At 65.5% G+C, this 50,812-nt stretch carries 48 protein-coding genes, 2 other RNA genes and 1 riboswitch; of the genes, 15 read left to right on the forward strand and 35 right to left on the reverse strand.

Annotated elements, in window-relative coordinates:
* Positions 1-89: 89 nt before the first annotated feature.
* From LN450_RS02985 to LN450_RS03010, 6 genes are all read right to left on the reverse strand, one after another.
* Complete coding sequence (locus LN450_RS02985) at positions 90-1,670, reverse strand: CocE/NonD family hydrolase (RefSeq protein ID WP_011346405.1); 1,581 nt, start codon at positions 1,668-1,670, stop codon at positions 90-92.
* Positions 1,671-2,051: 381 nt separating this feature from the next.
* Positions 2,052-3,026 (reverse strand): thiamine-phosphate kinase, encoded by a 975-nt coding sequence (gene thiL / locus LN450_RS02990; protein ID WP_011346404.1) that lies wholly within the window; start codon positions 3,024-3,026, stop codon positions 2,052-2,054.
* Between the two features lie 110 nt (positions 3,027-3,136).
* Positions 3,137-3,625 carry a transcription antitermination factor NusB gene (gene nusB, locus LN450_RS02995; RefSeq protein WP_005910971.1) on the reverse strand — a complete coding sequence of 163 codons (489 nt, stop codon included), beginning with the start codon at positions 3,623-3,625 and terminating at the stop codon, positions 3,137-3,139.
* Entirely contained in the window at positions 3,622-4,086 is a 465-nt protein-coding gene (gene ribH / locus LN450_RS03000; RefSeq protein WP_003490334.1) for a 6,7-dimethyl-8-ribityllumazine synthase, read from the reverse strand. Before ribH ends, nusB begins: the two co-directional genes overlap by 4 nt.
* Before the next feature lie 289 nt (positions 4,087-4,375).
* The gene (gene ribB, locus LN450_RS03005; protein ID WP_011346403.1) at positions 4,376-5,515 is read right to left on the reverse strand and encodes a 3,4-dihydroxy-2-butanone-4-phosphate synthase; all 1,140 of its coding nucleotides are present in this window, start codon (positions 5,513-5,515) and stop codon (positions 4,376-4,378) included.
* Positions 5,512-6,114: a riboflavin synthase gene (locus tag LN450_RS03010; RefSeq protein ID WP_005920959.1), complete on the reverse strand. Its 603-nt coding sequence runs from the start codon at positions 6,112-6,114 to the stop codon at positions 5,512-5,514. Before LN450_RS03010 ends, ribB begins: the two co-directional genes overlap by 4 nt.
* Positions 6,115-6,282: 168 nt before the next feature.
* Positions 6,283-6,461, reverse strand: a riboswitch (FMN riboswitch).
* Between the two features lie 219 nt (positions 6,462-6,680).
* Here LN450_RS03010 and LN450_RS03015 point away from each other — a divergent pair.
* Positions 6,681-7,304 carry a hypothetical protein gene (locus LN450_RS03015; RefSeq protein WP_011346402.1) on the forward strand — a complete coding sequence of 208 codons (624 nt, stop codon included), beginning with the start codon at positions 6,681-6,683 and terminating at the stop codon, positions 7,302-7,304.
* A gap of 95 nt (positions 7,305-7,399) precedes the next feature.
* On the opposite strand, the gene ribD is transcribed toward LN450_RS03015, so the two are convergent.
* The 6 genes from ribD to LN450_RS03045 form a co-directional block, all read right to left on the reverse strand.
* Complete coding sequence (gene ribD / locus LN450_RS03020) at positions 7,400-8,509, reverse strand: bifunctional diaminohydroxyphosphoribosylaminopyrimidine deaminase/5-amino-6-(5-phosphoribosylamino)uracil reductase RibD (RefSeq protein WP_011346401.1); 1,110 nt, start codon at positions 8,507-8,509, stop codon at positions 7,400-7,402.
* Positions 8,502-8,990 carry a GNAT family N-acetyltransferase gene (locus tag LN450_RS03025; RefSeq protein ID WP_011346400.1) on the reverse strand — a complete coding sequence of 163 codons (489 nt, stop codon included), beginning with the start codon at positions 8,988-8,990 and terminating at the stop codon, positions 8,502-8,504. Before LN450_RS03025 ends, ribD begins: the two co-directional genes overlap by 8 nt.
* A complete protein-coding gene (nrdR, locus tag LN450_RS03030; protein WP_003490311.1) occupies positions 8,987-9,511 on the reverse strand; it encodes a transcriptional regulator NrdR in 525 nt (174 codons plus the stop codon). The genes LN450_RS03025 and nrdR overlap by 4 nt, the downstream gene beginning before the upstream one ends.
* On the reverse strand, positions 9,511-10,023 hold the full coding sequence (locus LN450_RS03035; protein WP_011346399.1) for a hypothetical protein: 513 nt from the start codon (positions 10,021-10,023) through the stop codon (positions 9,511-9,513). The genes nrdR and LN450_RS03035 overlap by 1 nt, the downstream gene beginning before the upstream one ends.
* A gap of 13 nt (positions 10,024-10,036) precedes the next feature.
* The gene (glyA, locus tag LN450_RS03040; RefSeq protein WP_011346398.1) at positions 10,037-11,290 is read right to left on the reverse strand and encodes a serine hydroxymethyltransferase; all 1,254 of its coding nucleotides are present in this window, start codon (positions 11,288-11,290) and stop codon (positions 10,037-10,039) included.
* Positions 11,291-11,487: 197 nt separating this feature from the next.
* Positions 11,488-11,985 carry an RcnB family protein gene (locus tag LN450_RS03045; protein ID WP_011346397.1) on the reverse strand — a complete coding sequence of 166 codons (498 nt, stop codon included), beginning with the start codon at positions 11,983-11,985 and terminating at the stop codon, positions 11,488-11,490.
* 224 nt (positions 11,986-12,209) lie between these two features.
* Between LN450_RS03045 and ettA the strand changes: the two genes are divergently transcribed.
* Positions 12,210-13,871, forward strand: coding sequence for an energy-dependent translational throttle protein EttA (gene ettA, locus LN450_RS03050; protein ID WP_011346396.1), 1,662 nt, complete (start codon positions 12,210-12,212; stop codon positions 13,869-13,871).
* 178 nt (positions 13,872-14,049) lie between these two features.
* A complete protein-coding gene (locus tag LN450_RS03055; RefSeq protein WP_011346395.1) occupies positions 14,050-14,388 on the forward strand; it encodes a hypothetical protein in 339 nt (112 codons plus the stop codon).
* A gap of 167 nt (positions 14,389-14,555) precedes the next feature.
* Here LN450_RS03055 and fghA read toward each other — a convergent pair whose 3' ends face one another.
* From fghA to LN450_RS03085, 6 genes are all read right to left on the reverse strand, one after another.
* A complete protein-coding gene (fghA, locus tag LN450_RS03060; protein ID WP_011346394.1) occupies positions 14,556-15,386 on the reverse strand; it encodes an S-formylglutathione hydrolase in 831 nt (276 codons plus the stop codon).
* A 58-nt stretch (positions 15,387-15,444) separates the two neighbouring features.
* Complete coding sequence (gene gfa / locus LN450_RS03065) at positions 15,445-16,020, reverse strand: S-(hydroxymethyl)glutathione synthase (protein WP_011346393.1); 576 nt, start codon at positions 16,018-16,020, stop codon at positions 15,445-15,447.
* A gap of 68 nt (positions 16,021-16,088) precedes the next feature.
* Positions 16,089-17,198, reverse strand: coding sequence for an S-(hydroxymethyl)glutathione dehydrogenase/class III alcohol dehydrogenase (locus LN450_RS03070; RefSeq protein ID WP_008576768.1), 1,110 nt, complete (start codon positions 17,196-17,198; stop codon positions 16,089-16,091).
* A gap of 66 nt (positions 17,199-17,264) precedes the next feature.
* Positions 17,265-17,540, reverse strand: a complete 276-nt coding sequence (locus LN450_RS03075) for a metal/formaldehyde-sensitive transcriptional repressor (protein ID WP_005911021.1) — start codon at positions 17,538-17,540, stop codon at positions 17,265-17,267.
* 327 nt (positions 17,541-17,867) lie between these two features.
* Complete coding sequence (locus tag LN450_RS03080; protein WP_039417284.1) at positions 17,868-18,206, reverse strand: hypothetical protein; 339 nt, start codon at positions 18,204-18,206, stop codon at positions 17,868-17,870.
* Positions 18,207-18,654: 448 nt separating this feature from the next.
* Positions 18,655-19,755 (reverse strand): glycosyltransferase, encoded by a 1,101-nt coding sequence (locus tag LN450_RS03085; protein WP_011346390.1) that lies wholly within the window; start codon positions 19,753-19,755, stop codon positions 18,655-18,657.
* A 137-nt stretch (positions 19,756-19,892) separates the two neighbouring features.
* Between LN450_RS03085 and LN450_RS03090 the strand changes: the two genes are divergently transcribed.
* On the forward strand, positions 19,893-20,612 hold the full coding sequence (locus LN450_RS03090) for a response regulator (RefSeq protein WP_011050505.1): 720 nt from the start codon (positions 19,893-19,895) through the stop codon (positions 20,610-20,612).
* A complete protein-coding gene (locus LN450_RS03095; protein ID WP_011346388.1) occupies positions 20,609-22,111 on the forward strand; it encodes an ATP-binding protein in 1,503 nt (500 codons plus the stop codon). The genes LN450_RS03090 and LN450_RS03095 overlap by 4 nt, the downstream gene beginning before the upstream one ends.
* A gap of 187 nt (positions 22,112-22,298) precedes the next feature.
* On the opposite strand, the gene LN450_RS03100 is transcribed toward LN450_RS03095, so the two are convergent.
* Positions 22,299-23,663 carry a glutamate--cysteine ligase gene (locus tag LN450_RS03100; protein WP_074038845.1) on the reverse strand — a complete coding sequence of 455 codons (1,365 nt, stop codon included), beginning with the start codon at positions 23,661-23,663 and terminating at the stop codon, positions 22,299-22,301.
* A gap of 391 nt (positions 23,664-24,054) precedes the next feature.
* Positions 24,055-24,678, reverse strand: coding sequence for a ribosome biogenesis GTP-binding protein YihA/YsxC (yihA, locus tag LN450_RS03105; RefSeq protein ID WP_008576759.1), 624 nt, complete (start codon positions 24,676-24,678; stop codon positions 24,055-24,057).
* 143 nt (positions 24,679-24,821) lie between these two features.
* Between yihA and LN450_RS03110 the strand changes: the two genes are divergently transcribed.
* From LN450_RS03110 to LN450_RS03155, 10 genes are all read left to right on the forward strand, one after another.
* A complete protein-coding gene (locus LN450_RS03110) occupies positions 24,822-25,619 on the forward strand; it encodes a c-type cytochrome (protein WP_007968623.1) in 798 nt (265 codons plus the stop codon).
* A 93-nt stretch (positions 25,620-25,712) separates the two neighbouring features.
* Complete coding sequence (locus LN450_RS03115; RefSeq protein WP_008576757.1) at positions 25,713-26,363, forward strand: thiol:disulfide interchange protein DsbA/DsbL; 651 nt, start codon at positions 25,713-25,715, stop codon at positions 26,361-26,363.
* A 91-nt stretch (positions 26,364-26,454) separates the two neighbouring features.
* Entirely contained in the window at positions 26,455-27,270 is an 816-nt protein-coding gene (locus tag LN450_RS03120) for a thiol:disulfide interchange protein DsbA/DsbL (protein ID WP_011346385.1), read from the forward strand.
* Between the two features lie 49 nt (positions 27,271-27,319).
* Positions 27,320-28,057: an endonuclease/exonuclease/phosphatase family protein gene (locus LN450_RS03125; protein ID WP_010377815.1), complete on the forward strand. Its 738-nt coding sequence runs from the start codon at positions 27,320-27,322 to the stop codon at positions 28,055-28,057.
* Positions 28,058-28,118: 61 nt separating this feature from the next.
* A non-coding RNA gene (locus tag LN450_RS03130) (sX9 sRNA) lies at positions 28,119-28,195 on the forward strand.
* 143 nt (positions 28,196-28,338) lie between these two features.
* Entirely contained in the window at positions 28,339-30,318 is a 1,980-nt protein-coding gene (gene betT / locus LN450_RS03135) for a choline BCCT transporter BetT (protein ID WP_011346384.1), read from the forward strand.
* A gap of 40 nt (positions 30,319-30,358) precedes the next feature.
* Entirely contained in the window at positions 30,359-31,831 is a 1,473-nt protein-coding gene (betB, locus tag LN450_RS03140; RefSeq protein ID WP_011346383.1) for a betaine-aldehyde dehydrogenase, read from the forward strand.
* Positions 31,832-31,957: 126 nt separating this feature from the next.
* On the forward strand, positions 31,958-33,628 hold the full coding sequence (betA, locus tag LN450_RS03145) for a choline dehydrogenase (RefSeq protein WP_011346382.1): 1,671 nt from the start codon (positions 31,958-31,960) through the stop codon (positions 33,626-33,628).
* A gap of 157 nt (positions 33,629-33,785) precedes the next feature.
* Positions 33,786-35,018, forward strand: a complete 1,233-nt coding sequence (locus LN450_RS03150; protein WP_011346381.1) for a multifunctional CCA addition/repair protein — start codon at positions 33,786-33,788, stop codon at positions 35,016-35,018.
* Between the two features lie 195 nt (positions 35,019-35,213).
* Positions 35,214-35,289: non-coding RNA, sX9 sRNA (locus LN450_RS03155), on the forward strand.
* Positions 35,290-35,336: 47 nt separating this feature from the next.
* Here the strand turns inward: LN450_RS03155 and LN450_RS03160 are convergent.
* The 15 genes from LN450_RS03160 to LN450_RS03230 all read right to left on the reverse strand — a co-directional run.
* A complete protein-coding gene (locus LN450_RS03160; RefSeq protein ID WP_011346380.1) occupies positions 35,337-38,006 on the reverse strand; it encodes a TonB-dependent receptor in 2,670 nt (889 codons plus the stop codon).
* A gap of 803 nt (positions 38,007-38,809) precedes the next feature.
* Positions 38,810-39,964, reverse strand: a complete 1,155-nt coding sequence (gene nagA, locus LN450_RS03165; protein ID WP_011346379.1) for an N-acetylglucosamine-6-phosphate deacetylase — start codon at positions 39,962-39,964, stop codon at positions 38,810-38,812.
* A gap of 2 nt (positions 39,965-39,966) precedes the next feature.
* Positions 39,967-40,995 (reverse strand): SIS domain-containing protein, encoded by a 1,029-nt coding sequence (locus tag LN450_RS03170; RefSeq protein WP_011346378.1) that lies wholly within the window; start codon positions 40,993-40,995, stop codon positions 39,967-39,969.
* A 6-nt stretch (positions 40,996-41,001) separates the two neighbouring features.
* Complete coding sequence (locus LN450_RS03175) at positions 41,002-42,069, reverse strand: LacI family DNA-binding transcriptional regulator (RefSeq protein WP_003482633.1); 1,068 nt, start codon at positions 42,067-42,069, stop codon at positions 41,002-41,004.
* 40 nt (positions 42,070-42,109) lie between these two features.
* A complete protein-coding gene (locus LN450_RS03180) occupies positions 42,110-43,387 on the reverse strand; it encodes a sugar MFS transporter (protein WP_008576740.1) in 1,278 nt (425 codons plus the stop codon).
* A 43-nt stretch (positions 43,388-43,430) separates the two neighbouring features.
* Positions 43,431-44,153, reverse strand: a complete 723-nt coding sequence (locus LN450_RS03185; RefSeq protein WP_008576739.1) for a GntR family transcriptional regulator — start codon at positions 44,151-44,153, stop codon at positions 43,431-43,433.
* Positions 44,154-44,550: 397 nt separating this feature from the next.
* Positions 44,551-45,261 (reverse strand): type II secretion system protein N, encoded by a 711-nt coding sequence (gspN, locus tag LN450_RS03190; RefSeq protein WP_011346376.1) that lies wholly within the window; start codon positions 45,259-45,261, stop codon positions 44,551-44,553.
* Between the two features lie 5 nt (positions 45,262-45,266).
* Positions 45,267-45,743, reverse strand: coding sequence for a type II secretion system protein GspM (gene gspM / locus LN450_RS03195; protein WP_011346375.1), 477 nt, complete (start codon positions 45,741-45,743; stop codon positions 45,267-45,269).
* The gene (gene gspL / locus LN450_RS03200) at positions 45,740-46,828 is read right to left on the reverse strand and encodes a type II secretion system protein GspL (RefSeq protein ID WP_011346374.1); all 1,089 of its coding nucleotides are present in this window, start codon (positions 46,826-46,828) and stop codon (positions 45,740-45,742) included. Before gspL ends, gspM begins: the two co-directional genes overlap by 4 nt.
* Positions 46,825-47,814, reverse strand: coding sequence for a type II secretion system minor pseudopilin GspK (gene gspK, locus LN450_RS03205; RefSeq protein ID WP_011346373.1), 990 nt, complete (start codon positions 47,812-47,814; stop codon positions 46,825-46,827). The genes gspL and gspK overlap by 4 nt, the downstream gene beginning before the upstream one ends.
* Positions 47,814-48,416, reverse strand: a complete 603-nt coding sequence (gene gspJ, locus LN450_RS03210; RefSeq protein WP_011346372.1) for a type II secretion system minor pseudopilin GspJ — start codon at positions 48,414-48,416, stop codon at positions 47,814-47,816. The genes gspK and gspJ overlap by 1 nt, the downstream gene beginning before the upstream one ends.
* A complete protein-coding gene (gspI, locus tag LN450_RS03215) occupies positions 48,413-48,793 on the reverse strand; it encodes a type II secretion system minor pseudopilin GspI (RefSeq protein ID WP_011346371.1) in 381 nt (126 codons plus the stop codon). Before gspI ends, gspJ begins: the two co-directional genes overlap by 4 nt.
* Complete coding sequence (locus LN450_RS03220; RefSeq protein WP_039418263.1) at positions 48,777-49,241, reverse strand: GspH/FimT family pseudopilin; 465 nt, start codon at positions 49,239-49,241, stop codon at positions 48,777-48,779. Before LN450_RS03220 ends, gspI begins: the two co-directional genes overlap by 17 nt.
* A gap of 57 nt (positions 49,242-49,298) precedes the next feature.
* The gene (gspG, locus tag LN450_RS03225) at positions 49,299-49,763 is read right to left on the reverse strand and encodes a type II secretion system major pseudopilin GspG (protein WP_011346369.1); all 465 of its coding nucleotides are present in this window, start codon (positions 49,761-49,763) and stop codon (positions 49,299-49,301) included.
* Positions 49,764-49,791: 28 nt separating this feature from the next.
* Positions 49,792-50,812, reverse strand: a 1,021-nt coding sequence (locus LN450_RS03230) for a type II secretion system F family protein (protein ID WP_228884948.1), incomplete at its 5' end; no start/stop codon positions are given.

Here is a 50,812-nt window from a genome sequence, read left to right on the forward strand (position 1 = left end):
ATGCGGGTTCGGCGGATGGCACGCCACCCGCCGCTGTTCGCCAGTCTCGCGGCGGACGATCTGGGACGATGCAGATACGGCGTGCTGCCCTACCGAAGCGGCACGTTCAACACGGAGGGCGCTGCAACTGGCGAGGTGAATGTCACCGTGCCACCGCCCTCGCTGGCATCGGTGTAGCGCGCGTCGCGGGTGTCGATCACCAACACCAGTCGCTGCCCTGCGGGAATCTCGGTTGCCGCCGCCTGCAGTGGCCAGTCCAGCGTGACTGCGCGCCCCGGCGTGGCGTTGCGCAACGAATACGGCGCATGCGTGATCAGTTGCGCAACGCCCAAGCCATCCATGCGGTACAGATACGCGAACAGACTCACCTTCGATTGACTGGGCACCACTGTCACGCGTAGCGACGGGCTACCGGCCAGGCGCCGGGTGCTGGTCGATGGCGAGCCGACCCACACGGCGGCACCGGCGCGGTTGACCAGCGGAATCGAGGTGCTCACCGGCAGGCCGATGCCTTGCAGCAAACCGCTGACCAGCACCACCCCGGAATCGGCCACGGTCGGCACGTCGGTGGCGATGCGCGATTGCCACCCGCTGAACGTCCCGCCGGTCAATCCACCGGTGGGGCTCAGCAAGCCGGCTGGTGCGGACAGACCCAGCTGCGTGGTTGCCTGTTGCACCGATGCCCAGTCCGGATAGTCCAGCCATTGCCCGGCACGTGGCGACAGCCGCACCGGTGCTTCTGCGTCCACGCCGTTGCGGAGTTGCTTGAGATGGCGATCGAACCAGCGCGTGGTCGCGGTATAGATCTCATTCGGCAATCCCAACGCACCAGGCAGCTCTGCGGTGGCGTGATCGCCCTGGCTGAGCAGCAGTTGTTTGGGGCCACGCAACTGGTTGAAGAACGCGATGGTCTGGTTCGGCGGAAACAGGCCGTCGTTGAAGGCATTACCCAACAAGACCGCGGTCCCACGCGCGTTGAGCGCTGCCACATCGGTCGCAGGGCTGCGCGAGGCGGCCTGCGGCAGGAAGCCCTGCACCGCGCCATCGTAATCGCCTTGCGCCACGCGTGCGCCGATCTGCGCCAGATCCGGGCCGGCCCGGCCGGTGAGTGCGCCCGCACCCACCAGCAGGCCGACGCCCTGCTGGCTGACGGTGCGATTGGAATATAGCGCCGCTTCCAGATCGGCCCAACCGCTGAGCGCGGCCACCGCCTTGATCCGCGGGTCGCGCTCGGCTGCCAGCAGGCTGATGCCTGCCCCGTACGAAATGCCCGACGCACCGATCGCATTCGGATTGGCCGGCGTATGCGCCAACGCCCAGTCGATCACCGCGCTGACGTCTTCCACCGTGTCCGGCCCGGCGATATCGATCTGCCCGGCCGAATCCCAGAATCCACGCGAGGTATAGCTGACCACCACGTAGCCGTCGCTGGCCAGTTGGGTGGCGCGCCCCAGATATTCCAGATTGGGCAACGACCAACTGGCCGGCATCACGATCAGCGGAAACGGCCCGGCGCCCTGCCCTTGCGGCACCAACACCAATGCGCCCATCTGGGCACCGTCCCAGCCGGGAATGCGTTCATAGGTCTTGCTGAAGGCGCCTGCCACGGCCGACGCCGATGCCAACAGCAACGCCAGTGCGGCGATGCTCCCGATCCAACGCTTGCTCATGCTGCTGTCTCCCACGCGAGGCCAGGCCGGGATGGCCCAGCGGCAACTGCGATGCATCCGTGGTTCGGGGGGAGAACGGGGCGAACGTACCAGACGGTACGGTATGGCTCAAGGGCCGGGATTCGGGATTCGGGATTCGTTGCTTGCGCAAGCGGGAGCGGCCGGGCAAACCGGTTCGCTGCCTTCTCCCGCTCGCGGGAGAAAGTGCCCGAAGGGCGGATGAGGGCTGGCAGCACCCGTTGTTTCCAATGCGCTCCACCCAACTTCGCAGCAGGCGCCACCGCCGCCTCCGCTACGGCACCCAACGATCAGCGCAGCAGCATCGTCTCAGCGCAGCGCATCGGCACTGCCCGCATCCACCGCACGCTCCAACCCCACGCCTCAGCCGACGAAATGCTGGTAGCCGCGCTGCGGTGGGTGCCAGGGGTTGCCCTCGGCGTCGTGTACCACCACGCCGGGCGTGGCGACAATCTGGCCGATGCGCGTTGCAGCCACCGTTGCAAATTCCATTGCCTGCGCCACGGCATCGCGATGCTGCGGCGCGGCGGTGAAACACAACTCGTAATCGTCGCCACCGCCAAGTTGCCAGCCCAGGCACTGCACCACGTCGATTCCTGCACTGCGCGGCATCGCCGGCAAGGCCGCAAGCATCAGGCGCGCGCCCACGCCGCTGCGTTCGCATAGATGCCCCAGATCGGCCAGCAGCCCGTCGGAGATGTCCACGCAGGCATGCGCAAGCCCGCGCAGGCGCAGCCCCGCCTGCACGCGGGGCTGCGGACGCAGCAGGCTGCCGCGCCAGCGCTCGTGCAACGGGTCGGCCGCCGCGCAGGTCACATCCAACTGGCCGGCCTGCCACAACGCCAACGCGGCGGCGGCTTCACCCGGCGCGCCGGTCACCCACACATCATCGCCAACGCGCGCACCATCGCGCCGCAGCGCGGCGCCCGGCGGCAGGCTGCCGATCGCAGTCACCGCGCACGACAACGGCCCGCGCGTGGTGTCGCCACCGACCAGCACAATGTCGTGTGCATCAGCCAGCGCGAAGAAGCCATCGGCAAAGCCATCCACCCATGCCGCATCGTCGTGCGGCAACGACAACGACAAGGTGCACCAACGCGGTTGCGCGCCCATCGCCGCCAGATCGGAGAGATTGACCGCCAGGGTCTTCCAGCCCAGATCGTCAGCGCGCGTCTCGTGCGGAAAATGCACGCCTGCATTGAGCGTATCGGCAGTGATCGCCAACTGTTCACCGGCCGGCGGCTGCAGCAACGCCGCATCGTCGCCAATGCCCAGCGGCACATCGGCACGCGCTGTAATGCGCGCACGCAGACGGGCAATTAGATCGAATTCGGGCATGTAGGCGAGAATCGGGAGAAGGGAATCGGGAATCGCAAAAGCGCGTCAGGAGATATCGGAGATGGTGCTCTTACGATTCCCCATTCCCGACTCTCCATTCCCGCGGCGCCTCAGGCGCCGCTAGCGCCGCTGGCGCCCGACTCCACCTTGCGCCACTCCACCGCGGCGCGGTCCAGCACCCCGTTGACGTAGGTGTGGCCGTGCTCGGAGCCGAAGCGCTTGGCAGTTTCGATCGCTTCGTTGATCACCACGCGGTACGGCACATCCTGGCGGTACAGCAATTCGTAGGCGGCCAGGCGCAGCACGGCGCGCTCGATCGCATCGACCTCTTCCACGCTGCGATCCAGGTACGGCGTCAGCGCGGTATCCAGCTCGGCACGGTTGCTCAGCACGCCTTCAACCAGGTTCTCGAAGTACGCCAGATCGGCCACTTCGTGCGCCTGCTCGTGCGCGAACTGGGCGATCACCTGCTTGGCGAAGCCGCCGGAGATCTGCCAGGCATAGACCGCCTGCAAGGCGCGCCGACGTGCGCGCGAGCGCAGCACCGGGTCGATGCCGTCGCGACGGCCGTGGCGCGAATGCCCACCGGGCTTGCTCATGGCAACAACTCCATCAAATTCACCAGTTCCAGCGCTGCAAGCGCGCATTCCTCGCCCTTATTGCCGTGGCTGCCGCCGGCACGGGCTTCGGCATCTTCCACGCGTTCGACCGCCAGCACGCCATTGAGCACCGGCACGCCGGTCTGCAGCTGCACGCTCATCAGGCCTTCGGCACACAGGTCGGCCACGTGCTCGTAGTGGCGGGTATCGCCACGGATCACGCAGCCCAGCGCGATGATCGCGCCGTGCTGGCCGGACTGCGCCACGCGATTGGCGGCGATCGGGATCTCCCAGGCGCCCGGCACGCGGATCACGTCGATGGCGTCTTCGCCGATACCGTTGCCGGCCAGGCTCTGGCGCGCGCCGGCAACCAGCACGTCGGTGATGCGGGCATTCCAGCGGCTGGCGATGATCGCAAAGCGCGCGGTGGTGGGGCGAAGATCGCCTTCGTAGTGGGTCATGCGGGTCGGCAACTCGAGGGGGCGGGAAGTTTAACAGCTGCCGGGCCCAGGCCTGGCCGACGCGTGTGGGCCGGGTCGGCCAAAGCAGACCCGGCCATGCGTTTCAGCAACACAGGGCGTGGCAAATGGCCCACTGCGCAAACGGCCGGGGGCAGGCCACGGCTGGAACCGGTAGCCGGCCCCGGGCCACTTCAGCGCCGCCACACGCAGCGCGCAGCTGACAGCCGCGCGCCGTCAGCTAACTGACAGTCCAGACCAACGGGACCGGCCAAGTGAGCTCGCAGCCATCTCAGGGAACGGCAGACGGCGGCACCGAGCGCACGCCTTCACCGGGGTGGCATTCCAGATACTCAACCACCTCCAGCCCGAACCCGGCCAACCCCACCTGGCGCCGAGGGGTGCCCAGCACGCGCAACTTGCCCAGGCCGAGGTCGGCCAGGATCTGGGCGCCGGCGCCGTTGCGCCGCCACTGACTCACGTCCTTGGCATTGGCGGCCGCTTCGGGCTGCTGGCGCAGCCGTGCCAGCAGCGATTCGCTGTCGCGTGGCGCCGACAGCACCACCATCACGCCCTGCCCTTCGGCGGCGATCGCGCGCAAGGCGTCGGTGGCTGCCACGCCGAAGTCATCGCGCTGCCAGTGCAGCAGGTCGGCCAGCGGGTTTTCCACCTGCACGCGTACCAGCGTCGGCGTCTGCGGATCGGCGCGACCGCGCACCAGCGCAAAGTGCAGGTCGTGCGCGATGCGGTCGCGGTAGGTCACCAGCTTGAACGGACCGAATTCGGTGGTGATCTGCCGCTCGTCCACGCGCTCGACGGTGTGCTCATTGGCAAGCCGATAGGCGATCAGGTCGGCGATCGAGCCCATCTTCAGGCCATGCTCGCGCGCGAACACTTCCAATTGCGGGCGGCGCGCCATGCTGCCGTCCGGGTTGAGCACTTCCACCAGCACACCGGCCGGTTCCAGCCCGGCCAGCATCGGCAGGTCGCTGGCCGCTTCGGTGTGGCCGGCCCGTGTCAGCACGCCACCGGGCTGGGAGATCAACGGGAAGATATGCCCGGGCTGGCTCAGATCCTGGGGCCGGGCATCCGGGCGTACGGCGGTACGCACGGTGTGCGCGCGGTCGTAGGCCGAAATGCCGGTGGTCACCCCTTCGGCCGCTTCGATGCTGACAGTGAAGTTGGTCTGGAACTGCGCGGTGTTGTTGCGCACCATCGGCGCCAGACCCAGCTGCGCGCAGCGCTCGCGGGTCAGCGACAGGCACACCAGCCCGCGCGCGTGGGTGACCATGAAGTTGATGTCAGACGGCTTGACCAACTCGGCGGCCATGATCAGATCGCCTTCGTTTTCGCGGTCTTCGTCATCGACGATGACCACCATGCGCCCGGCGCGCAGTTCTTCGATCAGTTCCGGAACGGGTGCGAAATTCATGCTGCCCCCCGCGTGCCGAGCAGGCGTTCCACATAGCGCGCCACCAGATCGATTTCCAGGTTCACCGCCGCACCGACCGCAGTCTGCGCAAACGCGGTGTGGGCCACGGTATGCGGAATCAAGGCGACCTCGAAGCCGTCTTCGTCTACGTCATTGACGGTGAGGCTCACGCCGTCCACGCAGATCGAGCCCTTCTTGGCCACATAGCGCAACACCGACGCCGGCGCAGCAAACCGCCAACGCTGCGCACGTGCATCGTCATGGACCGACTGCACCTGGCCCAGGCCATCCACATGTCCGCTGACCAGGTGCCCGCCAAGCCGGTCGGTAGGCCGCATCGCGCGTTCCAGATTGAGCAGTGCGCCCTCTGGCAACGCGCCCAGGGTGGTCAGCGACAGCGTTTCGGTCGAGGCATCGGCCTGAAAACTGGCCGCGTCGAATGCGATCACGGTCAGGCACACGCCATTGACCGCGATGCTTTCGCCCAACTGGACCGCTTCGAACGGCAGCGTGCCGGTGGCGAAGGTGAAGCGCACATCGCCGCCCTGCGGCTGACGCGCGGCCAGTTGGCCGACGCCTTCAATGATGCCGGTGAACATCAGCGTGCCCCCGCTTGCAGCAGCACGGCTGCCGTGATGGAGCGCTGGAAGGCCGCGGCACAGCGCGGCTGGTGGTGCATGGACATTAGTCGTTTCTCGCAGGAGTTGAGCGAAAAACGCCGCAAGGCAAAGCAAACAGGCGCGCGCGCAGCCGCAAGGCCGCGCGTTGGCCGTCTTCTTTCATCCGGACTATACCGTCGGCTCCGGCATCGGACCGGATCTGCTGACCTTGCCCGGCAGGCGTTTGGCGTTGATCCGCTCAACCCTGGAGTGCAAGCGCTCGCGGGCTCGCACGCTTGCGCATGCCTACCGCCGGTGGGGAATCGCACCCCGCCCTGAAGACGTTCGTGAGTACCGGCGAACCGGTGCGCAAAGTTTAACAGGGCACATCGACGCAATGGCCGAGCGGGGACCAAGGCTGGCAGGACACTGCGTCATGTCGGGAAATCCCCCATAGCCAGGATTGTGAAGGATCTGTTAATTTACGCGCCGCGACGGGAGACGTCGTTCTTTTCCACCTCGCAACGGGGTGGAGACACGGACATCAATTCGGAGAGAGACATCCAATGCGTAACACCCTGATTCTGGCTGCCCTGCTGGCTGCCGCACCGTTTGCCGCGTCTGCGGAAGGCTTGAGCTACAACTACGTCGAAGGCGGCTGGAACCGTACCGAAATCAGCGTCAATGGCGATTCGGACGATATCGACGGCGGCTACATTCGCGGTTCCTGGCAGATTGCCCAGCCGGTCTACCTGTTGGCCAGCTATGAGCGCGCCAACAAGGATTACAACCTCGGTGCAGGCTTTGTGCTCGAGGGCACGCTGCAGCAGGCCACGTTGGGTATCGGCTACCGCCAAGAAATGACCGAGCGCGTGGAGTTCACCGCCGACATCAGCGTATTGCGCGCCAAGGTCGAATCCGACCTGCGCCTGCGCGGCCGTTCGGTCGACGATGCGTCGGACTCGAGCAACCTGGGCTTGGCCAACCTGGGCCTGCGTGGCAAGCCTTCGCCGCGCACCGAAGCCTGGATCAAGGCCGGTTACATCGACGGTAGCGACGTGGACAAGGGTGAGTTCGTCGGCACCCTGGGTGGCCAGGTCAACTTCACCCGCACCTGGGGCCTGGTCGCCGAAGCGCAGTTCGTCGACAACGCCAACCAGTACAAGGTCGGCGTGCGCGCGAGCTTCTGATCGGCGCCTCGCAGATACACCAAGGCCCCGCATGCGGGGCCTTTTTTATGCGCGCAATAGCACGGCCGCGCAGCATCGCAGGCGCCATGCAGCTCTCACCCGGCAACAGCCGGCGCATAGCGCAGACGCAGATCCTGCCCCAGCTGGCGCACATCCAGCAGCTGCAGTGCATGTCGCTGCGCCATCGTTTCGATGCCAAGGCCAGCGACCAGCGGCCTTGCGGTGTCGCCCAGCAACACCGGCGCCATGTAGACCAGCAGTTCGTCCACCAGTCCGGCCTGCAGCAGCGCACCGCTCAGCATGGCGCCGGCTTCCACGTGGACTTCGTTGATGCCGCGCTCGGCCAGCAGCGCCAGCACCGCCGCCAGATCGAAGCGTCCAGCTTGCAACGGCATCGCAAGGAACTGCGCATCGTCCAGCGAAGGTGCGGCCACATTTTCGCCATGCAGATACAGCGTTGGCGCATTGCCCTGACGAATGTTCCTGCACGCCAACGTCCGCAGCCCGGCATCGAGCACCACGCGCAGCGGCGGCACGACCGGCATGTCCTCGCCCAGCCGCACCGTCATGGATGGGTCGTCGGCCATCACCGTACCTGCACCGGTCAGGATCGCGCCAGCACGTGCGCGCCAGCGCTGCCCATCGGCACGCGCGTGACTTCCGGTGATCCATTTGGATTCACCGCTTGCCAGCGCCGTCCGTCCGTCCAGGCTGGTGCCGAGTTTGACCCGCAGCCACGGCCGCCCACGCTCCACCCGCGACAGAAATCCCTGGTTGAGCGTGCGCGCCTGCGCGTGCATCACGCCGCTCAGCACTTCGATCCCGGCCTCGCGCAGCAGCGCAAACCCGCCGCCATTGACCTGCGGAAACGGGTCGGCCATTGCTGCAACCACACGCGCAACGCCGGCATCGATCAAGGCCAGCGCACATGGCGGGGTACGCCCATAGTGCGCGCATGGCTCCAGCGTCACGTACGCGGTGGCACCGCGCGCCAACTCACCCGCTGCACGCAGCGCGAAGACTTCGGCATGCGGGCCGCCGGCACGTTGATGAAAGCCCTCGCCCACGCAGACGCCATCGCGCACGATGACGCAGCCCACCATCGGATTGGGCCGGGTGGTGTAGGCGCCGCGCTCGGCCAGACGCAACGCCTGCGCCATCCAGCGATGGTCGTCGGCGCTGGCGGTCGTTGTGGCCTCACGCATTGCGTTGCACTCCCGGCGTAATGCGCATCACCACGATCTGCATCGGGCCCAGCAGGAACCCGGTATGTATCTGCCATCCCAGGCGCTGGTAGAACGGCGCCAAGCCCGGCTGGCAATACAGGTATAGCAGCGGCACGCCCAGCTGCGCGGCGGCCTGCACACAGTGTGCGACCAACGCCTCGCCGATGCCCTGCCCGCGCGCCTGCGGCTGCACGTACAACGACGCCAACCACGGCGACCATTGCCGGATGCGTGCGTCGTCGTTTTCGAGCAGGCTCACCGAGCCCAGCCACTGCGTTTGATCCAGCGCCACCCAGGTCGTGGGAATGACGCCATCGCGCGCATGGCTGCGCAGTTCGCTCAGCGCCTCATCGATGCTCCACTCCGGCAGCAGCGCGCCGAAGGCCTGTAGATGCGCTTGCGCAATCGCAGGCAGGTACTGCGGCGTTTGCGCAACGCAGGCGATGCGCATCGCGCTCATCGCTTGCCAGGTTTGCCGGCGCGTTCCAATGCCGCTTCCAGCAGCGGCAGTTGTTCGCTGCCGACCGGCAGTTCGCGTTCGAGCTTTTCGATTTCCTCGCGGAAGTCGGCCACGTCCTGAAAGCTGCGATACACCGAGGCAAAACGCACATAGCCGACATGATCGAGCTTGCGCAGCTCCACCATCACGTATTCGCCTACCCGCAGCGAACCCACTTCGCGCTCGCCGGACATGCGCAGCTGATGCACCACCGCGCGCACCGCCGCCTCGATCTGCTCTTCGGCCACCGGCCGCTTCTGCAGCGCGCGGTCGAAGCTGGTGCGCAGCTTGCGTGCATCGAACGCCTCGCGTCCACCATCGCTCTTGACCACGGTGGGCAGCTTAAGCTCGATCGTTTCCAACGTACTGAACCGCTCGCCGCACGCCTCGCACTCGCGGCGCCGACGGATCGTCGTGCCGTCTTCGGACACCCGCGAATCGATCACCCGGGTATCGTTGTGCTGGCAGAAGGGGCAATGCATTAGGGGTGTCCTTCCATTCCAGGCTGCCAGGGAAACGCGAGCCGCCACTCCGTTCCTGCTGCCATCGCATTCCAGGCTGCGCCCAACCGCGTCAGCGGTACGAACAGATCCTCTTTTGGCGCAACGCCTTCAAGCTCCGGCGGCGTGACGCCACGCATGCTGCATGCCTGCGCCAGCCCGTAGTGGAACATGGCATCGTCGAACTGCCCGGACCACAGCTGCGATTGCAGCGCTTCGACCACAGACTCGGCCTGCCCGGCCTGCATCTGCCGTTGCGGATCGACATGCCGGTGCAGCTCCTTGCCGGCATAGTCGATGTCCGCCCCCTTGGCGACCAGGCCGATGAAGCCGTCACTCAGGCCAAGCCGGCTTTCCACCCACAGATGGATCAGGTCATGCGGCAGGATGCCTTGTCGCGGCAGATCCACTTCGCAGTGCGAACCGTCGGCACGCACACAGGCAAGGCGGTCGTACTTCGACGCTGCGCCCAGCCTGCGTGCGATCACCTGCATGACGTTGCGACGCTTAGCCGTAAACCGGATAGCGCTTGCACTGCGCGGTCACGGCATCGCGCACCTTCGCCAGCACGGCTTCGTCGGTTGGCGCGTCGAGCACGTCGGCGATCCAGTTGGCCAGGTCGATGCTGTCCTGTTCCTGGTAACCGCGCGTGGTGATCGCCGGGGTGCCCAGGCGCAGACCGGAAGTGACGAACGGCGAGCGCGGGTCGTTGGGGACCGAATTCTTGTTGACGGTGATGTGCGCCTTGCCAAGCGCAGCTTCGGCGTCCTTGCCGGAGACATCGCGACCGATCATGTCCACCAGCATCAGGTGGTTCTCGGTGCCGCCGGAGACGATCTTGTAGCCGCGCGCAATGAGGGTATTGGCCATCGCCTGGGCGTTCTTGACCACTTGTTGCTGATAGGTCTTGAACGCCGGCTCCAACGCCTCCTTGAACGCCACCGCCTTGGCCGCGATGACGTGCATCAGCGGGCCGCCCTGGATGCCGGGGAACACGATCGACTGCAGCTTTTTCTGCAGCTCTTCGCTGGCACCCTTGGCGACGATGATGCCGCCACGCGGGCCACGCAGTGTCTTGTGCGTGGTCGAAGTGACCACGTGCGCATGTTCCATCGGGCTGGGGTACACCCCGGCGGCGACCAGCCCGGCAATGTGCGCCATGTCCACGAACAGATAGGCGCCGACGCTGTCGGCGATGGCGCGGAAGCGGGCCCAGTCGATCTTCTGCGAATACGCGGAGAAACCGGCCACCACCATCTTCGGCTTGTGCTCGGTCGCCAGGCGCTGGACCTCGTCGTAATCGATCAGGCCCTGCTCGTTGACGCCGTACTGCACCGCGTAGAACAGCTTGCCGGAGACGTTGACCTTTGCGCCGTGGGTCAGGTGGCCGCCATGTGCCAGGCTCATGCCCAGGATGGTGTCGCCCGGCTGCAGCAGCGCCAGATACACCGCCTGGTTGGCCTGGGAACCGCTGTGCGGCTGGACGTTCGCGTAATCGGCGCCAAACACCTGTTTGATGCGGTCGATCGCCAGTTGTTCGGCAATGTCGACGAACTCGCAGCCACCATAGTAGCGCTTGCCCGGATAGCCTTCGGCGTACTTGTTGGTCAGCTGGCTGCCCTGCGCTTCCATCACCAGCGGGCTGCAATAGTTTTCGCTGGCGATCAGCTCGACATGATCCTCCTGGCGGCCGGCTTCAGCAGCGATGGCCTTGGCCAGTTCGGGGTCGTAGGTTTCCAGTCGGACATCGCGCGAGAACATTCCAAGCTCCGGGGCAGCTATTGCCAGTAGGGTTGCCGATTGTAAGCCCCTGCCGCACGGGTGACCAATCGCGCAGCCCGTGCCGCCCGTGTGCCCGCACTGCGCACATGACAAAGGCGCACCCGACGATGCGCCTTTGCGTGATGGCCGGCTCGATTGCCGGTCGCGGCCGGGGACGAACGGGCAGCCGCGCCGTGTTAGTTGTTGAGCACCAGGTCGGCAATGATGCCGGTGGCGATGGCCACCAACAGCAGATTGCCGCGGTCGTCGCGCTGCCAGCGGTAGCCGTACGGCGGGCGGCGCAGGTCGTAGCGGTCGTAATCGTTCACCACATAGACCGGGCCGTGGTAGCGCTGGCCACGGGCCCAATACGGACGGGGCGGCGGGCCGGCGCGGTAGTACGCGGGGCGATCGTAGACGTAGACGCGATTGCGGTCGTCGCGGCGGTCCTGGTAGCGGGCATCGCGGTAACCCTCACGATAGCCGTTGCTGTAGTAGCGGCGGTCCTGGCGCCACTCGCGACGGTCGTCACGGCGGGCGTCGCGCCAGTCTCTTCGATTATCGTGGCCATGGTGACGGTCATGGCCGCGGCGATCGTGGTCGCGGTCCCAATCCCCGGCGAACGCCGCAGGTGCGAAGGCACCGAGCGCCAGGATGGAGGAAAGCACAACGGTAACGATGCGTTTGCGGTTCATGACAGTTCCTGTTCGCGGTGTCGTAATTTCATTAAGGGGCGGACCGCCTTAACGCATTCTTGCTGGAATCGATTACGAAAAAGCCTATTCAGGTCGAAAGTAAGGTGCGGTTTAGCTGCAAGGGTGCTGCCGCGGCTCAAGCCACTTGCCCGTATAATTGGCGCAACCCCTTTTCCGCTGCCTCCGGCCTCGGCCGGCGGGCTGCCTGCGTCCACGGAGCCCCCATGTCGCAATACATCTACACCATGAACCGCGTCAGCAAGGTGGTCCCGCCCAAGCGGCAGATCATCAAGGACATCTCGCTGAGCTTCTTCCCGGGCGCCAAGATCGGCCTGCTGGGCCTGAACGGCGCGGGCAAGTCCACCGTACTGAAGATCATGGCCGGCGTGGACACCGATTTCGAAGGCGAGGCACGCCCACAACCGGGCATCAAGGTCGGCTACCTGGCGCAGGAACCGCAGCTCAATCCCGAGCACACCGTGCGCGAGGCGGTGGAAGAAGGCGTGGGCGACGTGCTGCAGGCCCAGGCCGCGCTGGATGCGGTGTATCTGGCCTATGCCGAAGAAGGCGCCGATTTCGACGCGCTGGCCAAGGAGCAGGAGCGCCTGGAGGCGATCCTGGCCGCCGCCGATGCGCATACGCTGGAAAACCAGCTGGACGTGGCGGCCGATGCGCTGCGCCTGCCGCCGTGGGACGCCATCGTCGGCAAGCTCTCCGGCGGCGAAAAGCGTCGCGTGGCGCTGTGCCGCCTGCTGCTGCAGAAGCCGGACATGCTGCTGCTCGACGAACCCACCAACCACCTGGACGCCGAGTCGGTGGAATGGCTGGAGCAGTTCCTGGCGCGCTATACCGGCACCGTGGTGGCGGTAACCCATGATCGCTACTTCCTCGACAACGCCGCCGAGTGGATCCTGGAACTGGACCGTGGCCGCGGCATTCCGTGGAAGGGCAACTACACCGACTGGCTGACCCAGAAGGACGAGCGCCTCAAGCAGGAAGACAACCAGGAAAAGTCCCGCCAGAAGGCGATCCAGAAGGAACTGGAATGGTCGCGCCAGAACGCCAAGGGCGGCCGCACCAAGGGCAAGGCACGTCTGGCCCGCCTGGAAGAGCTGCAATCGGTCGATTACCAGAAGCGCAACGAAACCAACGAGATCTTCATCCCGCCGGGCGAGCGCCTGGGCAACGCGGTGATGGAGTTCAAGAACGTGTCCAAGAAGTTCGGCGACCGCCTGTTGATCGACAACCTGTCGATGATCGTGCCACCGGGCGCCATCGTCGGCATCATCGGCCCCAACGGTGCCGGTAAGTCGACCCTGTTCAAGATGATCACCGGCCAGGAAAAGCCGGACTCCGGCGAGATCGTGGTCGGACCGACCGTGCAGCTGTCGTACGTGGACCAGAGCCGCGACGCACTGGAGGGCAACCACAACGTATTCCAGGAAATCGCCGGCGGCCTGGACATCCTCAACATCAACGGCATCGAAATCCAGTCGCGCGCCTACATCGGCCGCTTCAACTTCAAGGGCCAGGACCAGCAGAAGATGGTCGGTTCGCTGTCCGGTGGTGAGCGCGGTCGTCTGCACATGGCCAAGACCCTACTGCAGGGCGGTAACGTGCTGCTGCTGGACGAACCGTCCAACGACCTGGACATCGAAACCCTGCGTGCGCTGGAAGATGCGTTGCTGGAATTCCCCGGCAACACCTTCGTGATTTCGCATGACCGCTGGTTCCTGGACCGTATCGCCACGCACATCCTGGCCTTCGAAGGCGATTCGCACGTGGAGTTCTTCCAGGGCAACTACCGCGAGTACGAAGAAGACAAGCGCCGCCGCATGGGCGACGACGCCGGCCCGAAGCGTTTGCGTTTCAAGGCCTTGAAGTAAGTCGTCGGAGTTCCAAAGAAAAGGCGCCGAAAGGCGCCTTTTTTATCAGCGAACGGAGACTTGGCTGTTGGCTGCTGGCGCCGTCCACCTGCGCGTGTGGAGCTCCCTGCCCGCCCGTCGACGGGATGCTCACTTGCGCTGCACTACCGTCCCGGCGTCATCCATCTGAGCCTTGCATATGCCTGTCAGCTATTCGATCAGCCTGCCCGATCCCAAGCTCGCCCGTGGCAGCGCGCCCTCGGTGAGCTTCACCGCCAATGGCGCCGAGGCCTTTGCCGAGCAATTGCAGGCGGCTTTGCGCGATCCGGCGTGGTTCGACCGTTGGCGCCAGCTACAGACCGACCCCGACGAAGTGGATCCCAGCCTGGGCATCACCGACCCGGCAGCGACGGTCACCGGCAAGCAGCACAACCTGCGCATCGATCTGGTTGCAACGACAAGCATTCCCGGCGACCTGTTCAAACAGCGCATGCAGGCCCTGGCTGGCTCGCACTGGGAACTGCGCGACGTTCGCTGAACTGCACTCCGTCATGTGTCGGCGGCGCTGGCAGTGCCCAGTGCCGCCGATGGCAGAGCGGGCGAGTGACGCCACTCAGCCAAACGTGACGCCACGCACTGCGTCGGCGTGGCCCCCGCCCTCATCCACCGGACTGCATCTCCAACCGCATACGCCAACAGCGGCACTCAACCACGCAAGGCCGCAGCATGATGCGCAATGTGCTCGCCAATAAAGCTTGCGATGAAGTAGTAGCTGTGATCGTAGCCGGGCTGCAGCCGCACCGTCACCGGGTAGCCGGCGGACCTGGCTGCATCTTCGAACACTACGGTTTTCAGCTGGGTTTGCAGAAATTCATCGGCATCGCCCTGATCGATGAGCAGCGGCAACCGCTCCTGCGCGTCAGCAATCAATGCAGTGGCATCGTAGGCTTGCCAGGTCGTACGGTCGTTCCCCAGATACTGGCCAAATGCTTTCTCGCCCCACGGCACCTGGCTGGGCGCCACGATTGGCGAAAACGCCGACACGCTGCGATAGCGGCCCGGATTCTTCAATGCGATGGTCAACGCGCCATGCCCACCCATCGAATGGCCACTGATCGCACGCGCACCGGTGGTGGCGAAGGTCGCTTCAATCAACGCCGGTAATTCGTTCACCACGTAATCGTACATGCGGTAATGCGCCGCCCATGGCGCTTGCGTGGCATCGACGTAAAAGCCCGCGCCCTTGCCGATGTCGTAACCGTCCGCATCGGCCACATCCTCGCCCCGTGGGCTGGTGTCGGGCGCAACCAGGATCACGCCATGCTCGGCCGCATAGCGCTGCGCGCCGGCCTTGCTGATGAAGTTCTGTTCGGTACAGGTCAAACCGCTCAGCCAGTACAGCACCGGCAACGGGCCGTCGGCGGCTTGCGGCGGCAGGTAGACGCCCACCTGCATGCTGCAGTTCAAGGTGTGCGACTGATGCCGATAGACATCCTGCCAGCCGCCGAAGCAGGCGCGGTGTTCGATACGTTCCATGAGATTCCTTACGAAGAGAAAACCCTGCAGCCGGATCGCCGGCTGCAAGGTTGGACCATCAATGCAACAGACCCTTTTTGCGTGCCACATGCGCCGACAGGGCATCCATCAATGCCGGGGAAAGGCAGTCGTAGGGCGGCAAGCCCAGTTCGGTCAGGCGCGTGCGTATGCCATCCATCTGCTCCGGCGGCGTACCGGTTTCGATGATCGACGAGACGAACGCGGCAAAGCCCGGTGCCGACCAGCCCTGTTGTTTCGACAACTCGGTGTGCACAAAATCCAGACCGTAGAATGCGTGGTCCTTGTTTTCGATCCGCCCATACAGATGCACGCCGCAACCGGTGCACGCATGGCGCTGGATCGTCGCGCCTTCGTCGACGATCTTCAGCTTTTCCGGGTGCGCGGTGACCTTGACGTTGTCGCGCGGAACCACCGCCACCACCGAGAACTTCGCGCCATCGGGTTTCCAGCATTTACTGCAACCGCAAGCATGGTTATGCGCGGTCTGCGCAGACACCTCGACGGTCACCTTGTCGCTGGCGCAGTGACATTCAAGCGTGCCGCCTTGAAAATCTTCTGCACCACCTCGCGCAACACCATCATCTACCGAAGGATGAATCGACACGTTAGTCATTACGCTCCTCCCGGAGTGTCGGGTACCACGTGCGCGGAAGCGGCCGCGCGCCGCTCCTGGCCGCCTGGTCAGAAATGGATCACGGTGCGGATCGACTTGCCCTCGTGCATCAGGTGGAAGGCCTCGTTGATCTCTTCCAACGGCATGGTGTGGGTGATGAATGGGTCCAGGTCGATCTCGCCCTTCATCGACTGCTCCACCATGCCCGGCAATTGCGTACGTCCCTTGACGCCACCGAAGGCGCTGCCGCGCCACACGCGACCAGTCACCAGCTGGAAGGGACGCGTGCTGATTTCCTGGCCGGCGCCAGCCACGCCGATGATGACGCTCTCGCCCCAGCCCTTGTGGCAGCACTCCAGCGCCGAACGCATCACATTGACGTTGCCGATGCACTCGAAGCTGAAGTCCACGCCGCCATCGGTCAACTCGACGATGACCTCCTGGATCGGCTTGTCGTAGTCCTTGGGGTTAATGCAATCGGTGGCACCCATGCTGCGCGCCAGGTCGAATTTGCCCGGATTGGTGTCGATGGCCAGGATGCGCCCGGCCTTGGCCTGCACCGCGCCCTGGATCACCGCAAGACCGATGCCGCCCAGGCCGAAAACGGCAACACTCTCGCCTGGCTTGACCTTGGCGGTGTTGTGCACCGCGCCGATACCGGTAGTGACGCCGCAGCCGAGCAGGCAGACCTTCTCCAGCGGCGCCTCCGGATTGACCACGGCCAACGAAATTTCCGGCACGACGGTGTATTCGCTGAAGGTGCTGCAGCCCATGTAGTGATAGATCGGCTCACCGTTGTAGGAGAAGCGCGTGGTGCCATCCGGCATCAGGCCCTTGCCCTGGGTGGCGCGCACGGCCTGGCACAGGTTGGTTTTGCCGGACAGGCAGAACTTGCACTTGCGGCATTCGGCCGTGTACAGCGGAATGACGTGGTCGCCGACCTTGACGCTGGTCACGCCCTCGCCGACTGCCTCGACGATGCCGCCGCCTTCATGCCCGAGCACCGACGGGAAGATGCCTTCCGGGTCGTCGCCGGACAGCGTGAAGGCATCGGTGTGGCACACGCCGGTGTGGGTGATGCGGACCAGCACTTCCCCGGCTTTCGGCGGCGCGACGTCGATTTCGACGATTTCCAGCGGCTTGCCGGGTCCGAATGCGACTGCTGCACGGGATTTCATGGGATGACGCTCCTGACGATGAGGTTCGAGGACGGGGGCGCGACAAGCGCCGACCCGGTGGGAGATTTATTTGAGGTAGGACCGGACCAGACCGAGCAGATCCTGCACCCGCTCGGCGCGTTGCGCATCGGATGCGGCGGCGTGCCCGAAATCTTCACGGATATGCGCTTCAAGCACCTGCGACATCAGCCCGTTCACGGCGCCCCGGATCGCGGCGATCTGCTGCAAGACCGGAGCGCAGTCCGCGCCCGCCTGCAGCGCCCGCTCCAGCGCGTCGCATTGCCCGCGCAGCCGGCGCACGCGTGCTAGCGCTCGCTTTTTCTCGTGCGGCGAATGCGGCATGGCAGCTCCAGCAAAATACTGGGGGGCAGTATATGGATTGTTTCGAAAAAAAGCTATGGCCAGCGGCCTGCCGACCGTGGTCTTGTCGAGCGCGATGACCGCCACGCCTTGGCACATGGCGCGATGCCCCAATGCCGCCGGTGGCACGGGGATTAAGAGCCCACCTGTTAGCCGCAGTGCAGCACGCACATTGCGCAGACGTGGCGACGCCTCGCACGTCGCAGGCGCCCCAGGCACCCAGCGCAAGGATGGTTGCGCGCCATTGCCGCAGCACCGGCCCCTTCGATCATCCCGACCGTTGCCGACCGCTGGGGTGGAGTCCCTGCCTCAGCGCCGGGGCTGGAACGGCGGCGGCGGCGGAGCGAATCCTGCGGCATCCAGACATTGCGCCAGCAACTCGGGCGGCAGGTCCGGCGAAGGCGCCTGCGGGAACGGCGCTGCGCTGCCTTCGGCGGTCGCGCACGCCTGCAGCGCTGCGTCGAATTCGGAATCGTCTGGCGGCAGGCCAGGCGGTTCATCTGCGGCATCCGGTGCGTCGAATGGGTCGCTATCGAAGGGTGGCGGCGGTGGCGGTGCCACGCCCCTATGTACCAGGCAGCCGTCGCCGATTCCCCGATCCTGCCGCTGCGGCGCAGCGCGGTGCGCGACGTCGGCAGGCGGCGGCATTGGGATCACATCGTGTTCCGGCGCACAGGGCGGTAACGCATCGATGATTCCTGCACCCGGCGGTGGCGGTGGCGGTGGCTCGCGATGCGCGTAGGGCATAGGCGCATGGTGCCTAGCACCGCAGAAATTGGCACAACCTGCCAGGTTGAGCGCCGCGAGTATTGCAGTGGTAACGACAACGCGTGGTGGTGCATGGACCATCGTGATCTCCCTGGCTGGATGGCACATCTGCGCACGGCCTGCAGACGGCGGACGCGGGCTGGGCCGCGCTGGTCCGGGAAGAGTTGCAGCTGACTGTGCTGCGCATTTGCCATCGCGCGCCGCGCGCCGGCGTGGATTGGCGCTTGCCGCCATCCGCAGCGCAGATGCAAGGCGCGTGCAGCACCTGCTTCGGCTTACGCGCGGGAAGATGCGTGGTTCGACAGTGGCGACGCAGGCGTTGTCGCCGTCAGTTTTCGACGGCAGCCGGCGCCGCGGCGACCGCAGCGTCCACTGCATGCTCCGGTAGCGAGGCCAGCACCGCAGCACGAAAGCGCGCGGCAAATGCCGCATCGTTGGCCTGGTAGAACGCGCGCGCGTTGGCCGACAACTGGTCCAGTTGGGCCTGTGGCAATGCCAGCGCGGTTTCCACTGCCTGCGCGATGCCTGCCGCGTTCACGTAGTAATACGATGCCAGACGACGCTGACGCACCTCGGCCACCGGCATCAGCACCCCGTGTTCGGGCCTGATCAATTCGTTCATCGGCTCGCCGTCGGTCGCCAACGTCACCGCGCCCACGCTTAGCGCTTCCATCAGGTAGTGCCCGAACCCTTCGGCCTCGGAGGGGCAGATATGGAACAGATGCGCGTTCTGCATGCGGCGCAGTTCGGCATCGTCCAGATACCCCACGCGGTGGTCGATGTTCGGGGCCACGACCGGCTTGCCGGCGGTGCGTGGGTTCTGCACCACCGTCAGCAGCGGCCACTCCGGATGCTGCTGCCAGGTGTCCAGCAAGACGCGCGTGCCCTTGGCGGTACTGCGCCCGGCCAGGTGGAAGAAAGCGCGCTGACGAAACACGCGTGGGTCATGGCGATCCGGGCTGGTGAAGCCGATGAAGCGCGTGGCGCACCCGAGGCTGCGGAAGATTCGCTCGGCATGGTGGGTCTTGCACAGCACCGCATCGAAGCGCGGCAGCAATGGCAGCCACTTGGGCAGCAGCCACTCCGGGTTGGGCACCAGCAGGTTGATCTGCCCCAGCGGCAGGCAGCGCTTGTACACGCGCTCGGAAAAGATCTGCAGCGGCACCCGCCCGAACAGCGTGCGGCTGGCCCACAGGCGTGCCTCGCGCCCAGTATCGTGCAGGCGCTGACTGGTGAATCCCACTTCCTGCACCGGCGCGCCGCCGGCGCGCAGCGTATCGGCCATCAGCACCATGTCGCGGGTCAGCCCCACGCCGTTGTCGCGACTGATCACCCGCATCATTGGAAATGCCTTGTCATGCACGCACGCGCCAGTACAACGGCATAGTGTCGATGCCGTGGCTTCCTGCGCGATGTCCTGGTCTGTCATGGTGCGTTACACGTGTGCCAATGGTTGACAAATTCGATCATTATGATGCGTGCTCCAGCCCTGCAATTGCGAGCACCATGTATCCGGCAGCCACCACCTTGCGCGGGCCAAGCTCCGCGCCACAGACGATGATCCCTATGGACCTGCAACAACCCTGCGTTCTCGTGGTCGACGACGATCCGGACCTGCGCAAGCTGATCGGCGAATTTCTGAGCGCTCACGGCTACCAGGTGGATATGGCCGAAAACGTGGCGGAGATGCGCTCTGTCATGGCGCAGCGCCGCCCGGACCTCATCGTACTCGACGTGATGATGCCGGGAGAAGATGGGCTGAGTGCAGCGCGCGCCCTGGCCAGCGAGCGCGGCTCACCTGCGGTCATCATGCTCAGCGCGCTGGGTAACGACACCGACCGCATCATCGGCCTGGAAGTGGGTGCCGACGATTACCTGGCCAAACCCTGCAATCCGCGCGAATTGCTGGCCCGTGTGCGCGCCCTGCTGCGGCGCAGCCAGGCCAGCAACGAACAGGCCGACCAGCGCGGAAACGTCTACGAATTCGCCGGCTGGCGGCTGGACGTGGTGCGCCGCGACCTGCGCGACCCCACCGGCATCTTCATCAATCTGTCCGACGGCGAGTTCGCGCTGCTGCGCACCTTCGTCGAACACCCGCAGCGCGTGCTCAGCCGCGACCAGCTGCTGGACTACGCCCGCGGCCGCGACACCGACGTCTACGACCGCGCCATCGACAGCCAGATCAGCCGCCTGCGCCGCAAAATCAATGAGCGCGTCCATACCGAGTTGATTCGCACCGTACGCAACGAGGGCTACATGCTGCTGCCGAGCGTCTCGCGCCTGTGAGCAAACCGGCACGGCGCGGGCTGTCGATCTTTGCGCGGACCTTTGTGTTGTTGGCGGTGGCCCTGGTCACCGCCCAGGCGGTGGGCATCGCCCTGTTGATGATGCGTACCCCCGTCTACGAGCCTCCGGTCCATCCGCCGGAAGTGGTGGCGCTGCTCTCCACCCGCATGCCGGCCGGTACCCAAACCCTGAAAGTGCACGAATCGGCGCAAGCCCCGGTGCCGCCGACAGGCCAGGTGCGCGACCCCTTCGCCGAAATGCTGCTTGCGCACTGGCTGGACGTGCCCGAACGCCAGGTGCGGTTCTACCGCAACGCCAATGATCGTGAAGGCCCCCAGCCAGGCATGCTGCCGCCGCAGCGGTGGTCCAACCAGAACCACGCGGGCGAAGGCGGTGACGGGGCGCACGAACGCCCTGGCACGCAACCTCTGCCGCCGTTTCCGGACGACTGGCCGCGTGACGGCCACCATGCTGCGCTGCCCGGCGACGGGCTGCGCCCGGACGAGTTGCCCGGCGCCTGGGAAAGCGAGCGCCTGACCCCCGGCGTACCGCTGCTGGACGGCTTCACCGCCGCCCTGCAACAACCCGATGGCCGTTGGCGTACGGTGGAATCGCCGCGTCGACGCCTCTCGGGCGAGTTCAAGACCCACGTCGTGCTGCTGTTCCTGGCCGGCCTGCTGGCCAACGTGCCGCTGGCATGGTGGTTTTCGCGCGCGCTGTCGGCACCGATCAAGCGCTTTGCCGAAGCTGCCGACCGCCTGGGCCGGAATCCCGATGCCGCCGCCCTGCAACGCAGCGGCCCGCCGGAAATCGTGCGCGCAGCCGATTCGTTCAACGCGATGCAGGCGCGCCTGAACCGCCTGATCAACGAACGCACGCACATGGTCGCAGCGATCGCGCACGACCTGCGCACGCCGCTGGCGCGGCTGTCGTTTCGTCTGGATGGCCTGCAGCCACCGCTGCGCGACAAGGCGCTGGCCGATATCAACGAAATGAAGGCGATGATTTCCGCAGCGCTGGACTTCATCCAGAACGATCGTCATCGCGGCGAGCGCGCGCCGCTGGATCTGCGCTTGCTGGTGGAGAGCGTGGTGGACAACGCCACCGATATCGGCGCCGACGCCGAGCTGCTGCCCGGCCCGGAAATCACCCTGGACGGCGACCCGCTGGCGTTGCGCCGCGCGGTCATGAATCTGCTCGAAAACGCGTTGAAGTACGGCAAGCGCGCCCGTCTGCAACTGCAGCGCGATGGCGAGGACGGCGTGTTGTGGATCGACGACGACGGCCCCGGCATCGACCCGACCCAGCGCGAACAATTGTTGCTGCCGTTCGTGCGTGGCGAGTCTTCGCGCAATCGCGACACCGGCGGCATCGGGCTGGGTTTGTCGGTGGCGCACAGCATCGTGCTGGCGCACGGCGGCGACCTACGCCTGGACAATCGCCCGCGTGGCGGCTTGCGCGTGACCGTACGACTGCCCTGCATGCCCGAGCGGCGCTGACGTGTGATGGAGTGCGGCCTGCCGGGCCGGGCAAGCGGCAGCTGTCATGATCCGAGCCCACCACCGCTGTTCCGGCCATGGCCTTGCGCGTCTGGCGACATCGGCTGACGCGACGACTCCGGCACGCAATCGCCCACGGCCAACGGCTGCCAGCGCCAGCACGCGCTGGCGACCGGCCAACCCACGCTCAGTAGGCGAACTCGCGGAACACGCGGTCGATATCGCCCTTCCATGCGCCGTGATACAGCGCCAGCTTGCGTTCGGCGGCGGTGACGCCGCTTTCGGCGATCTCGGCGATCACATCCAGAAAGCCGGTTTCGTCCTGCCCGTCGCGATTCAGGCGTGCGCGGCGACGCAGGCCCTCGCGCGCGATGTTGACTGCCTCCACTGCCAGATCGCGCGCGGTGCCATTGCGGAACGGCAGGCCCAACGCGTACTTGGGCACGCCGTCGCGCAGCGCATGGCGCTCGGTCGGACTGAAATCCTTGACCAGGTCCCAGGCCGCATCCAGCGCGGTCTGGTCGTACAGCAGGCCGACCCAGAACGCCGACAGCGCGCACAACCGATCCCACGGGCCGGCATCGGCACCGCGCATTTCCAGATACTTCTTCAAACGCACTTCCGGAAACGCGGTGGTCATGTGGTCGGACCAATCGCGCAGCGTCGGCAACGCACCCGGCAACGCCGGCAGCTTGCCCTGCATGAAAGCGCGGAAGCTCTGCCCGCTGGCGTCGTGATACACACCGTCGCGGTAGGAAAAATACATCGGCACATCGAGCAGGTAATCGACGTAGCGGTCGTAGCCGAAGCCGTCTTCGAACACGAAATCCAGCATGCCGGTGCGATCGGCGTCGGTGTCGGTCCAGATGTGCGAGCGGTAGCTCAGGTAGCCGTTCGGCTTGCCTTCGGTGAACGGCGAATCGGCGAACAACGCGGTGGCGATCGGCTGCAACGCCAGCGACACGCGGAACTTCTTCACCATGTCCGCTTCGGTGGCGTAATCCAGGTTGACCTGCACCGTGCAGGTGCGCGTCATCATGTCCAGGCCGAGCGAGCCGACCTTGGGCATGTAGTTCTTCATGATCTGGTAGCGGCCCTTGGGCATCCACGGCATCTGGTCGCGACGCCACTTGGGCTGGAAGCCCATGCCCAGAAAGCCCAGCTGCAATTCGCCGGCGACCTGCGCCACTTCGTCCAGATGGGTGCCGGTTTCCACGCACGTATGGTGCAGGGTTTCCACTGCCGCGCCGGAGAGCTCCAGTTGCCCGGCCGGCTCCAGCGTGACCGATGCACCATCGCGCAGCAGCGCGATGGTGCGGCCGTTTTCCTGCACCGGCTCCCAGCCGAAACGGGTCAGCCCGGTCAGCAAGGCCTCGATGCCGCGTGCCCCTTCGAAGGTGGGCGCACGCAGGTCATCCAACTGAAAGCCGAACTTCTCGTGCTCGGTGCCGATCCGCCAGTCCGCACTCGGCTTCTCGCCGGAGGCCAGCACCTGGACCAGCTCCGCGCGTTCGGTGATCGGCGTTTCGGCAACGTGGCTGGGACTCGACAAGGGCAGGCTCGCAAACGAAAGGGGTGGGACGATGTGGGGATCCTCCCCTGCCACCGCAAGGCCCGCACTATACCCGCCCGACGCGAAAGGATTGGCGACATCGGCGGGGCATGACATTTCCACCGATGCATGCCCGCCATCGATCGCGGCGATGGCGTGATCTGGATCAAATGACCGGGCTTCGCGTTCTGCAGCGCCGGCATCGTCCGACACAGCCCGGTCATCACCGCAAGCGTTGCCATGCGCGCCCTACGCACTGCTCAGGCCGCGCATCGCTCCGCAAGGCGACCCACCGATCACTGCCGCTGGAAACGCAAACGGCAGACCGAAGTCTGCCGCCGTGACGAGGCGCTGGGCATCCAGCCACGCCCGACACTCGTGTTGCACGGCATCATTCGGCCGCAGTGGTTTCCACATCCAGTCCCAGCCAAGCACCGACAATTGCGCGCAATTCGTCCACACCCTGGCGGGACTCGCCCGAGTAGGTCTGCACCGTCACGCTGTCGCCAAAGCGCGAGGTCACTTCCTTCTTGACCTTCTGCAGGGTCTGCATCTGCTGGCCACGGCCGAGCTTGTCGGCCTTGGTCAGCAATCCATGCGCGGGCAGGCCGCGTTCGGCGGCATAGCCGAGCATCTGCAGATCGTAGTCCTTCAGCGGGTGGCGGATATCCATCACCACCACCAGCCCGCGCAGCGCCTCGCGGGTGCGGAAATAGCGGTCGATGAAGGCCTGCCAGTGTGCCTGCAGGTCCTGCGGCACCTTGGCGTAGCCGTAACCGGGCAGGTCCACCAAGTAGCGCTCGGGCTGGATCTGGAAGAACACCAGCTGCTGGGTGCGACCGGGGGTCTTGGACACGCGCGCCAGCGCGTTCTGGCGGGTCAGCGCGTTGAGCGCGCTGGATTTTCCGGCGTTGGAGCGGCCGGCGAAGGCCACCTCGTAGCCGCCATCGTCGGGCAATTGCCGGGCGTTGTGGGCGGACAGGTGGTAGCGGGCTTGTTCGATAAGAAGCGACATCCGCCTAGGATCGCACGTTCGTGCCCGGCAGTTTTGCTGCACTGTTCGTTGACCCTGGCGCAAAGGCGTGTCGATAATCGAAGCACGCCTGCCACTGCCAGTACCCAACGCGCGCGGGCCGGGTCCATACGGAGCTTTAGCTGATGCGCCATGCTCGTGTGCTAGTCCTCGCCGCACTCGCCGTACCGGTCATTGCGGCCGTGGCGTTTGCGCAATCGGCAGTCACGCCGATCCCCGATCCGCCGCCGGTACGCGTTGCGCCGCTGGAGGTGGACCTGGCCAAGACCACCTGGGGAGATGCCAAGGCCGGCCAGACCAAGGCTGCTGCCTGCGCAGCCTGCCATGGACCGGACGGCAATCCGGCAGTGGCGATGTACCCGCGCATTGCCGGGCAAACCGAGCGCTACGTGGCGCATCAGGTGGCGTTGATTGCCAGCGGCGAACGTAATACCGGGATGTCGGCGGTGATGGTGCCCTTCGTCAAGGATCTCACCGCGCAGGACATGCGCGACCTGGGCGCCTACTTCGCCACCCAGAAGGCCTCCGCCGGTGTCGCCGACGACGCGGCGATCGCCGAGGGCCCCTACCAGGGCATGAAGTTCTACGAGGTCGGCGAGAAGCTCTACCGCGGCGGCGACATCGCCCGCGGCGTGCCGGCCTGCATGGCCTGCCACGGGCCATCGGGCGGCGGCAATCCGGGCCCGGCCTATCCGCGCCTGGGCGGACAGCATGCCGAGTACGTGGCGCGGCGCCTGAAGGAATACCAGGCCGGCACCACCCAGGAGCGCAATCCGGCGCTGTTCAATATCATGGCGCAAGTGGCGCATCCGCTGACCGAGCAGGAGATCCAGGCGCTGGCCAGCTATCTGCAAGGCCTGCATGATCGTGCCGACGACGCGGCAGCGGCGCAGCCACCTGCAGGAGCGCCTGCACGTTCGTGATCTGATTCCTGCCGTCGCCACGCCGCTTCACGACGCCGGTCCCGCGACCGGCGTCGTCGTTTACCGCTCTCCCCTCGCCCCCACGGAGCCCGCATGAAATTGCTTTCCCGTCTGCCCCTGCTGTTGATGTTCCTGTTGCCGCTGGTGGCCTGCGCCGCCGACAAGAAAGCCGCGCCGGTCGAAGGCGAGGACTACACCCTGATCGACGGCGGCCAGCCGTACGCCCCGCTGGCCGGCAAGGTCGAAGTGACCGAAGTCTTCGGCTACACCTGCCCGCATTGCGCACATTTCGAACCAGTGCTGGAAGCCTGGGTGGCCAAGCAGCCGGCATACGTACGCTTCACCCCGGTACCGGCCGCCTTCGGTGGCTTCTGGGACGCGTTTGCGCGCGCCTACTTCGCCGCCGACATCCTGGGCGTGGCCAAGCGCAGCCATCGCGCCATGTTCGACGCCATCCATGAAAAGCAGACCGTGCCCACCCAGAACGTGGCGCCCGAAGAACTGGCCGCGTTCTATGCCGGTTACGGAATCCCGCAGCAGCGCTTCATCGAGACCTACAAGAGCGAGGCGGTGGAGGCAAAGCTCAAGGCCGCGCGCGAGTTCGCGCTGCGCAGCAAGATTCCCGGCACGCCGGCCATCATCGTCAACGGCCGCTACCTGATCGGCGCACGCAATTACCCGGACATGTTGCGCATTGCCGACTACCTGATCGCCCGCGAGCACGCCGCGCCGGCCAAGCGCTGAACCGCATAACCGCCAGCGACGGCCGCGCGTGGCATCATGCGCCCCGCGGCCGTCCGGCCCTTTTCTCGCCCCACGCTGGAGATCCAATCCGATGAAGACACGCTTCGCCCTGACGCTGATGGCGCTGTTGCCGATCCTGGTCGCCTGCAAGGCGCAGGACGGTTCGTCCGACACCGCACCTGCCGCCACCACCCCAGCTGCCGAAACGGCGCCCGCGCCTGCTGCCGCTACCCCGGCCGCAGACCCGGCCGCTCCGCCTGCAGTCGGCGAAAGCGCCACCACTCCGCCGCCCGCCGCGCCCAGCGCTGCCCCGCGTGCACCCAATGGCCCCGAGCCGGTCGCCGGCACCGATTATCTGGACATCGACGCTGGCCAGCCCTACCAGCAGGCCGCCGGCAAGATCGAAGTGGCCGAAGTCTTCGGCTACGTCTGCCCTGCCTGCAACGCGTTCCAGCCGCTGATCGGGCCGTGGAAGGCCGGTTTGCCGTCGGACGTGCATTTTGTCTATGTGCCGGCCATGTTCGGTGGCACCTGGGATGACTACGGCCGCGCCTTCTATGCCGCCGAAACCCTGGGCGTGCAGGAAAAGACCCACGAAGCCTTGTACAAGGCCATCCACGTCGACCAGACCCTCAAGGGCGAGCGCGGCAAGGATTCGGTGCAGGACATCGCCGCGTTCTATGCCAAGTACGGCGTGGACCAGAAGACCTTCATCGACACCATGAGCAGCTTCGGCGTCTCGGCCAAGACCAACCGCGCCAAGCAGTTCGCCACCCGCAGCAAGATCACCGGCACTCCGTCGCTGATCATCAACGGCAAGTACCTGATCAAGGGCCAGAGCTTCCCGGACATGCTGCGCATTGCCGATCACCTGATCGCGCGCGAACGCGCCACGCTGGCCAAGTGAGTCGCGCGAACGCAACGTCGTGAACGCTTCGGACTCGCGCACCCTGCGGGTGCTGACCGCCAATATCCAGGCCGGTTCCAGCACCCGCCGTTACAGCGACTATGTGACGCGTAGCTGGTCGCACGCGTTGCCGCTGGGCAGCAAGCGCACCAGCCTGGACAGCATCGCCAAGCTGGTCGGCGAACGCGACATCGTCGGCCTGCAGGAGGCAGACCCCGGCAGCCTGCGCTCGGGTTTCACCAACCAGACCCACTATCTGGCCGAGCGCGCCGGTTTCGATTACTGGAGCCACCAACCCAACCGCCGCATGGGCGGGGTGGCCTCCAGCGCCAACGGTTTGTTGAGCAAGCTGGAACCGGTGGAAGTGCAGGACCACGCCCTGCCCGGCCGCATCGGCGGGCGCGGCATCCTGCTGGCGAAATTCGGTGAGGGCCGCGATGGCCTGGCCGTGGCGGTGGCGCATCTGTCGCTGGGCGCCAATTCGCGTATGGCGCAGTTGGCCTTCATCGCCGAACTGTTGTCCGACCATCCCAACGCGATGTTGATGGGCGATTTCAATTGCATGGCCGATCGCCCGGAGATGCAGTCGCTCTATCGCCATACCCGTCTGCAACCGCCCAGTTGCGAGGTGCACACCTTTCCCAGCTGGCGTCCGGACCGGGCGATCGACCACATCCTGGTCAGCGACAGCCTGGTGATCGAACATACCGAAGCCATTCCGGCCGCGTTTTCAGATCACCTGGCGGTGGGCATGGATATCCGCGTGCCAAGGCAACTGCTGCGTTAAGAGCAGCCAACACAACGACTGCGCAGCCGCCAGGCGGGCGCGGCCGGTGCTCGGAATCGGCGCGTGCCGCTCGTACACTCCGGTTCTGAGCACACCGCCCACGCCCACCTAACGACTGCTCGCCACGCTGTGTTGGCCGCTCCAAACAACCGGAAAAGTGACGACGGGTTCGCATTGGCGAACTCGACCGCTGACACCCCCTCGACACCGCCTGTGCGATAACGCAGGCGGTTTTTCGTTGGGAGCACAACACGTGATACGCAGCGTATGAGTGCGTTGCCATGAGTGCGACAGCGCCGCACACCTTGCCGGTACGCACCCTGCGCCCGGTGTTCGTGCTGGCTGCCACGGTCGTGTGCACGTTTGCCTTGCTGGTGTCGTTGTTTCCGCTGGAATCGGGGCGTGTGCTGCTGGATGCGCAGACCTGGGCGTCGCGCAATGTCGGCTGGTATTACCTGCTGGCGATGACGCTGTATCTGGTGTTCGTGCTGGCCACGGCCCTGTCCAGCTACGGCAACATCAAGCTCGGCGCCGATCACGACGAGCCGGAATTCAGTTATCTCTCCTGGGCCGGCATGCTGTTCGCCGCCGGCATCAGCATCACGCTGTTCTTCTTCTGCGTCTCCGAGCCGCTCACGCATTATCTGCAACCGCCCCAGGGCGGTACCGGCAGTGGCGAGGCGTCCGCGAGACAGGCGATGCAGGTGCTGTTCCTGCATTGGGGCCTGCATGGATGGGGAGTGTTCGCACTGGCCGCCATGGCGCTGGCGTATTTCGCCTTCCGCCATAACCTGCCGCTGGCGTTACGCTCGGCGTTGTACCCGCTGATCGGCAAACGCATCAACGGGCCGATCGGCTATACCGTGGATGCGTTGGGCATCGTGGCCACCGTGTTCGGCCTGGGCGCGGACATGGGCTTTGGCGTGCTGCATCTCAACGCCGGCCTGAGTACCTTGATGGACGTGCCGCATACGCACTGGGTGCAGGTGGCGCTGATCGTGGCGATGATGGGCGCGGCCATCGTGGTGGCGGTGTCCGGCGTCGAAAAAGGCGTGCGCTGGATGTCGGACATCAACATGCTGCTGGCCATTGCGCTGCTGTTGTTCATGCTGTTCGCCGGCCCGACGCAGTACCTGCTCAATGCGCTGATGCAAAACCTGGGCGACTACCTGGGCAGCGTGGTCAACAAGAGTTTCGACGTGTATGCCTACGGTGGCCGCGCCGATTGGCTGGGCAACTGGACGGTGTTTTATTGGGCCTGGTGGATCGGCTGGGCGCCGTTCGTCGGGCTGTTCATCGCGCGCATCTCGCGCGGCCGCACCATTCGCGAATTCGTGTTGGGGGTATTGCTGATCCCGCTCGGGTTTACCCTGGCGTGGCTGTCGATCTTCGGCAACAGCGCGCTGGATCAGCTGCTGCATCACGGCCAGGCAGCATGGGCGCAGCAGGCCATCGATGCACCGCAGACGGTGTTGTATTCCCTGCTGCAGAGTTACCCCTGGAGCCGCACGGTGATCACGGTCACGGTGGCGATCAGTTTCGTGTTCTTCGTGACCTCCGCCGATTCCGGCACGGTGGTGTTGTCCACGCTCTCCTCCCACGGCGGCGAACCGCACGACGATGGCCCGCGCTGGCTGCGCGTGTTCTGGGGCGTGCTCACTGCCGTGGTCACGGCAGGCTTGTTGCTGGCCGGCAGCATGGAAGCCCTGAAATCGGCGGTGGTGCTGGCGTCGCTGCCATTCTCTGCAGTGCTGCTGCTGATGGCCTGGGGCCTGTCACGCGCCCTCAGCGAAGAATCGCAGCGCAAACGCGCGCAGCTTTACAGCCCCAGCCCGTTGATCGGGCAATCGCGTCATCACGGCGGCTGGCGCCAGCGGTTGGGCCAGGCGATGCACTTCCCGGCGCGCGATGAGGTGTATCGCTTCATGCACGACCAGGTGCGCCCGGCCATCGAAGCGGTCACCGCACAGCTGCAGGAGGAAGGCTGGAAGGTCAGCAGCCGCATCGACGACGGCGACATGGAAATCAGCGTCGATCATGGCGAACAGCAGGGTTTCCGCTATCAAATCGTGATGCGCGGCTATCTGACCCCGTCGTTTGCCGCGCAGCGCTTCCGCAACCAGCGCTACTACCGCGCCGAGGTCTACCTGTACGAAGGCAGCCAGGACTACGACCTGGTGGGCTACAGCCGCGAACAGATCATCAACGACATCATCGATCAATACGAACGTCACCTGCAGTTTCTGCACCTCACCCGCTGAAGGTGCGTCGCTGCGGCGACCGTCCCACAGGAGGTTTGTCATGCCACGTTTTTCCGACCAGTTGCTGTATATCGGCGGCCGTTATGTTCCCGCTCGCGGCGGCCACACGTTCGAAGTGGTCAACCCCGCCACCGGTGAAGTGCTGGCCAACGTGCACAATGCCGGTGCCGACGATCTGGATGCCGCGGTCGATAGCGCGCAGGCAGGCCAGCGACAATGGGCGGCCCTGACGACGGTGGAGCGCTCGCGCATTTTGCTGCGTGCGGTGGCGTTGCTGCGCGAGCGCAACGATGCGCTGGCGGAATTGGAAACGCTCAACACCGGCAAGCCGCTGAGCGAGACCCGCAGCGTCGATGTGGTCACCGGAGCCGACGTGCTGGAGTATTACGCTGGCGTTGCGCAGGCGCTGCAGGGTGCGCAGGTGCCCTTGCGCGAAGGCAGCTTTTTCTACACGCGCCACGAACCGCTGGGCGTTGTGGGTGCAATCGGCGCGTGGAATTACCCCATCCAGATCGCGCTGTGGAAAGCCGCGCCCGCCCTGGCCGCCGGTAACGCGATGATCTTCAAACCCAGCGAAGTCACCCCGCTCACCGCGCTGAAACTGGCCGAAATCTTTACCGAGGCCGGCCTGCCCGATGGCGTGTTCAATGTGTTGCCCGGCGATGGCGCCAGCGTGGGCACGGCGCTCACCGAGCATCCGCAGATCGAAAAGATCAGCTTCACCGGCGGCACCGCCACCGGCCGCAAGGTGATGGCCAGCGCATCGAGTTCGTCGCTGAAGGAGGTGACCATGGAACTGGGCGGCAAGTCGCCGCTGATCGTCTGCGCCGATGCCGACCTGGACCTGGCGGCCGACATCGCCATGATGGCCAACTTCTACAGCTCCGGGCAGGTGTGCACCAACGGTACCCGCGTGTTCGTGCCGCGCGCCTTGCGTCATGCATTCGAAGCGCGTCTGCTGGCCCGCGTGCAACGGATCCATATCGGCGACCCGCTCGATGAGCGCACCACCTTCGGTCCGCTGGTCAGCGCCGCGCATATGCAGCGCGTGCTGGAGCATATCGAACAGGGCAAGGCCGAAGGCGCACGTCTGCTGTGCGGCGGCGAGCGCCTGCAAGACGGCGCACTGGCGCAGGGCTATTACGTGGCGCCGACCATCTTCAGCGATTGCACCGATGTAATGACCATCGTGCGCGAGGAAATCTTCGGGCCGGTCCTGAGCCTGCTCACCTACGACGACGAAGACGAAGCGGTGACGCGCGCCAACGCCACCACGTATGGGCTGGCTGCAGGCGTGGTCACGCCGGATCTGGCGCGTGCACATCGGCTGATCCATCGCCTGGAAGCGGGCATCTGCTGGGTCAACACCTGGGGCGAATCGCCGGCACCGATGCCGGTGGGCGGCTACAAGCAGTCGGGCGTGGGGCGCGAAAACGGCCTGGCGACCTTGCAGGCCTACACGCGCACCAAATCGGTCCAGATCGAACTGGAACGTTACGCGTCGGTGTTCTGAGGGCAGAGAGCCAGCGCACGCAAGCGTGGTGGCAATAACGCGCCGCTATCGCTCCCCGGGAGCACGCTTGCGTCTGTGCCGTATGCCTTGACCGCCACCGCACCGTTATCGCATCAGGAGAACACCATGCAACGCGAATACGACTACATCATCATCGGCGCCGGCTCGGCAGGCAACGTGCTGGCGGCACGCCTGACCGAAGATCCCGGCGTGACCGTGCTGCTGCTCGAAGCGGGCGGGCCGGATTACCGCCTGGATTTCCGCACGCAGATGCCGGCAGCACTGGCCTTTCCGTTGCAGGGACGTCGCTACAACTGGGCCTATGAAACCGAGCCGGAACCCTACATGGACAACCGGCGCATGGAATGCGGTCGCGGCAAGGGCCTGGGCGGTTCGTCGCTGATCAACGGCATGTGCTACATCCGCGGCAATGCACTGGACTTCGATCATTGGGCCAAGCGCCCCGGCCTGGAGGACTGGAGCTACCGCGATGTCCTGCCGTACTTCCGCAAGGCAGAGACGCGCGACATCGGCGCCAACGATTACCACGGCGGCGACGGCCCGGTGAGCGTGGCAACGCCGAAGAACGACAACAACGTGTTGTTCCATGCCATGGTCGAGGCAGGCGTACAGGCAGGCTACCCGCGTACCGACGATCTCAATGGCTACCAGCAGGAAGGCTTCGGACCGATGGACCGCACGGTGACGCCACGCGGGCGCCGCGCCAGCACCGCGCGCGGTTACCTGGACATGGCCAAGCCGCGCGACGGCCTGCATATCGTCACCCACGCCACCACCGACCGCATTTTGTTTGCAGGCAAGCGTGCCATCGGCGTGCATTACCTGGTGGGCAACAGCAGCGAAGGAATCGATGCGCATGCACGCCGCGAAGTACTGGTGTGCGCGGGTGCGATCGCCTCGCCGCAGCTGCTGCAACGCTCCGGCGTAGGCGCACCCGATCTGCTGCGCGCACTGGATGTGCAACTGGTGCACGACCTGCCCGGCGTCGGCCAGAACCTGCAGGACCACCTGGAGGTGTATATCCAGTACGCATGCACCAAGCCGGTGTCCTTGTATCCGGCATTGCAGTGGTGGAACCAGCCTGCGATCGGCGCGGAATGGTTATTCGCCGGTACCGGCACCGGCGCCAGCAATCAGTTCGAAGCCGGCGGCTTCATCCGCACGCGCGAGGAATTCGACTGGCCCAACATCCAGTACCACTTCCTTCCGGTGGCCATCAATTACAACGGCAGCAATGCCGTCAAGGAGCACGGCTTCCAAGCGCACGTCGGCTCGATGCGCACACCCAGCCGCGGGCGTGTGCACGCCAAATCGCGCGACCCGCGCCAGCATCCTTCGATCCTGTTCAACTACCAATCCACCGACCAGGACTGGCAGGAATTCCGCGACGCGATCCGCATCACCCGCGAGATCATCGCGCAACCGGCGCTAGACCCCTACCGCGGCCGCGAGATCAGCCCCAGTGCGGACTGCAAGACCGATGCGGAGCTGGACGCATTCGTCCGCTCTCGCGCTGAAACCGCCTATCACCCCTCCTGCTCCTGCGCGATGGGCACCGACGACATGGCGGTGGTGGACGGCCAGGGCCGCGTGCACGGCATGGAGGGCCTGCGCGTGATCGATGCCTCGATCATGCCGCGCATCATCACCGGCAACCTCAACGCCACCACCATCATGATTGCCGAGAAAATCGCCGACCGCATGCGCGGTCGCCCCCCATTGCCGCGCAGCACCGCCGATTACTACATCGCTGGCGATGCACCTGTGCGCGGGTGACCTTTTCTCCGGGTCGAGCGTGCGGTGCCCTAACCCTTCTTGCATGTACCGTGAACCCTTCCATGAGCGCGTTGGCGGCGTCCTCGCCGCCGGTGGTCCCGCAAGCAGCCGGGAAAACGCACAGACAGGCGCATGATTGCTCGGGCATCATGCGCTGATGAAGATCTATCTCGTTGGCGGCGCAGTCCGCGATGCATTGCTTGAGCAGCCGGCTGGCGACCGCGACTGGGTGGTGGTTGGCGCCGATCAGGCGCAGATGGAAGCGCAGGGGTTCAAGCCGGTCGGCAAGGATTTCCCGGTGTTCCTGCACCCGCGCAGTGGCGAGGAATACGCACTGGCGCGTACCGAGCGCAAATCCGGCCGCGGATATCGCGGCTTCGTGGTGGACGCCGACCCATCGGTGACCCTGGAAGAAGACCTGCTACGCCGCGACTTCACCATCAACGCGATCGCGCGCGATGAGGAGACGGGTGAATTGTTCGACCCGTACAACGGTGCGCGTGATCTGCAGGCGCGCGTCTTACGGCATGTCGGTCCGGCGTTTGTCGAAGATCCTGTGCGCGTGTTGCGTGCCGCACGCTTCATGGCGCGGCTGGCACCGCTGGGCTTCACGCTCGCTGCCGACACTGCGGCTTTGATGCGGGAGATGGCCGCCAGCGGCGAACTCGATAGCCTGGTGCCGGAGCGCGTGTGGCAGGAGCTGCGGCGCGCATTGAGCTGCGCGCAGCCCTCGGCGTTCCTGCGCACGCTGCACGATGCCGATGCGCTGCGGGTCATCCTGCCGGAAGTCGATGCGCTGTACGGCGTGCCGCAGCGCGCCGAATTCCATCCGGAGGTCGACACGGGCATTCACCAGGAAATGGTCAGCGATATGGCGGCACGTCTCGCGCCCGGCGATGCGCTGGTGGGCTTTGCCGCACTGACCCACGATCTGGGCAAGGCACTCACACCACCTGAGGAATGGCCGCGCCACGTCATGCACGAACAACGCGGCGTGGCGCCATTGCAGGCGCTGTGCGAGCGGCTCAAGGTGCCGCAGGACTTTCGGCAACTTGCCATCATCGCCTGCCGCGAACACTTGAACGTGCATCGCCTGGCCGAGCTGCGCGACCGCACCCTGCACGAGCTGCTAGTGCGCTGCGATGCGTTTCGCCGCCCGGAGCGTATCGCGCAGCTGGCACTGGTCTGCGAAGCCGACAAGCGTGGCCGTCTGGGCAGTGAAGAAGCCGCGTACCCGCAGGGCGAAGCACTCAAACGGCTACATGCCGCCGCACTGGCGATCAATGCGCGGGATCTGGCGGCCGAAGGTCTGCAAGGGCCGCAGATCGGCGAGGCACTGACAAAGGCGCGCATTGCCGCGATTGCGGCAGCGCGACGGATCGGTGCATAGCTGCATGTCGCGCACCTGGGTCCAGGTGCGACGCGATGTGGGGACGCCAGGAAGGACACAATTGCAGCACCCCATGGACCGAAACCTGCCCATTCGATGTCAGTGATGTATTGGAGATCTGATTTACGCCGTTAAGAGCAGCTAACAAAACTACCGCGCAGCCGCCAGGCGGGCGCGGCCGGTGCTCGAATCCTCATGTACCACTCGTACACTGCGGTTCCTGTGCGCCGTCCGCACCCACCTGACGACTGCTCGCGACATTTTGTTAGCCGCTCTAAACCAAGGCGGCTGCATACGAGCAGCCGCCCCCGCCGGGCATCACAGCTTGAAATTCAGGCTCAACATGAAAGAGCGACCGTTCTTGTAGATGTAGTACGGCTGGTTCTTGTTGCCGATGTAGCTGAAATAGGTTTCATCCAGCAGGTTGGTGGCTTCCAGCGCCACGCGCAGCCGCTCGGTGGCCTGGTAGCCGAATGATGCATCTACCTGCGTAAACGCGTCGGTCATCTGCTGCCCGTTGAGCCGGCCAATCTGGGTGAAGTATTCCGAGCGCCAGCCCAGATTCACCCGCGCACTCCACTTGCCTTGCTCGTAGTACGGGCTGATGTTGTAGGCATTGCGCGAGTTGTACGGCAGGCTGTAGTCGCCGTCGGTGTTGGAATCGGAATAGGTGTAGTTGGCCACCACGCCGAAGCCATTGCCGAAATTGTGCTGCAGATTGAGCGCCACACCCCGCACCGTGGCATCGCCGGCGTTGGTGGGCACGGATGTCTGGTAGGTGCTTGAGCCGCCGGTAGCGTTGTTGAAGAACACACGGTCCTGCACGGTGGTGAGGATGTAGTTGGAGATGTCGCGCGAGAAGAATTCGCCACTGAGCAAGCTGCTGTCGGAAAAATACCACTCCAGCGATGCACCGAGGTTGGTCGACTCGTATGGACTCAGTCCTGGGTTCCCCGTCGAGGCCGTCAACGTGGTGTCATCGGTAGCCACGTACGGCGTCATGTTGGTGTAGCGCGGCCGCGCGATCACTTTGGAGGCGGCAAACCGCAGCATCAGGTCGTCGCGCAGGTCGTAGGCAATGTTGAACGAAGGCAGCCATTTGCCGTAGCTGCTGAGAAAGTTGACCGGTGTGTAGCCGCCACCCGGCGCATAGCTGTAGCCATCGGTGGAATCGCGTGAGTGCACATAGCGCACGCCGATGTTGCCGCGATACCGCTCGCCGGAGAAATTGCCTTGCAGGAACCACGCACGGTTCTGCTCCTGGATGCTGTAGTTGCCCGCATAGCTGATGGGCAACCCATCATTGCCTTCCAATCCGCCGATATACCGACCGATCGCACCGCTGTTGATGGTCGACCAGCGTTGCATGTCGGTGCTGGTCGACAGCCCGTCCAGATAGCCCGACGGTGTGGTACCCGGCGAGAATGCCGCCAGCGTGCTGCCATCGTTCGGGGTCCAGGTACGGCTATAGGACGATTGCCCGGTGGCGTGATTGGTGAGCTTGATGCCGGTGAGGATTTGGGTGAATGGCCCCCACTCCACCGCATGATCAAAATCCAGCTGCAGATAGCGCTCCTTGTCGTATTGCGGGCTATGGCTGGCCGAGGCGTTGTTGAGCTGCATCGCCGCCGCATTGGTGGGGTCGATGCTGTAGTCCATCGCGGTCCGGCGCCCGTCGATGGCGTAGCTGTAGCCAGCCAGATTGCGGAACTGGATGCCGTAGATGCGCTCGGCGCCGCCTTGCGAACTGGTATAGCCCACCTGGCTGGAGGCGTTCCAACCATCGCCATGCCAATCGGTGCGCAGGTGGATGCTACCGGTACTGACCTGGCTATTGCGCAGATAGCCGTCGAGATAGGTGTTGGACTGATCCCCGAACGTACCCGAAGTGGCGATACCGTTTTCGAAGCCCAAGGCCTGCGCATCGCCCGGCGTCGAGCCCCAGTAGCCGTAGCGGCTCTGGTTGTAGTTGTCGAAGCTTTCCTTGACGTACAAACCGGTCAGATTGAGCTCGAAATCGCTGTCCGGCTTCCATTGCAGCGCCGCGCTGACACCGTCGCGCTTGCGCGTCTGCTGGAACAACGCCGTGTTGATCGACGTCGGAAACACGCCGGTGTTGTTGCCGACCACACCGGGCGGAAACCCGGCGCCCTGCACATTGTCGTAGCCGAAAATTTCCACGCCGTCGCGGCGCAGAACGCGCTGCGAATGCATCACCGAGGCAAGCACGCCCAACGTTTGGTCCTGATTCTTCCAGCTATACAGCGCCGATGCGTTCGGCTTGCCTTCGTCGGAACGATCGTTGTAGCCATAACTCACGGTGCCGGTGAGCGTATTGCGATCCAGATCGAGCGGTTTGCGCGTATGCACGATCACGGTGCCGCCGATGGAGCCCTCGTCGATGCGCGCTTCGGGCGTCTTATAGACCTCCATCAGGCCGACCACTTCCGGCGCCAGCGTGCTGTAGTTGAACGAGCGGCTGTCCGGGTCGTTGGGGTCGCCGCCCCAGCTGGTCGACGCAATGGTCTGGCCATTGAGCAGCACGCGATTGAGCGCCGGGTCGGTTCCCAGGATGCTGACCTTTTCGCCCTCGCCGAACTGCCTGTCCACGGTGATGCCGGACAACCGCGACAGCGATTCGGCAACATTGGTATCGGGAAACTTGCCGATATCCTCGGCGCTGATCGCATCGACGATCGCATCGGCGTTGCGTTTGACGTTGAGCGCCTTGCCCAGGCTGGCCTGGTAACCCACCACCTTGATTTCGTCCAGGGTGGAGACCGAGGGACTGGTTTGTGGTGGTGTCTGTTGCTGCGCGGGTGCGGGCTGCTCCTGCGCAAATGCGGGAAGGCTTGCGACGCAGGCCAGGCTGGCGCCACCCATGAGCAGGCGCCTGACAGCAGCGCTCAACGATGAGCGGCGCAGTGGGTTGACGAACGCAGATACCGGAACGCAAGGGGATGACGCGAACAGACGGGAAAGCAGCATTGCGTGGACCTCATCACTGATGTCGGATGGCAACCGCCTGGTTGCACAACGGCGCGCGACGCGCGTGCCATGCCCGTGATCCGTCCCCTGTGCCGGATACGAACAACTGCCCGCATTGCATGACCACATGCGGGTAAACGCCGGACCGCTGGAACAACGGCCGGTTGTCGTCTTCTCAAACGTGGAGCAGACGTTTCTTCGCTGAGAACGTTACCAGCGAAGGTGCCTTCGGTGGGTTGCAGTGTCAACCCGCTGCTGCATACGTCTATTTTTATGCGCTAAACACCGGCTTCCCTGCAGATATCGGGATGATGGCGTGATCGCTGTCTCACTACCCTTGGCGTCGATGCAGACCAGTGCGCCTTACGGCCTGTTCGCACAAGGCCGCACCACCCAAATGTTGCGACGCAAAGCGTCTGCGCACGCGAACGGAGACGATGAGAAAACTTGCGCAGCATGGAACGCTGCGCTGTCGTCGGAAAGCCGATCGCCAGCTGCACGCGTGTCGGGTCAGACGACAGCCTGCCCACCGTAGGACTGGTTTCATCGCTGCCGCGGGCGTGCACGGTGCCAGCGTCCGGCGCAGTTCCCTTAGCCGGGCAACAGCACTTGCACCTCATGTGCTGGCGGCAACGAGCGCGTTTGTCAGGCGAGCAAGGCGAAGCATGCGGCATGCGCCGATTCAATGCGCATTGGCCGCTGCACGCCCCTGCATTTCAAGGATCAAACACAACACGCGCGCCGCATCACGCAATGCGGCGCGCACGATGCGTAGATTGACCAAGTCGTGTTGTCAGCGGCACCTAATCGCGCTGCCCAGCCACCCACGTGCTCAACACCTGCACATCGTCATCCACCAGTACCAGGTCGGCTTGGTAGCCAGGTGCGATGCGTCCCAGGCGTTCGCCCAGGCCAATGCATTGCGCGGGATAGGTGGAAGCCATGCGCGCAGCTTCGGCCAGGTCCACACCCAGCCAGCGCACGCTGTTGCGCACCGCTGTGGCCATGTCCAATGCAGAGCCGGCGAGCGCGCCGTCGGCGTTGCGTACCACGCCGTCCACGGCGGTGATGGTTTCGCCGTAGAGATCGAAGCTGGCGCTGTCGCTGCCGACCATCGGCATGGCGTCGGTGACCAGCAGCAATTTACCGCGTGGCTTGGCCGCCAGCGCCACGCGCAGGCTGGCCGGATGCACGTGCACGCCGTCGACGATGACGCCGCACCACACGTTGGGGTCTTCCAGCGCTGCGCCGACTGCATTGGGTTCGCGGCCAGCGAGCTGGGACATCGCGTTGTACACGTGCGTGAAGCCGCTGACGCCGGCGGCAATGCCCTCGCACGCCTGCTCGTAGGTGGCCGCAGTGTGGCCGGCGAACACGATCGCGCCACCGGCAACGAAGGCACGAATATCGTCCAGCGGCACGCGCTCGGGTGCGAGCGTGATCAGGGTGACGCCGTTGTCCAATGAGGTATCGACGGCAATCTCGTGCGCGTCCGGCACGCGGAATTTGCCTGCGTCGTGCGTGCCCTTACGCGCAGGACTCAGGTACGGGCCCTCCAGATGGATGCCGAGCACTCCGGGCACGCCTTGTGCGATGGCCTGGCGCGTGGCATCGATCGCCTCGGCCATTACCTGCGCGGTATCGCTGATCAAGGTCGGCAGCATGCCGGTGGTACCGAAGCGGCGATGTGCGGCCGCAATGGTGGCCAGCGCCTGCGGGTCGCGTGCGTTGTTGAACAACACGCCGCCGCCGCCGTTGACCTGGATGTCGATAAAGCCCGGCAACAAGGTGGCGCCGCCCAGATCCACGCGCGTGTGCGCCTGCGCAACGCGCGCATCGTCGGCCGGCACGATCGCCTGGATCTGCGTGCCAGCCAGTACCACGACCAGGCCGTCCTGCAATCCGTTGTCGGTGAGCACGCGTGCATTGCACAGTGCCTGAGTCGCGAGAGCGTGCATGATCAGACGGTTTCCGTGACCTTGTTCAGATGCGGCGGAAGATCGGGATTGTTGCCGCGCTGCAGCGCCAGCGCATTGATCGCGCGATAGAAGCTCTGCACGGTCAGCAGCGGCGCGCAAGCCGGGTGCGCGGCCTCTGCCAGCGGCAGATCGCCACCGGGCGCGGCCAGCCACACCTGCGCGCCACGCGCGCGGAATTCTTCGGCCAGTGCGCGGGTGCCGGCACCGGTTTCGTCGGGCTGTGCGAAGACCAGCACCGGGAAGCCCGGCCCCACCAGGGCCATCGGCCCGTGCTTGACCTCGGCCGAACTGTAGGCTTCGGCGTGCAGGCCGCAGGTTTCCTTGAACTTCAATGCTGCTTCCTGCGCTGCGCCCAGGCCCAGGCCGCGGCCGAGCACGAACAGGTTGTGCGCAGGCACCAGGCCGGCGGTGAGCGCCGACCAATCGGCCTGCCACGCGCTGCGCAACTGTTGCGGCAATGCGTCGAGCGCGGCAAGCAGGGCCGGGTCGTTTTTCCACACCGCGACCAGATGCAGGACCGCGGCCAGCGAGGCAAGATAACTCTTGGTGGCGGCCACACTCTTTTCCGGGCCTGCGCCCAGCGGAATCACCACCTCTGCCAGTTGCGCCAGCGGCGAATCTTCCACGTTGACCAGTGCGACCACGCGCGCGCCGGCCGCCTTGGCCGCTTCGGCATTGCGCAGCAGGTCCGGGCTCTTGCCCGATTGCGAAATCACGATGTACAGCGCGCCACGCAGCTGCAGCGGCGCTGCATAGACCGAGCCCACCGATGGCGACGCAGATGCGGTGACGATGCCGAGCTGGGTTTCGAACAGGTACTTGGCATAGGTGGCCGCATGATCGGAGCTACCGCGCGCGCAGGTCACCACGAACGGCGGCGGCGTCTGGCGCAGCGACTGCGCGAGCGCGGCGATGGTGTCGGCATTACGCGCGAACTGTGCAGCCACCACATCGGCGGTCTGCGCCGCTTCGCGGAACATCAAGGTCTCGGTTTCGGAGGGAAGGCTCATCGTGGCTCAGGCAGATTCAGGAGGAAGGGGTTTGCCGGTGGACGCGGGCGCCGGCGCGGTGGAGCCGCGCACCACCAACTGCGGCACGAAACCACGGCTCTGCAATTGCGCCGGTTGGTCGTCGTAGGCGTCGCTGCGCAGCTGGCTGATCAACAAGCGTGCGGCGTGCCGCGCGATGTCATCGGTGGCCTGTTTGGCGGTGGTCAATGCCGGCCACGACTGGCGCGAGAACGGGCTGTCTTCGAAACCGGCGATCGACAATTGATACGGCACGTTCATGCCGGTGGACTTGGCTGCGGCCAGCACGCCTGCAGCGATCTCGTCGTTACTGCCGAAAATGGCGGTGGGCGGTTCGCGCAGCGACAACAGCCGGCGTGCGCCGCGGAAGCCATCGTCGAAGGTGTAGTCGCCGGGAATCACCAGGTGCTTGTCCAGGCTGATGCCGTAATCCTTCAATGCCGCTTCATAGCCGGCGTAACGCTCGCCGCTGGAGCGATGTTGCGGGCCGCCCCACAGGAAGCCGATGCGTTGATGGCCGAGCTGGATCAGGTGCTCGGTGATTTCATAGGCGGCATCGCGGTCGTCGATGTACACGCACGGGCCGTCGCCGGGGTCGTCGGTGGAGGCGATGATGCGCACGCTCTTGATGCCGCGCGCGGCCAGACCGGCCAGCAATTCCGGGCGTTCGGACATCGGCGCGGTCAACACCACCCCGGCCAGGCGCGAGCGCTGCACCCATTCGGCCAGTTCTTCGGCCAGCAACGGCGAGGTGGAATCGCAGGGATGGATCTGCAGGCCAAAGCCGGTTTCCCGGCACGCGGCCAGCACGCCGTTCTGGATGCCGATGATGTGGTACGGGTTGGGGTTGTCGTACACCAGGCCGATCACGAACGGCGTGCCGCTGCGCAGATTGCGCGCGGACGGGTCGGGTTCGTAATCCAGGTCGGCGATGGCGCGCAGCACGCGCGCGCGCGTGGCCTGCATCACCGACGGCTCGTTGTTGATCACCCGCGACACGGTCTTCAACGAGACCTTGGCGCGTTCGGCGACATCTTTGATGGTGGGCCTGCGCATGGAGGTACCTTGTCCGTCGGAACGCATCATGCCGCCGCGATCACTTGGCCTGGGCCGGCAGGCCCACGCGATGACCGCGCAGCGAATAGAACAGAATGTACAGATAGCACGGCACCATCAGCGCAGCGAACACGACCTGGAAGTCGTAATGCTGCTTGAGGATGGCGAACAGCTGCGGAATGATCGCGCCGCCGGCTATGCCCATCACCAGCAGTGCCGAGCCGATTTCGGTGAACCGGCCCAGTCCGCGAATGGCCAGCGGAAAGATCGCCGGCCACATCATGGCGTTGGCAAAGCCAAGCGCGGCGACGAAGCCCACCGACACGTAGTTGTGGGTGAACAAGGCACCGAGCGAGAACAGCACGCCCAGCACCGCCGACACGCTCAGGTAACGCGCCTGCGAGATCACGCGCGGAATCAGTACCAGGCCGGCGATGTAGCCCAGCAACATCGCGCCCAATGTGTAGGAGGTGAAGATCTTGGTGCTGTCCAACGGGAGATTGAAGCCGTGCCCGTAGGTGCCGATGGCATCGCCGGCCATCACTTCCACGCCCACATAGACGAACAGGCACAGCACGCCCAGCCACAGGTGCGGGAACTGGAAGATGCTGGATTTCTGCACGCCACCGGTCGCGCCCGGCGTGGCGTTGGCCTCGGAGGGCTTGAGCTCGGGCAATGGCGAGAACAGCACGCCGATGGCCAGCAGCAGCAGGACGCCGGACATCACCAGATATGGCGCGTGAATCTTGGCGGCGAAGGCGGTGAGCAAGGCTTCCTTGGTCGCCGCATCGGCGCTGGCCACCTGAGCGGACAGGTCGCCGATACCGTGCAGCACCAGCGAGCCGATCAGGATCGGCGCCAGGATGCCGGCGATCTTGTTGCAGATGCCCATCAAGGCAATGCGGCGCGCGGCACTTTCGATCGGCCCGAGAATGCTGATGTACGGGTTGATCGCCGTCTGCAGCAAGGCCAGGCCGCTGCCGATGACAAACAAGCCGCCGAGTGCGCCCGGATACCAGCGCTGCGTGGCGAACTGGCCGAAGCCTGCTGCGCCCACGGCCATCACCACCAGGCTCAGCGCCAGGCCTTTCTTCATGCCGGTGCGCTTGAGAATCCACGACGAGGGCAGCGCCAGGAAGAAGTACGACAGGTAGAACACCATCAGCACCAGGAACGCATTGACCTCGTTGAGGTCGAACGCCAGCCGCACGAAGGTGATCAGCGGCCCGTTGATCCAGGTGAAAAAGCCGATGATGAAAAACAGCACGCCGACGATGGCGATCGAGACAACGGGATTTGCGGGCCTGGCAGTAGTCATGGATCGGCTGGCTCTGAAGTTGTCGTGGGGGAGGCCGTTGGCGTCAGCGGCGCAGTTCGGCGACGAAATCGTAGAAATCGTTATGGCAATAGGTGTCGGTCAATTCGATCGCGCTGCCGTCGCGGGCGTAGCCCACGCGCACCACGTGCAGGATCGCCTCGCCGGTTTTCATGCGCAGATGCTCGGCCAGCCGCGCGGGCAGATTGATGGCGCGGAAGTACTGCAGCGCGCGCACCACCGGCGTGCCCTGGGCATCGAGATAGCTGTAGAGCGAATCGCCGATCTGCTGCGGGTCGGTGACGATGCGCTGCGGCAACACCGCGTGCTCATAGGCCATCACGCGGTCGTCGGCGCTGCGCAGACGCGTCAGCGAGGCCACCGCCGCATCCGGCGACAAGCCCAGCCGCAGGATTTCTTCGCCATGCGCCGGGCGCAGCCGCCGTTCCAGCCAGCGCGTCCCGGGTTCATAGCCCTTGATGCGCAGCGTCTCGCTGAAACTGGTCAGGCCGCTGAGCTGATGCTGGATCTGGGTGGTGACAAAGGTGCCGGCGCCCTGCCGGCGCGAGACCAGGCCTTGTTCGACGAGCACATCCACCGCCTGGCGCAGGGTCACCCGCGAAATCTGCAGGCGCTCGCACAGCTGGCGCTCGGCCGGCAGCGCCTCGCCAGCTTTCCACTGCCCGCCACGGATGGCGTCGCTGAGCTTGGCGGCCAATTGCAGATACAGCGGCGTCGGCGCGGAAGCCTCCAGCGCCAGCGCGTCCATCCTGGGGTCGTCGTCCGTCCTGGCATTGGTTCTCGGTTTGGCCACTGCCTGTCCTCCGGACCGACTTGGATTTGTTAGGTCCAATATAGTACCAATTTGCCCAGCGCGCATCAGACCGCGTGCAATCGCGAAAGCGCCGGATCGGCGACGCATCGGGCCGCGGCAGACCGGCTGCACTCCTTCGGCCGCCAAAGTGCAGGCGTGCCGGAGCTGCTATGCAGGTTGCGTGCGCGCTGACGAATGCCGTAACCACTCGCCACCGCGCCATGACGACAGGTTTGTCGACGGATGCCCCGGCGTGTCGCTTAATCGGCCGCGATGGATGCGCCAGCGGCGCCGCGCGCAGGCGCATGGTGCATAAAACCGGCGCTATGGCGCGCAGCCAGTCACATCGCCACTAGCGCAATTGACCGTGGTCGTTGCGCACCATCCCGCGCTCCGGCGTGGCGGCGAAGCCCAGCAATTGCAGGCCGACGCCCAACACCGCGTCCTGCGCCGGATCGACACGCGACTGCAGCTGCCAGCGTCCGTCGGGCCACAGTTGCAGCTGTGCTTCGGCCTGTACGCCGGCGGGCAATGCGGTGTCGGGCAGCAAGGTCAGCACGGCGGTGTGATCCACGCACGCCGGCTGCCCGGACAAGCGCAGCGGCGGCAGACCGGGCAGCTCGCCCGCGCCGCTTGCCAGCACTTGCAGGCTGACCCGCCCATGCGCCTGCACGCAACCGGTGGCATCGAAGAGCAGATCCACCTGCTGCAGCTGCAACGCCAGATCGATCAGCGCCACGCCACCGGGCTGGCGCACCAGCAGTTGGCCCTGTGCATTGCGTATGCCGCGTTGCGCGCCATCCACCAACCGCAGGTGCAGCTGTGTGGACTGCAACTGCACCTGGCGTTCGCCACGCACCAGCGACCAGAGCCGCGGCCGCACCGCCACATCGCCGAAGGCGATGCCTTGCCATTGCACCTGCCGCAACGTGCCGGCCCAGATCGGGCCCTCCACATCCAGCACCGAGAACGGCAGTCCCTCGCGCGGCAGCACCAGGCGCAACGGGACAAATGCCAGCAGCGCGACCCCCACCATCGACACCAAGAGCAAGGCCCAGCGCATGCGTGTCACGGTTCCGATTCCGCAAACCCGCAGCGTACGCGGAGTTGGCCCTGCTCGCGTGCCACGTGCAGTTGGGTCGGCGCCAGGCCGTGCGCCTGTCGCAACCGCTTAAGCCAGCCGAACAGCGTGGCGGCACTGACGGCCTCGATCTGCACCTCCACCCCGCCTGCGGCGCTGCGCTGTTGGGAGGTGATGTTGACGCCGGCATCGCGTGCGCTGCTTGCGATGATCTTGGCCAAGGCCGCTGGTCCCGGTGCGGCGGTGTGTCTGGTCGATGCCGCCTGTGCAGATGCATCGAGCACCAGCTGCGCAGCGTCGGCATAGCGCGCCCAAGCCCGGTCATGCCAGTGCCGCAATGGCATATAAAGCGCATACCAGCCCACGAATGCCGCCAGTGCGGCGCACATCACACCCAGCATGCGCCGCTCACGCGGCGCCCGTGTCTGCCACCAGTACGTGCCGCGTTGCACAGATGTCTTCATCGCAATGGCTCCAGCGCCAACGGTGTCCGCATGCGACCGTCTTCGACCTGGCTGCTGCCGGGATCCACGTGCCAGCCGGCATCCGCAAGCCGCGCCGAGAGCTGCTGCAGGCTGGCGTCATCGGTGTGCAGCAAGGTCGCGCGCAACGGCTGTGCGGCGTTGTAGTCCAGCTGATCCAGTTCTGCCGCTGGAAGGGTATCGACTGCGCCGAACAAGGTGCTCAGTTGCACCGCCAGGCGATCGGTCGCCGTGCCGGCCTGCCGACGCGCCTGCAATGCGGCCGGCACCGCCGCTGCATCGCGCACACCCAACTGCGTGGCGGCGCAGGCCTGCAGGACACGCGCACCGATCTCGTAGCGCAAGGTCTGCGCCAGCAACAGCACCCCTGGCGATAGCAGCAGCAATGCGGCCAACACCGCCAGACGGCGCGGAGCGCGCCGTTGCTCAGCAGCGGCCTTGTTCGCGAACGGGTGCTGCAGGAGATCGATCGGCACGTGGGCAGCATTGCGCGCAAAGCAGGCAATGGACTGCGTCGGGTCGGGCACCGGCGGCACGGCCGGCACACGATCGCCCAACAGCAGACGCGCCGCCTCTGGCTCCAGGCTGCAGGCCAGCTGTGCGCCGCGGATCAGCCATCGGCCGTCCCAGTGCATCACCGCGACCGTCGCATCGGCACCGGGCTCCAGCAGCAGGCAATCCGGCACCACCGCATCGGGAACGAAGCCCAGTTGCGTTGCGCGCGCCAGCCAGTGCTGCATCACCACGCTGTCCACTGCGGCGACCAGGCGCGTGCCATCGGCCTCAGCGCCAGCGGCGATCACCACATGCAAGGCCTGCGCGTCGACAGCCAGATGCTCGGCCAATTGCAGGCGCGCAGCGGCCCGCGATTGCGCAATGCTGCGGCCAGGCAAACTCAACCAGCGCAGATGGACATCCACACCCGGCACCACCAGGAGGTTGCGCGTGGATGGCCCAGGCGGCGTGGCGGCCTGACCCATCGATTGCACTTGCCCCTGCGCATCCACACGCACTGCAGTGGCTTGGGCGGCGGCATCGGCTGGCAGCAACAACAACGTGGTGGTCATTGGTCAGAACTCCATTGGCGCGCGACCAGTCGGACCCGGCCGGCCGTTTCCTGTTGTAGCAACGCTTCCAGCATGACCTGCGCGCCGGCATGGTCGACCTGGCTGTAGAGAGAGAAGTAGCGGGTGCGTAGTTCGAGCTGTTCCAATACCGCATTGGACAGCTCGGCCTGCATCAGCGCCGGCTGGCTGAGAAACATCCTGACATCGCGCCATCCTCCAGCCGGCCGTGCAGCGATAACGCGTCGCGCGGCCGGCAGCTCCAGCGCTCCTCCGGTCAACGCCACCAGCACCGGTGCATCGTCCAGGCGCAGCGTATTGATATTGATCGGCGACAAGCGCCCCTCCGGCAATGCGCAGAGATACGGCTGCAGTTGCGCGATCAATTGCGGCGTGTAACCGGCGATGGCGCGCAGTTCGCTGACGCCTGCCAGCAAGGTTGCACCGGTACGCCGCGGCACGGCGACCTGCAGGTAGCGGTCGTCTTCGGCGCCGTGCACGCCCGGCTGTGTGTCGGAGTCGATCCAGTCCACCAACGCGTCGGTCAGCGCATGTGCCTGTTGCGGGGCGATGCCCAACACCTCGAGCAATGCGCGATATTGGCGTGCTCCCTCATCGCTACGCTGCCATTGTTCGGGCGCACCAACGACCACGCTGTTGAGATTGAAGCAGCCGCCGCGATCGCGCAGGCGCACGCTCACCGCACCGTCGTCCAGCGGAAAGCGGACCGGCTGGTTGTTCCAGCCGCCGTCCAGCGTGGTGCGCAGCGGATCCCGCTGGGACAGCGCCTGCAAGTGCTGCCACGCAACGGCCTCGCTGCCCAGGGCGTACCACTGCGCCTGCGTCATCGCCTGGCCATTGCCGCTGCGGCGCAGACCAAAGCGCAGGTCTTCCAGCACGGCCGCCATCAGCAAGGTCATCACGGCAACCAGCAGCAATACCGTGAGCAAGGCCACGCCGCGTTGCCTGGCAGGTACGTGCAGTGCCATCACGTGCGCCCTTCCGGCAACAGGAACAGTTGGCGCACGCGCCCCCAGTGCTCCAGGTCCAGCTCCAGTGCGACCGCGTCAGGCAATGCTTCAAGCCCGCCGCTCCAGCCATCGCTCCACTGCGCCCGGTAATGGAATGCCACCGCCACCGAACGAACGCCGCGCAACAGTACCTGCGGCGTGCCAGCTGCCGCGCCGTCGAGCGCAGAGCGTGCGCTGCGCTCCAGCCGCCCATCCACGACGCGGTACTCCACGTATTGCAGCGACGCACGCGGTGCCTGGTCCGGATTGCTCCAGCCACGTCGCACAAACCCGAACAAGGGCCCGTACGTTCCGGGCGCACTGGCGACAAATGCACGGCGTGCGGCGCTGCCCTCGCTGTTGCGGGTGCGGCGCACGGCCGCCTGCTGCAGGTCGCTGCGCAGCAGGCCATGGGCCAGTTGAAAGTCGCGAATCTGTTGCAGCCGCGCGCGCACGGCATCGCGCTGGTCGATGCTCTGCCGCATCACCACCACCGCAGCCGCGGCCACCAACGCGAACACCGCCAGGGCCACCAGCAATTCGATCAAGGTGAAGCCACGCGTGCGTTGCTTGCCGATCATTCGGCGCTCCGCAAGACATTCAGACCGGCAACTTCCTGCGCCTGGCCTGCGGGGCGCACGCGCACCTCGATTTGCACCAAACCTGCCGCGCCGGCCGGCCTCGACTGGCGCTGCCACTCCCAGCTGCGCCCGCCGAGCACCACCTGCCCATTCGCCGGCGCGCGGATCGCGGCAGCTGGCGCCAGCGTCGCCTCAATCGCCTGATTTTCCGCCACCACCGCGGCCAACGCGTGCTCCTCCAGCACCACGGCGGTGCGGGTACTCTCGCTGGAAAGGTTCAATAGGCCGACCACCGCTATGCCGAAGATCGCCAGCGCGACGATCAATTCGAGCAGCGAAAATCCACTTGATGCGCGTGCATTAGCGAGATGGCGCATCGACCTGCACCACGCCTGCGGCATCTACCACGATCTGCATCTGTTGCCGGCCATCGCCCAACGCGATGCGCTGCGGTGTGGCCGCACCGGTGGGGTCGAAGCGCACACTTATGTGTCTGCTGTCGGCAGGCAGCTGCGCCTGGATGTCCTGCGGCCAGCGGACCGCGGCAAATGGCGCTAAATCCAAGGCAACCCACTGCTGCTGTGCCTGACGACGGAAACCATAGCCGCCGGCATCAATGCTGACCTCCACCATGCGCAAACTCATGATCGCCTCGTCGCGTGCATGCATCAGCGCGCTGGCCAGGGTGTCGGCATGATCGTGCAGATCGCGCCGCGTATCCGGCAAGGTCATCACCGCCAACGTGCTGGCCAGCGCGGCAATGACCAACACGGCAAGCACCTCGAGCAAGGTGAAGCCACGCGCGCATCGGTTCGCCACGCGCATCGGCATGCGCGATGAACACCGCCTTGGAGGGCCCAGCATTGCAGACACGGCCGTCACTCAGCGCCAGTTGCCGATATCGGCATTGTCGGCATCGCCACCTTCGGTACCGTCTGCGCCAAACGAGTACACGTCAAAGCCGCCATGGCGGCCGGGGCGCCGGTATTGGTATGCATGGCCCCATGGGTCCTCCGGCAACCGGCGGATGTAACCGCCCTGCCGATAGCGCTCCGGCCGCGTCAATCCGACCGGCGGGTTGAGCAAGGCTTGCAGCCCTTGTTCGGTGCTTGGGTAGCTGAGATTGTCCAGGCGATAGGTTTCCAGCGCCTGCTCCAATACCGCCACGTCGGCGCGGGCTTTTTCCACCATCGCGCGATCCTGGCTGGGCATCACATTGATCATCACCACCGTGGCGAGCAGGCCGATGATGACGATGACCACCATCAGTTCGACCAGGGTGAAACCACGGCTGCGTCGATGTGCCGTCAGCGAGCCAAGGCGTGCACGAGGGTGGATGGACTGCATGACGATCTCCATGGATAAGCGGACGCGCTCAACCAAGCGCGAGGGTGTTGAATTGCAGGATGGGCAGCAGGATCGACAACACGATCACCGCCACCACGCCGCCGAGCAGCACGATGATGGCCGGCTCCAACAGGCTCATCGCGGCGGCGGTAAAGGTCTCGAATTCGCGCTCCAGGTAGTCGGCGGCACGCTCCAGCATCGGCGCCAGGCGTCCGCTGTTTTCGCCGCTGGAGGCCATGTACAGCAGCGTTGGCGGAAACACCCCCGCGCGCTTCATGGCCGCGGCCAGGCTGCCGCCTTCGCGGATCGCGGTGACCATGCCGTCGGTGGCCAGACGCAACGCGCGGTTGTCCACGGTGCGTGCGGCAATCATCAGCCCCTCCATCAACGGCAAGCCGCTGTTGACCATGATGGCCAGGGTGCGCGCCATGCGCGCGGCGTGCAGATCGCGGAGCAACCGGCCCAGCAGTGGCGCACGCAGTAACGCGCGGTCCGCCGTCAGGCGCAGTGCCGGGCGTTTGAGCAGCTGCAACGCCGCAACCACCGCAATCACCAGCGCGATCAGCAGCGGGATACCGGCATGCAGCAGAAAATGCGACACGCCGATCACCGCGCGCGTCAGCCACGGCAAGGCACGGTCCATCGAATCGAACTGGTCCACCACCTTGGGCACCACGAAGGTCATCAGCACGATCACCACCGCACCGGCCGTCGCTGCCAGCGCCGCCGGATAGACCAATGCAGACTGCAACTTGCTGCGCACCTGTGCCTGGCGTTCGAGCAGATCGGCCAGTCGTTCCAGCACCTGCGGCAACGCACCCGCGCTTTCGCCGGCGGCCACCATCGCCCGATACAACGCAGGGAACGCCTTGCCCTGGCGTGCCATCGCATCGGACAGGCGGAACCCTTCGACCACCAATGCATGCGTCTGACTGGTGACCCGACGCACGCCGCGGCGTTCGGACTGGATGCCGATGGTGCGCAAGGCCTCTTCCAGCGGTGCGGTCTCCACCAGCGTGGCAAGCTGGCGGGTGAACAGCACCAGATCC

This window comes from Xanthomonas euvesicatoria pv. euvesicatoria (assembly GCF_020880415.1).
GTDB lineage: Bacteria > Pseudomonadota > Gammaproteobacteria > Xanthomonadales > Xanthomonadaceae > Xanthomonas > Xanthomonas euvesicatoria.

Bases quoted from the DNA above. Each gene is read 5' to 3' on its own strand.
- LN450_RS02985 (WP_011346405.1), bottom strand. From the start codon at position 1,670: ATGAGCAAGCGTTGGATCGGGAGCATCGCCGCACTGGCGTTGCTGTTG.
- thiL (WP_011346404.1), bottom strand. From the start codon at position 3,026: ATGCCCGAATTCGATCTAATTGCCCGTCTGCGTGCGCGCATTACAGCG.
- nusB (WP_005910971.1), bottom strand. From the start codon at position 3,625: ATGAGCAAGCCCGGTGGGCATTCGCGCCACGGCCGTCGCGACGGCATC.
- ribH (WP_003490334.1), bottom strand. From the start codon at position 4,086: ATGACCCACTACGAAGGCGATCTTCGCCCCACCACCGCGCGCTTTGCG.
- ribB (WP_011346403.1), bottom strand. From the start codon at position 5,515: ATGAATTTCGCACCCGTTCCGGAACTGATCGAAGAACTGCGCGCCGGG.
- LN450_RS03010 (WP_005920959.1), bottom strand. From the start codon at position 6,114: ATGTTCACCGGCATCATTGAAGGCGTCGGCCAACTGGCCGCGCGTCAG.
- LN450_RS03015 (WP_011346402.1), top strand. From the start codon at position 6,681: ATGCGTAACACCCTGATTCTGGCTGCCCTGCTGGCTGCCGCACCGTTT.
- ribD (WP_011346401.1), bottom strand. From the start codon at position 8,509: ATGCGTGAGGCCACAACGACCGCCAGCGCCGACGACCATCGCTGGATG.
- LN450_RS03025 (WP_011346400.1), bottom strand. From the start codon at position 8,990: ATGAGCGCGATGCGCATCGCCTGCGTTGCGCAAACGCCGCAGTACCTG.
- nrdR (WP_003490311.1), bottom strand. From the start codon at position 9,511: ATGCATTGCCCCTTCTGCCAGCACAACGATACCCGGGTGATCGATTCG.
- LN450_RS03035 (WP_011346399.1), bottom strand. From the start codon at position 10,023: ATGCAGGTGATCGCACGCAGGCTGGGCGCAGCGTCGAAGTACGACCGC.
- glyA (WP_011346398.1), bottom strand. From the start codon at position 11,290: ATGTTCTCGCGCGATGTCCGACTGGAAACCTACGACCCCGAACTGGCC.
- LN450_RS03045 (WP_011346397.1), bottom strand. From the start codon at position 11,985: ATGAACCGCAAACGCATCGTTACCGTTGTGCTTTCCTCCATCCTGGCG.
- ettA (WP_011346396.1), top strand. From the start codon at position 12,210: ATGTCGCAATACATCTACACCATGAACCGCGTCAGCAAGGTGGTCCCG.
- LN450_RS03055 (WP_011346395.1), top strand. From the start codon at position 14,050: ATGCCTGTCAGCTATTCGATCAGCCTGCCCGATCCCAAGCTCGCCCGT.
- fghA (WP_011346394.1), bottom strand. From the start codon at position 15,386: ATGGAACGTATCGAACACCGCGCCTGCTTCGGCGGCTGGCAGGATGTC.
- gfa (WP_011346393.1), bottom strand. From the start codon at position 16,020: ATGACTAACGTGTCGATTCATCCTTCGGTAGATGATGGTGTTGCGCGA.
- LN450_RS03070 (WP_008576768.1), bottom strand. From the start codon at position 17,198: ATGAAATCCCGTGCAGCAGTCGCATTCGGACCCGGCAAGCCGCTGGAA.
- LN450_RS03075 (WP_005911021.1), bottom strand. From the start codon at position 17,540: ATGCCGCATTCGCCGCACGAGAAAAAGCGAGCGCTAGCACGCGTGCGC.
- LN450_RS03080 (WP_039417284.1), bottom strand. From the start codon at position 18,206: ATGCCGCCGCCTGCCGACGTCGCGCACCGCGCTGCGCCGCAGCGGCAG.
- LN450_RS03085 (WP_011346390.1), bottom strand. From the start codon at position 19,755: ATGACAGACCAGGACATCGCGCAGGAAGCCACGGCATCGACACTATGC.
- LN450_RS03090 (WP_011050505.1), top strand. From the start codon at position 19,893: ATGGACCTGCAACAACCCTGCGTTCTCGTGGTCGACGACGATCCGGAC.
- yihA (WP_008576759.1), bottom strand. From the start codon at position 24,678: ATGTCGCTTCTTATCGAACAAGCCCGCTACCACCTGTCCGCCCACAAC.
- LN450_RS03110 (WP_007968623.1), top strand. From the start codon at position 24,822: ATGCGCCATGCTCGTGTGCTAGTCCTCGCCGCACTCGCCGTACCGGTC.
- LN450_RS03115 (WP_008576757.1), top strand. From the start codon at position 25,713: ATGAAATTGCTTTCCCGTCTGCCCCTGCTGTTGATGTTCCTGTTGCCG.
- LN450_RS03120 (WP_011346385.1), top strand. From the start codon at position 26,455: ATGAAGACACGCTTCGCCCTGACGCTGATGGCGCTGTTGCCGATCCTG.
- betT (WP_011346384.1), top strand. From the start codon at position 28,339: ATGAGTGCGACAGCGCCGCACACCTTGCCGGTACGCACCCTGCGCCCG.
- betB (WP_011346383.1), top strand. From the start codon at position 30,359: ATGCCACGTTTTTCCGACCAGTTGCTGTATATCGGCGGCCGTTATGTT.
- betA (WP_011346382.1), top strand. From the start codon at position 31,958: ATGCAACGCGAATACGACTACATCATCATCGGCGCCGGCTCGGCAGGC.
- LN450_RS03150 (WP_011346381.1), top strand. From the start codon at position 33,786: ATGAAGATCTATCTCGTTGGCGGCGCAGTCCGCGATGCATTGCTTGAG.
- LN450_RS03160 (WP_011346380.1), bottom strand. From the start codon at position 38,006: ATGCTGCTTTCCCGTCTGTTCGCGTCATCCCCTTGCGTTCCGGTATCT.
- nagA (WP_011346379.1), bottom strand. From the start codon at position 39,964: ATGCACGCTCTCGCGACTCAGGCACTGTGCAATGCACGCGTGCTCACC.
- LN450_RS03170 (WP_011346378.1), bottom strand. From the start codon at position 40,995: ATGAGCCTTCCCTCCGAAACCGAGACCTTGATGTTCCGCGAAGCGGCG.
- LN450_RS03175 (WP_003482633.1), bottom strand. From the start codon at position 42,069: ATGCGCAGGCCCACCATCAAAGATGTCGCCGAACGCGCCAAGGTCTCG.
- LN450_RS03180 (WP_008576740.1), bottom strand. From the start codon at position 43,387: ATGACTACTGCCAGGCCCGCAAATCCCGTTGTCTCGATCGCCATCGTC.
- LN450_RS03185 (WP_008576739.1), bottom strand. From the start codon at position 44,153: ATGGACGCGCTGGCGCTGGAGGCTTCCGCGCCGACGCCGCTGTATCTG.
- gspN (WP_011346376.1), bottom strand. From the start codon at position 45,261: ATGCGCTGGGCCTTGCTCTTGGTGTCGATGGTGGGGGTCGCGCTGCTG.
- gspM (WP_011346375.1), bottom strand. From the start codon at position 45,743: ATGAAGACATCTGTGCAACGCGGCACGTACTGGTGGCAGACACGGGCG.
- gspL (WP_011346374.1), bottom strand. From the start codon at position 46,828: ATGACCACCACGTTGTTGTTGCTGCCAGCCGATGCCGCCGCCCAAGCC.
- gspK (WP_011346373.1), bottom strand. From the start codon at position 47,814: ATGGCACTGCACGTACCTGCCAGGCAACGCGGCGTGGCCTTGCTCACG.
- gspJ (WP_011346372.1), bottom strand. From the start codon at position 48,416: ATGATCGGCAAGCAACGCACGCGTGGCTTCACCTTGATCGAATTGCTG.
- gspI (WP_011346371.1), bottom strand. From the start codon at position 48,793: ATGCGCCATCTCGCTAATGCACGCGCATCAAGTGGATTTTCGCTGCTC.
- LN450_RS03220 (WP_039418263.1), bottom strand. From the start codon at position 49,241: ATGCGCGTGGCGAACCGATGCGCGCGTGGCTTCACCTTGCTCGAGGTG.
- gspG (WP_011346369.1), bottom strand. From the start codon at position 49,763: ATGCAGTCCATCCACCCTCGTGCACGCCTTGGCTCGCTGACGGCACAT.